At 72.2% G+C, this 57,076-nt stretch carries 51 protein-coding genes and 1 pseudogene; 22 read left to right on the top strand and 30 right to left on the bottom strand.

What is annotated here, in order from left to right; all coding sequences use genetic code 11:
- The first annotated feature begins 66 nt into the window (after positions 1-66).
- Positions 67-987 (top strand): STM4015 family protein, encoded by a 921-nt coding sequence (locus ACH442_RS20550; RefSeq protein WP_396339645.1) that lies wholly within the window; start codon positions 67-69, stop codon positions 985-987.
- Position 988: 1 nt separating this feature from the next.
- Complete coding sequence (locus tag ACH442_RS20545; protein WP_396339644.1) at positions 989-2,245, top strand: STM4014 family protein; 1,257 nt, start codon at positions 989-991, stop codon at positions 2,243-2,245.
- Between the two features lie 419 nt (positions 2,246-2,664).
- On the opposite strand, the gene ACH442_RS20540 is transcribed toward ACH442_RS20545, so the two are convergent.
- From ACH442_RS20540 to ACH442_RS20525, 4 genes are read right to left on the bottom strand one after another with little or no spacing between them, the layout of a single operon-like run.
- A complete protein-coding gene (locus ACH442_RS20540) occupies positions 2,665-3,468 on the bottom strand; it encodes a poly-gamma-glutamate hydrolase family protein (RefSeq protein WP_396339643.1) in 804 nt (267 codons plus the stop codon).
- A gap of 38 nt (positions 3,469-3,506) precedes the next feature.
- Positions 3,507-4,739, bottom strand: a complete 1,233-nt coding sequence (locus tag ACH442_RS20535; RefSeq protein WP_396339642.1) for a DUF6745 domain-containing protein — start codon at positions 4,737-4,739, stop codon at positions 3,507-3,509.
- A 12-nt stretch (positions 4,740-4,751) separates the two neighbouring features.
- A complete protein-coding gene (locus ACH442_RS20530; RefSeq protein ID WP_396339641.1) occupies positions 4,752-5,069 on the bottom strand; it encodes a hypothetical protein in 318 nt (105 codons plus the stop codon).
- 38 nt (positions 5,070-5,107) lie between these two features.
- Complete coding sequence (locus ACH442_RS20525; RefSeq protein ID WP_396339640.1) at positions 5,108-7,135, bottom strand: NAD-binding protein; 2,028 nt, start codon at positions 7,133-7,135, stop codon at positions 5,108-5,110.
- Between the two features lie 240 nt (positions 7,136-7,375).
- Here ACH442_RS20525 and ACH442_RS20520 point away from each other — a divergent pair, with 240 nt between their 5' ends.
- A complete protein-coding gene (locus ACH442_RS20520) occupies positions 7,376-9,001 on the top strand; it encodes a PAS domain S-box protein (protein ID WP_396339639.1) in 1,626 nt (541 codons plus the stop codon).
- Here the strand turns inward: ACH442_RS20520 and ACH442_RS20515 are convergent.
- The 9 genes and pseudogenes from ACH442_RS20515 to ACH442_RS20475 all read right to left on the bottom strand — a co-directional run bounded on the left by ACH442_RS20515 (position 8,951) and on the right by ACH442_RS20475 (position 18,939).
- Positions 8,951-9,925, bottom strand: a complete 975-nt coding sequence (locus ACH442_RS20515; RefSeq protein ID WP_396339638.1) for a glycosyltransferase family 9 protein — start codon at positions 9,923-9,925, stop codon at positions 8,951-8,953. The two genes, ACH442_RS20520 and ACH442_RS20515, sit on opposite strands and share 51 nt — an antisense overlap.
- On the bottom strand, positions 9,922-10,605 hold the full coding sequence (locus ACH442_RS20510; protein ID WP_396339637.1) for an SDR family oxidoreductase: 684 nt from the start codon (positions 10,603-10,605) through the stop codon (positions 9,922-9,924). Before ACH442_RS20510 ends, ACH442_RS20515 begins: the two co-directional genes overlap by 4 nt.
- Positions 10,606-10,607: 2 nt before the next feature.
- The gene (locus ACH442_RS20505) at positions 10,608-12,011 is read right to left on the bottom strand and encodes a PfkB family carbohydrate kinase (RefSeq protein ID WP_396339694.1); all 1,404 of its coding nucleotides are present in this window, start codon (positions 12,009-12,011) and stop codon (positions 10,608-10,610) included.
- Positions 12,009-12,605, bottom strand: a pseudogene (locus ACH442_RS20500) (SIS domain-containing protein); the annotation flags it as partial. The gene ACH442_RS20505 and the pseudogene ACH442_RS20500, both read right to left, overlap by 3 nt.
- Complete coding sequence (locus ACH442_RS20495) at positions 12,605-13,807, bottom strand: glycosyltransferase (RefSeq protein ID WP_396339636.1); 1,203 nt, start codon at positions 13,805-13,807, stop codon at positions 12,605-12,607. The pseudogene ACH442_RS20500 and the gene ACH442_RS20495, both read right to left, overlap by 1 nt.
- Positions 13,792-14,718, bottom strand: coding sequence for a glycosyltransferase (locus tag ACH442_RS20490; RefSeq protein WP_396339635.1), 927 nt, complete (start codon positions 14,716-14,718; stop codon positions 13,792-13,794). Before ACH442_RS20490 ends, ACH442_RS20495 begins: the two co-directional genes overlap by 16 nt.
- Positions 14,715-16,292, bottom strand: a complete 1,578-nt coding sequence (locus ACH442_RS20485; RefSeq protein WP_396339634.1) for an HAD-IIIA family hydrolase — start codon at positions 16,290-16,292, stop codon at positions 14,715-14,717. The genes ACH442_RS20490 and ACH442_RS20485 overlap by 4 nt, the downstream gene beginning before the upstream one ends.
- Positions 16,292-17,314: a glycosyltransferase family 2 protein gene (locus tag ACH442_RS20480; RefSeq protein WP_396339633.1), complete on the bottom strand. Its 1,023-nt coding sequence runs from the start codon at positions 17,312-17,314 to the stop codon at positions 16,292-16,294. The genes ACH442_RS20485 and ACH442_RS20480 overlap by 1 nt, the downstream gene beginning before the upstream one ends.
- The gene (locus ACH442_RS20475; protein ID WP_396339632.1) at positions 17,311-18,939 is read right to left on the bottom strand and encodes a carbamoyltransferase; all 1,629 of its coding nucleotides are present in this window, start codon (positions 18,937-18,939) and stop codon (positions 17,311-17,313) included. The genes ACH442_RS20480 and ACH442_RS20475 overlap by 4 nt, the downstream gene beginning before the upstream one ends.
- Positions 18,940-19,049: 110 nt before the next feature.
- Between ACH442_RS20475 and ACH442_RS20470 the strand changes: the two genes are divergently transcribed.
- Positions 19,050-20,456 carry an aldehyde dehydrogenase family protein gene (locus ACH442_RS20470; protein WP_396339631.1) on the top strand — a complete coding sequence of 469 codons (1,407 nt, stop codon included), beginning with the start codon at positions 19,050-19,052 and terminating at the stop codon, positions 20,454-20,456.
- A 123-nt stretch (positions 20,457-20,579) separates the two neighbouring features.
- On the opposite strand, the gene ACH442_RS20465 is transcribed toward ACH442_RS20470, so the two are convergent.
- On the bottom strand, positions 20,580-21,542 hold the full coding sequence (locus ACH442_RS20465) for a glycosyltransferase family 2 protein (RefSeq protein ID WP_396339630.1): 963 nt from the start codon (positions 21,540-21,542) through the stop codon (positions 20,580-20,582).
- A gap of 197 nt (positions 21,543-21,739) precedes the next feature.
- Positions 21,740-22,966 carry an MFS transporter gene (locus ACH442_RS20460; RefSeq protein ID WP_396339629.1) on the bottom strand — a complete coding sequence of 409 codons (1,227 nt, stop codon included), beginning with the start codon at positions 22,964-22,966 and terminating at the stop codon, positions 21,740-21,742.
- A gap of 208 nt (positions 22,967-23,174) precedes the next feature.
- Here ACH442_RS20460 and ACH442_RS20455 point away from each other — a divergent pair, with 208 nt between their 5' ends.
- Positions 23,175-24,299: a SigB/SigF/SigG family RNA polymerase sigma factor gene (locus ACH442_RS20455; protein WP_396339628.1), complete on the top strand. Its 1,125-nt coding sequence runs from the start codon at positions 23,175-23,177 to the stop codon at positions 24,297-24,299.
- On the opposite strand, the gene ACH442_RS20450 is transcribed toward ACH442_RS20455, so the two are convergent.
- The 5 genes from ACH442_RS20450 to ACH442_RS20430 are packed head-to-tail and all read right to left on the bottom strand — an operon-like array spanning position 24,300 to position 26,754.
- Positions 24,300-25,031, bottom strand: coding sequence for an ATP-binding protein (locus ACH442_RS20450; RefSeq protein ID WP_396339627.1), 732 nt, complete (start codon positions 25,029-25,031; stop codon positions 24,300-24,302).
- Positions 24,964-25,395 carry a hypothetical protein gene (locus tag ACH442_RS20445; RefSeq protein ID WP_396339696.1) on the bottom strand — a complete coding sequence of 144 codons (432 nt, stop codon included), beginning with the start codon at positions 25,393-25,395 and terminating at the stop codon, positions 24,964-24,966. The genes ACH442_RS20450 and ACH442_RS20445 overlap by 68 nt, the downstream gene beginning before the upstream one ends.
- On the bottom strand, positions 25,338-25,475 hold the full coding sequence (locus ACH442_RS20440; protein ID WP_396339626.1) for a chemotaxis protein CheB: 138 nt from the start codon (positions 25,473-25,475) through the stop codon (positions 25,338-25,340). The genes ACH442_RS20445 and ACH442_RS20440 overlap by 58 nt, the downstream gene beginning before the upstream one ends.
- A 16-nt stretch (positions 25,476-25,491) precedes the next feature.
- The gene (locus ACH442_RS20435; protein ID WP_396339625.1) at positions 25,492-25,887 is read right to left on the bottom strand and encodes a ChaB family protein; all 396 of its coding nucleotides are present in this window, start codon (positions 25,885-25,887) and stop codon (positions 25,492-25,494) included.
- 12 nt (positions 25,888-25,899) lie between these two features.
- A complete protein-coding gene (locus ACH442_RS20430; RefSeq protein ID WP_396339624.1) occupies positions 25,900-26,754 on the bottom strand; it encodes a Rieske 2Fe-2S domain-containing protein in 855 nt (284 codons plus the stop codon).
- A 141-nt stretch (positions 26,755-26,895) separates the two neighbouring features.
- Between ACH442_RS20430 and ACH442_RS20425 the strand changes: the two genes are divergently transcribed.
- A complete protein-coding gene (locus tag ACH442_RS20425) occupies positions 26,896-27,240 on the top strand; it encodes an STAS domain-containing protein (RefSeq protein ID WP_396339623.1) in 345 nt (114 codons plus the stop codon).
- A 119-nt stretch (positions 27,241-27,359) separates the two neighbouring features.
- Here ACH442_RS20425 and ACH442_RS20420 read toward each other — a convergent pair whose 3' ends face one another.
- Positions 27,360-28,082, bottom strand: a complete 723-nt coding sequence (locus tag ACH442_RS20420) for an STAS domain-containing protein (protein WP_396339622.1) — start codon at positions 28,080-28,082, stop codon at positions 27,360-27,362.
- Positions 28,083-28,376: 294 nt separating this feature from the next.
- Between ACH442_RS20420 and ACH442_RS20415 the strand changes: the two genes are divergently transcribed.
- The 3 genes from ACH442_RS20415 to ACH442_RS20405 all read left to right on the top strand — a co-directional run bounded on the left by ACH442_RS20415 (position 28,377) and on the right by ACH442_RS20405 (position 31,097).
- Positions 28,377-29,315, top strand: coding sequence for an LLM class F420-dependent oxidoreductase (locus tag ACH442_RS20415; protein WP_396339621.1), 939 nt, complete (start codon positions 28,377-28,379; stop codon positions 29,313-29,315).
- Positions 29,316-29,430: 115 nt separating this feature from the next.
- Positions 29,431-30,429 (top strand): NAD(P)H-dependent flavin oxidoreductase, encoded by a 999-nt coding sequence (locus ACH442_RS20410; protein ID WP_396339620.1) that lies wholly within the window; start codon positions 29,431-29,433, stop codon positions 30,427-30,429.
- 158 nt (positions 30,430-30,587) lie between these two features.
- Positions 30,588-31,097: a hemerythrin domain-containing protein gene (locus ACH442_RS20405; RefSeq protein ID WP_396339619.1), complete on the top strand. Its 510-nt coding sequence runs from the start codon at positions 30,588-30,590 to the stop codon at positions 31,095-31,097.
- A 230-nt stretch (positions 31,098-31,327) separates the two neighbouring features.
- Here ACH442_RS20405 and ACH442_RS20400 read toward each other — a convergent pair whose 3' ends face one another.
- Together ACH442_RS20400 and ACH442_RS20395 are read right to left on the bottom strand one after the other, a co-directional pair.
- A complete protein-coding gene (locus ACH442_RS20400) occupies positions 31,328-32,245 on the bottom strand; it encodes a hypothetical protein (protein ID WP_396339618.1) in 918 nt (305 codons plus the stop codon).
- A gap of 277 nt (positions 32,246-32,522) precedes the next feature.
- Complete coding sequence (locus tag ACH442_RS20395; protein WP_396339617.1) at positions 32,523-33,527, bottom strand: alpha/beta hydrolase fold domain-containing protein; 1,005 nt, start codon at positions 33,525-33,527, stop codon at positions 32,523-32,525.
- 94 nt (positions 33,528-33,621) lie between these two features.
- Between ACH442_RS20395 and ACH442_RS20390 the strand changes: the two genes are divergently transcribed.
- Positions 33,622-35,013 (top strand): YdiU family protein, encoded by a 1,392-nt coding sequence (locus ACH442_RS20390; protein WP_396339693.1) that lies wholly within the window; start codon positions 33,622-33,624, stop codon positions 35,011-35,013.
- Between the two features lie 6 nt (positions 35,014-35,019).
- Here the strand turns inward: ACH442_RS20390 and ACH442_RS20385 are convergent, their stop codons facing one another.
- The 4 genes from ACH442_RS20385 to sigK form a co-directional block, all read right to left on the bottom strand.
- Positions 35,020-35,196: a hypothetical protein gene (locus ACH442_RS20385; RefSeq protein ID WP_396339616.1), complete on the bottom strand. Its 177-nt coding sequence runs from the start codon at positions 35,194-35,196 to the stop codon at positions 35,020-35,022.
- Positions 35,196-35,846, bottom strand: a complete 651-nt coding sequence (locus ACH442_RS20380) for a fasciclin domain-containing protein (RefSeq protein ID WP_396339615.1) — start codon at positions 35,844-35,846, stop codon at positions 35,196-35,198. Before ACH442_RS20380 ends, ACH442_RS20385 begins: the two co-directional genes overlap by 1 nt.
- Before the next feature lie 69 nt (positions 35,847-35,915).
- A complete protein-coding gene (locus ACH442_RS20375) occupies positions 35,916-36,653 on the bottom strand; it encodes an anti-sigma factor domain-containing protein (RefSeq protein ID WP_396339614.1) in 738 nt (245 codons plus the stop codon).
- A complete protein-coding gene (gene sigK, locus ACH442_RS20370) occupies positions 36,650-37,261 on the bottom strand; it encodes an ECF RNA polymerase sigma factor SigK (protein WP_396339613.1) in 612 nt (203 codons plus the stop codon). Before sigK ends, ACH442_RS20375 begins: the two co-directional genes overlap by 4 nt.
- A 103-nt stretch (positions 37,262-37,364) precedes the next feature.
- Between sigK and ACH442_RS20365 the strand changes: the two genes are divergently transcribed.
- From ACH442_RS20365 to ACH442_RS20340, 6 genes are all read left to right on the top strand, one after another.
- Complete coding sequence (locus ACH442_RS20365) at positions 37,365-37,727, top strand: DUF1304 domain-containing protein (protein WP_396339612.1); 363 nt, start codon at positions 37,365-37,367, stop codon at positions 37,725-37,727.
- Positions 37,728-38,147: 420 nt separating this feature from the next.
- The gene (locus tag ACH442_RS20360) at positions 38,148-39,305 is read left to right on the top strand and encodes a glycosyltransferase (protein ID WP_396339611.1); all 1,158 of its coding nucleotides are present in this window, start codon (positions 38,148-38,150) and stop codon (positions 39,303-39,305) included.
- The gene (helR, locus tag ACH442_RS20355) at positions 39,302-41,401 is read left to right on the top strand and encodes an RNA polymerase recycling motor ATPase HelR (RefSeq protein ID WP_396339610.1); all 2,100 of its coding nucleotides are present in this window, start codon (positions 39,302-39,304) and stop codon (positions 41,399-41,401) included. Before ACH442_RS20360 ends, helR begins: the two co-directional genes overlap by 4 nt.
- A gap of 591 nt (positions 41,402-41,992) precedes the next feature.
- The gene (locus ACH442_RS20350; protein WP_396339609.1) at positions 41,993-44,278 is read left to right on the top strand and encodes a glycoside hydrolase family 3 N-terminal domain-containing protein; all 2,286 of its coding nucleotides are present in this window, start codon (positions 41,993-41,995) and stop codon (positions 44,276-44,278) included.
- Positions 44,279-44,759: 481 nt separating this feature from the next.
- Entirely contained in the window at positions 44,760-45,143 is a 384-nt protein-coding gene (locus ACH442_RS20345; protein WP_396339608.1) for a peptidase inhibitor family I36 protein, read from the top strand.
- Positions 45,144-45,165: 22 nt separating this feature from the next.
- On the top strand, positions 45,166-45,390 hold the full coding sequence (locus ACH442_RS20340; protein WP_396339607.1) for a hypothetical protein: 225 nt from the start codon (positions 45,166-45,168) through the stop codon (positions 45,388-45,390).
- Here the strand turns inward: ACH442_RS20340 and ACH442_RS20335 are convergent.
- Both ACH442_RS20335 and ACH442_RS20330 read right to left on the bottom strand, forming a co-directional pair.
- Complete coding sequence (locus ACH442_RS20335; RefSeq protein WP_396339692.1) at positions 45,350-45,784, bottom strand: protein-tyrosine phosphatase family protein; 435 nt, start codon at positions 45,782-45,784, stop codon at positions 45,350-45,352. The two genes, ACH442_RS20340 and ACH442_RS20335, sit on opposite strands and share 41 nt — an antisense overlap.
- A 41-nt stretch (positions 45,785-45,825) precedes the next feature.
- Positions 45,826-46,983, bottom strand: a complete 1,158-nt coding sequence (locus ACH442_RS20330) for an FAD-dependent oxidoreductase (protein WP_396339606.1) — start codon at positions 46,981-46,983, stop codon at positions 45,826-45,828.
- An 88-nt stretch (positions 46,984-47,071) separates the two neighbouring features.
- Between ACH442_RS20330 and ACH442_RS20325 the strand changes: the two genes are divergently transcribed.
- Positions 47,072-47,662, top strand: a complete 591-nt coding sequence (locus ACH442_RS20325; RefSeq protein WP_396339605.1) for a TetR family transcriptional regulator — start codon at positions 47,072-47,074, stop codon at positions 47,660-47,662.
- 14 nt (positions 47,663-47,676) lie between these two features.
- Here the strand turns inward: ACH442_RS20325 and ACH442_RS20320 are convergent, their stop codons facing one another.
- Positions 47,677-48,756: an MFS transporter gene (locus tag ACH442_RS20320; RefSeq protein ID WP_396339691.1), complete on the bottom strand. Its 1,080-nt coding sequence runs from the start codon at positions 48,754-48,756 to the stop codon at positions 47,677-47,679.
- A 126-nt stretch (positions 48,757-48,882) separates the two neighbouring features.
- Here ACH442_RS20320 and ACH442_RS20315 point away from each other — a divergent pair, with 126 nt between their 5' ends.
- From ACH442_RS20315 to ACH442_RS20295, 5 genes are read left to right on the top strand one after another with little or no spacing between them, the layout of a single operon-like run.
- Entirely contained in the window at positions 48,883-49,617 is a 735-nt protein-coding gene (locus tag ACH442_RS20315) for an AraC family transcriptional regulator (RefSeq protein WP_396339604.1), read from the top strand.
- A gap of 39 nt (positions 49,618-49,656) precedes the next feature.
- Positions 49,657-50,532 (top strand): ABC transporter ATP-binding protein, encoded by an 876-nt coding sequence (locus ACH442_RS20310; RefSeq protein WP_396339603.1) that lies wholly within the window; start codon positions 49,657-49,659, stop codon positions 50,530-50,532.
- A complete protein-coding gene (locus ACH442_RS20305) occupies positions 50,529-51,212 on the top strand; it encodes an ABC transporter ATP-binding protein (RefSeq protein ID WP_396339602.1) in 684 nt (227 codons plus the stop codon). Before ACH442_RS20310 ends, ACH442_RS20305 begins: the two co-directional genes overlap by 4 nt.
- A complete protein-coding gene (locus ACH442_RS20300; RefSeq protein WP_396339601.1) occupies positions 51,209-54,340 on the top strand; it encodes an FtsX-like permease family protein in 3,132 nt (1,043 codons plus the stop codon). Before ACH442_RS20305 ends, ACH442_RS20300 begins: the two co-directional genes overlap by 4 nt.
- Positions 54,337-57,033, top strand: a complete 2,697-nt coding sequence (locus tag ACH442_RS20295) for an FtsX-like permease family protein (protein ID WP_396339600.1) — start codon at positions 54,337-54,339, stop codon at positions 57,031-57,033. Before ACH442_RS20300 ends, ACH442_RS20295 begins: the two co-directional genes overlap by 4 nt.
- Positions 57,034-57,076 lie beyond the last annotated feature (43 nt).

The raw sequence follows: 57,076 nt of genomic DNA, 5'->3' as shown, positions 1-57,076 counted from the left end.
GGGGCTTGCTAGCGTTCCGGCACTGTCGGGTTCCGGCACCTGTTGCCTTGCGGCCGAAGGAGTCCTGTGACCATCAACGAGCACCTGACCACGTTCGCCGGGCTGCCGATCGTCGAGGTGGACGACGAGCGGGAGCCGGCCGACCCGGCCGCGGTGGCCTGGCGCATCGACATGGAGGACTTCGAGGCCGACGTGCCGGAGTTCGAGGCCGCCCTGGAGAAGGTGCTGGAGCGGGCCGGTCCGGGCGGGCCCGCGGCGCTGGTCGTCGGCGAGTGGGGCTCGGCCTACGACTCGGAGTTCCCGGCCGAGCTGCTGATGCGCGACGTGACCCGGTTCAGTGCGCTGCGGGCGCTGTTCATCGGCGAGATGACCTATGAGCAGTGCGAGATCTCGTGGATCAACCACAACGACCTCACGCCCCTGCTGGAGGCGTTTCCGCAGCTGGAGCGGTTGTGGGTGCGCGGCTCGCAAGGGCTGGAGCTCAAACCGGGACATTATCCGGGGCTGCGCGAGCTGGTCCTGCAGTCCGGTGGCCTGCCGGCGTCCGTGATCCGGGCCGTCAGCGCCTGCGACCTGCCCGGCCTCGAGCACCTGGAGCTGTGGCTGGGCGTCGCCGCCTACGGCGGGGACGCCCGCGCCGACGACCTTGCCACGATCCTCGGCGGGCGTTCCCTCCCGGCGCTGCGCCACCTCGGCCTCTGCAACGCGGAGATCGCCGACGAGGTGGCGGCGGCTGTCGCCGCGGCGCCCGTGGTCGCCCGGCTCGACCGGCTCGACCTGTCCCTGGGCGCGCTCGGTGACGCCGGGGCCGAAGCGTTGCTCGCCGGGCAGCCACTCACCCACCTGGCGACGCTCGACCTGCACCACCACTTCATGAGCGCGGAAATGGCGCAGCGGGTGGTGGACGAACTGCCCGGCGTGGCGGTGGACGTCTCCGACCAGCAGAAAGAGGAGCGTTGGGGTCGTTACACGGTCTGCGCTGAGTGACGTGCGGCTCGCCGTCGTCGGCAACCCGGAGAATCGGCGGGTGGCCCTGTTCAGCGCCGCCGTCGAACGGGCCGGGCTGCGCGCGCCGGAGGTCTTCGCGTGGCGGGACGTGCTGGTTCCCGGGCGGGTTCCCGGCCCGGGAACACTTGTGCGGATCGAGTCGCCGGGGGAGAACGCCGAGGTGGATCGGCTGCTGCGGGGGCTTGGCGGGGATCATCGGGCGGCCGCGCACGGGGAGATACGGGGGGCGGCGGCTGGGTTCACGGGGTTGTCGATGGCGCTGGAACGGATTGCGGCGGGTGGGGGGACGCTGCTGAACCAGCCGGCGGACATTCTGACGATGACGGCCAAACCGAGGTGTCACGCAGCGCTGGCCGGTGCCGGAATTGCTGTGCCGCCCGCTTTGGAGGCTCCCGTCCCGGCGCTGGCTCGTGCTGCCGCGCCCACTCCCGGCGTTGCCCCGCCCACTCCCGGCGTTGCCGCGCCCACTCCCGGCGTTGCCCCGCCCACTCCCAGCCTTGCCCCGCCCACTCCCAGCCTTGCCCCGCTGACTCCCGGCCTTGCCCTACCCTCGTCGGCGGGGTCGGTGACCGGCTACGAGTCGCTGCGAGCGGCCATGGACAGTGCTGGGTGGAGCCGGGTCTTCGTCAAAGCGGCCTACGGGTCGTCGGCCTCCGGGGTGCTGGCGCTGGCGGTCGGAGGCCGCCGCGACACTCCGGCCGGGCGACGGATCATGGCGATGACCTCGGTCGAACTCTCCAACGGCAAAATCTTCAACAATTTGCGCGTACGTCGTTATGACGAGGAAGCCTCGATCGCCGCGATCATCGATCGTCTGGCGCCGGACGGGTTGCACGTCGAGTGTTGGTACCCGAAAGCGGCCCTCGACGGCCGTGTCCTCGACCTGCGCGTAGTTGTGATCGCCGGCCGGGCACGGCATGTCGTCGTCCGCACCAGCCGTTCACCGATGACGAACCTGCATCTCGGCAACGCCCGCGGGGATGTCACCGCCGTCCGGGCCGCGGTCGGTGAGCAGCAGTGGGAGGCGGCCATGGACACGTGCGTCCGTGCAGCGGGGTGCTTCCCGGGGACGCTGCACGCGGGCGTCGACCTGATGTTCCGCACCGGATGGCGGGAGCACGCGGTGGCCGAGGTGAACGCGTTCGGCGACCTTCTGCCACGGGTGCTTTCCGAGGACGGGCTCGACACCTACGACGCCCAGGTGGCCGCCCTCCGAGCCGGCTGGTCGCCGCCGTGACCAGCAACGCCCCGGGGTCCCAGCCCTCCGGACGGCCATAGAGGCGTCCGCGGCCCCGGTCGCGCCGCCACAGCCGAGCATGACGGCACGACCGGGCATGGCGGCTCGGCTGGGCGTGACGGCTGGGCTGGGCGTGACGGCTGGGCTGGGCGTGACGGCTGGGCTGGGCGTGACGGCTGGGCTGGGCGTGACGGCCGAACGCGGTGACGCGGCCGGGCTTGGCAGCGCCGCCACGTCGCCATGCGGCTGGGCGCGGGACCCGGCGGGCGTCGCGCCACCACCCGGCGAGCGTCGCGCCACCGCCCGGCGTTGCGGTGCCCGCGTGCGCGGCGCGACCACGCGAACCGACTCAGCCGTGTCCGCCGCGCGGCTCGGGGCACGACCACGCGGCTCGAAGCACGACCACGCGGCTCGAAGGGTCAGGAGGCGAGGGCCGCGCGAGTCGCGTTCACGAAAGTGGTGAACGGGGCCAGGACCGTCGACCCGCGGTCCTTGCGGGTGTTAGTGCCGAACATCCGGTTACGCAGCGGCGTGGTCAGCTCGAGTTGGACCCCGGCGCCGCGCAGGTTGCGGTTGACGATGTTGGCCGGCTCGTCGCCGTTGAGGTCCGGCACGCCGGCTGCGTCGAGCACGGTGACGTCCGTGCCGGCGAAAGCCGCCCGGTACGCCGCCAGCACCGTCGCCTTGAGCCGGTTGTCGAGACCACCGACGAGTACACCCGCGGTGTTGGCGGCCAGACCCGCCTCGGCCGGTGAGCATCCGTGCAGGGACACCGTCCGGCGGCTGCCGGCGACCAGTGCCACCGCGACCGGGTCGTCGCAGTGCACCGACGTGACGTGCAGCGCGGCGTTCCCGGAGGATCGGATGCCTTCGAACATCCAGTAGTCGTAGACCGGTGCGCCGGTCACCGCCCGGCTCGCCGGGTGGTATCCGGCGATGGCCAGGCACAGTTCGGAGGTGCCGGGTTCGATGCCGCCGCCGTGCAGCGCGATGATCGCCGTGTCGGGGAAGGCACCGCTGTCGTCCACCGCGGCGAGGCGTTGGAACCGGCGGGCGTAGTCGGCGCCTTCGATGAGCGCCGGGTCCGCGTACAGCGCGGTGTTGGACGGATAGGTGTCGTCGGCGGCGAGGGCCGGACGCGCACCGGCGGTGACCGCCGCCGGGATTGCGGCGGCGCCGAGCGCGGCCAGGACACTACGACGGCGAAGTCCAGACATCGACATGATCGGATGATGCCACACCTGCCGAAGCGGCCCACGGGTCAGGTCTGGATCATCGGCTGGTACTCCTCGGCGGTGAGACCGAACGTCCACGCGACACCCTCCCGCGCCGTCCGGGTCCGGGGTGGGACGCGGAGCCAGTAGACGCGGCTGGTCCCGTCCGGCTCCGGGGTGGAGTTGACCACCTCGACCATGACCAGGGGTTCGTCGCCGGGCAGGTCGAGCCACCACAGCGTGCCGGTCTCGTCCGTGCCCTGCTGCCGCGCGCCGGCCTCCCGCAGGTAGCGCTCATATCCGAAGTGCTCCAGCATGACCCGCCGGATCTCGGCGTTGTCCTCCTGCCGGATCCGGTCGACGGTCAGCGCCGGCAGCTCGGCGGCGAGGCTCACCGGGATCGGCATGCCGCGCCAGGCCCACAGCCCGTAGCCGTCGGCGAACTCCAGTGCGGCGCCCTCGCCCCGGTGCAGGCGGCCGACGTTGTCGCGGGCCAGCAGCCGCGGGCGCTCGGTCAGGACGGCGACCCGCTCGTTCGCCCACCACCAGCCGGTGTGCCGCGCGACTTGGGCGAGACCGGTCAGCCGGCTCATCAGCCCGGCCTCGGGGCACAGCCGGTCGGCGGCGTCGAACGTGCTCAGCCACGCCCCGTCGTGCTGCCCGTAGATCGCGTCGAGCACCGGCCGCCGCGCTGCCCGCCCGGCCTCGTCGGGCAGGTCGGCGACCAGGTCGTCACCGAGCCGCAGCCGCAGCCGGCTCGCGACGAGGTCCATCACCAGACCCCAGGACCGGCGGCCCGCGGCCGCGCTGAGCTGCGCCCAGCCGTCGGACCCGAGCGCTTCGACCGCGCCTTTCCGCGCGGAGGCCCACGGCTCGGTCCGCACCTGGCGCCGCATCGAGGCCCCGGCGGTCTCCCCCGGCGTCCACCCCTGCGCTCGCAGCTCGGCCACCACCGCAGCAGCCCAGGCCGGCCTCTCGACCTCACCATCCGCGAGTAGGGCCGCCCGTGCCGGCGCGCCCACCTCACCGAGCGCGTGAGTAGGCGTCGACGTCTCACCCGGGAGATCACCGGCCGCGAGAAGTGCCGTCGCCACCGCTCCGGCGCGGGGCGAGCCCAGCCAGTAGATCCGCTCGGGCTCGGGCAGGCCGGCCAATCGATACGCCTCCCGCACCCCGGCCTCGGCCGCCGCCCGATCCCCCGGCCCGGTGTCGACCGCCGCGGCCAGCCACTGGTCCTCGACGGCCGCGGCCATCGCCTCCTGCTCGTGGGTCAGTCTCATCGCCCGCCCCGCTCAGTCCGCGACCGGCCGGAACGAGCCCGGCACGTATTCCCGCTGGCGGACCACCCGGTAGTGCCCGGACGGCAGCGGAATCGGCCCGTGCTCCTCGTGCGAGATCCGCGCGTGCGTCGGCACGTCGACGAACATCGCCTCCGGATCGTCGAGGTCGGCGAGCAGTCGCACCCCCGGGCCGCCGATCACGTGCGCGTGCCCGGTCGCCTCGCCGCGCGCCAGCACCATCCGGCCGCGCCGGTCACGGGGAACGGGCGCGCACGCGGGCACGTCGCCCTGGTCAACCGGGATGATCAGCACATCGCCCTGCCGGTACATCGGCCCTCCTGACAAGCTCGCCTTCAGTCGGGAGAAACCTATCCACCGGGTACGACATTTTCCCCGACCGCAGAAGGAGCCCCGAGCGCGGAAGCAGCCTCAGGCGCGGGAGCAGCCCCGAGCGCGGAGGCAGCCTCAGGCGCGGGAGCAGCCCCGAGCGCGGAGGCAGCCTCAGGCGCAGGAGCAGCCCCGAGCACGGAGGCAGCCTCAGGCGCGGGAGCAGCCCCGAGCGCGGAGGCAGCCTCAGGCGCGGGAGCAGCCCCGAGCGCGGAGGCAGCCTCAGGCACAGCAGCAGCCCCGCCCGGTTCCAGCCCGACCGTCGAGAGCGCATCCCGCCGCAAGACCTGCAGCAACTCCTCGTACGGCCCGATCAGAAACGCCTGATCCCCGGCAGCGAACCGGGTATCCCGCCGCGGCGGGTGCTCCAGAACCCCGTCACTGTCGGTCCGCCGGATCGCCACCACCCTCGTACGCGCGGAAAGGTCTTGCATGGCAAGTCCGTCGAGCCCGCCCCCGGGCGCCACGGTCAATCGCCCGACCAGCATCAACTGTGATCCGACGTAGAACGTGGCGAGTACGTCGAGCCCGAGTGCCGCCCCGACGAACCAGGGTGCCGCGAGGGCCGCCGTGGACCGGGTGACGCCGAGGCTCAGCGTGTGCTCGACGGTGTCCGCGAGCGTACGGTCGAAGAGTCGCAGCACGACCGGAACCGACCCCCACCGGTCACCGAGGCGGTCCTTCACCGCGAGCCCGGTCTCCAGGTTCACCAGATCGTCGCTGGTCAGGACGGCGACCGCGCGGGCCGAGATGAGCTGGACGCGGTCCAGGGTCCGGGCCAGCGTCGCGTCCGCGATGATCACCGGGACGCCGCTGTCGCGCACCTGGTCGACGTACCGATTGTTCTCGTCGGATTCGATGACGACGACCTCGGTGCCGGCCGCGCGGAGGCGTTCGACGACGTTCGCGCCGACCGAGCCGATCCCGATGACGACGACGTGGTCGGTGAGCTGGTCGAGCAGCCGGTTCCCGAGCGCCTCCTGGATCTTGATGGACACCAGCACGTTGGTGAGCAGCGCGATGAAGGTGGCCGCGAAGCATGCGCCGACCACCATCAGTCCGATGGCGAACATCCGCAGCCACGCCTGTTGATCACGGAAGTTGTAGTCGCCGTAGCCGACCGTGGCGATCGACTCGACCGAGAAGTAGAGCGCGTCGAGCAGTGTCATCCGGGTGCCGTCCGGCTCGCGGTAGCCGAGCTGCAGCACGAGAACCGAGATGTTGAGCAGCGTGATGAGGGCGACCAGCGCGTACGCGATCCGCCGGTCCAACGCCCGCAGCACCGATCCGGCCAGTTCGACGGCCCGGGCGAGCCGTCCCGGCCCGGCGCCGGCCGGCGTCTCGTCCCCGTCGACCACCCGCGCCGCGGCGAGTTCCTCCGGCGTGCCGAGCAGGGTGACCCGGTCGCCGGCCCGGATCGGATGGTCACGACCGGGACAGATCACCACCTCACCGCCGTCGTGCGGGGTGATCGCCAGGGGCGCGAGGGACCCGTACCGCGATCGCAGTGTCCCGGAATCCTCGGCCAGCACCTGCGCCGCGACGAACGGCCGGCCGTCGAGGTCCAGCTCGTGCGTGCCCGTCCGCAGGCACGCCTCGACGACCGAGGGAGCGGACAGGCCGGCCACGTCGAGGACGCTGACCTGCATCGCGGACAGGGCCCGGCCGACCGCCGGGTTCCGCAGTTGCACCACGACGCGTACGTCGTCGCGCTGCTCCCGCATCAGCAGCGCCGCCTCGAGGGTGTGCAGGTCGTCGGCGAGCACGCAGATCACCGCGACCGCGCCGGGCAGCCCCGCCTCGTCCAGGGTCTCCTGCAGCCGCGGACTGCCGACCACGACCGGCACACCCCACCCGCGCACCACCCTGACCAGGCGCGGGTCGGCGATGTCCTCGACCACGACGACGCGGACGCCGGCATGGTACAGCTGCTCGACGGTCCGCAGGCCGACGTCGTCGAGCCCGCACACGATGACGTGCCCGCGCCAATCCCTCGTCGCAGGGGCCATGCCCTCACGGTAGCCGCGCCGCCCACCACGAGGTGTGCCCAAACCCAGGATCAAACCCTTCTTCCCGTACGCCCGTAGCAGCGCCACCGTGAGCGCACTTCGCGCCGGCACGGAGACCGCCTCGCGACGACCTCACCGGCAGATGCGAGCCGGCGAAGCAGCAAAAGCAGTCCTCATGGCGAGCCACGGCGCTCCGTCTGCCTGATGGACACACGTAAACGCCGCTGGTACTAGTGGGTGGTGCTGTGGGCCGTCGAGTGGATCGTTCTGGGAATCGGCAGCGCGGCCGCCGTCCTCCACGGCGTCCGCCGTCACCGTCCGGCCCGGACAGCGCCGTGGCTGCTGCTCGCCGGCGCCATCGTGGCCAGTTGCTGCGGTGACGTGCTGACCGCGCTGGGCCGGCCCGGCATCGCCAACTTCTGCTTCTACGTGATGTTCGCGCTGGTCGCCTGCGTACTGCTGCAGCTGACCCGCGTCGGTGCGAGCCTGGTCGACCGGGCCCGGCTCATCGACCTGCTCGCGTTCGCGTGTTCGGTGATGCTGGTCGTCTGGGTGTTCGTCATCGGCGACGGCGGCCGGATCGGGGAGGTCTCCGGGGCGTACATCATGGGTGCCCTGCTCCTGCTCGCGGTCGTCGCCCGGCTGCTGGCCGCCGCGGGCCGGAACCCGTCGGCCGTGCTGCTGGTCGTCGGCGCGGTCGGTGTCCTGGTCAGCGACGTCGTGCAGCCGCTGTGGCCGGGCCGGTTGAGCGAGTCCGGTTTCGTGGTGCTCTACCTGGCCTGGGGTGCGGCCGCGCTGCACCCGTCGATGGTCCGGCTCACCGAGCCGACCGCGCCGCGCCCGGCCCCGTGGCTCGGCCGATGGGCCACGCTGCTGGGCATCTCGGTCGCCACCCCGCCGCTCGTGCTGCTGATCGAGGCGGTCAACGGCCAGGTCGGCGACGGCGTGGTGATCGCCGCGGCCGGCGCGATCACGTTGCTGCTGACCGTGACCCGGCTGACCGACGCGGTGACCCTGAACGGGCAGGCGCTGACCCGTGAGCGCGGCCTGCGGCAGGCGAGCGCGGCACTGGTCGCCGCCGCCGACCCGCAGGCCGTCGACGAGGCCGTACAGGTCGCGATTGCCCAGCTCATGCCACCGGAGACGGTCCGCAGCGCGGTCTTCGCCACCGACAACCGCGGCCTCACGGTCCAAGGGGAGTCCGGTTCGCCACACCGCAGTTGGTGGATCGAGGAGGCCGGGCACGACTGCGCGACACTGGTCTGCCCGCTCTGGCTGGAACCGCTCGCCGTCGCCCGGCCCAGCGGCGGTGCCCTGATCCTGACCGGTCGCCGGGACACGCTCACCGCCAGTCGCGACACTCTCGAGGTGCTGGCCGGTCAGGCAGCCCTCGCGCTGGACCGGATCTCGCTGATGGAGGCGGTCGGCCGCCGCGACAGCGACCTCTATCTGCGCGCGGTGGTGCGCAACACCACCGACAAGATGGTGGTGATCGACGAGGACCAGCGCATCCGGTACGCCAGCCCGTCGCTGCGGGAGCTGCTCGGCGTCGACGAACTTCCGCCGATGGCCACCCTCGCCGACCTCGTGCACCCCGACGATCGCCACGAGCTGCGTCAGGCGTTCCGCGGCGCCGGCGACGGGGTGGTGTTCTGCTCGCTGGTACGCGCCGGCGGTGGCCAGGTGATGGTCGAGGCCACGTACCGCGACCTGCGCGAGGACCGCCTGGTCCAGGGCTTCGTGGTGACGATGCGGGATTTCCCCCGCGGCCCTGATCCGGACGAGCAGCACCCCCGGCGCGACAACCGGGGCGAGTTACCGGCCTGGGTGAATCGTCGCAGCGCCCGGCACAAGTTCAGGTACTGAGGGCTGCTGATCTGCTGAACGCGCCAGCGCCGCCGCCGCAGCGTCGAGGACCTCTTCCACGCCGACCTGCAGCAACGCCGGATGCACCTGCTCCCCGGGCAGGTCGCCGCGTTCGCTGCGAGTGCCGTGCCAGATCGCCCGGTGCCACGGCCGGTCCGCCGGCGGCCCCCAGTACGCGGGCGACATCGGCCCGAACAACGTCACCGACGGCGTCCCGTACGCGGTGGCCACATGCGAGATCCCGGTGTCCCCGCTGATCACTACGCGCGCGTGGGCGACCATACCGGCGAGTTCCCCGAGATCGGTGGCGGGCACCGCCGACGCGTCGAGGCCGGCTTCCGCCGCGACCCGGCCGGCCACTTCCCGCTCCGAGGCACTACCGGTCACCACGACCGTGTGCCCGGCGTCCCGCAGGCGCCGGGCGACCGCCGCGTACCGCGAGACGGGCCACCGCCGCGAAGCCGACTTGGCCCCGGGGTGCACGATCGTCAGCCCCTTCGGCCCGTCCGGCGCCGCGAGCCGCAGGTCGGCCGGGTCCGCGACGATCCCGTAGTAGCCGAGCATCCGGCACCACCGCGGTACTTCATGCTCCTCGACGACCCAGTCCGGCCCGTCGGCGTGGACTTCACTCCGGAAGCCCCACAGTTTCCCGGGCCGGGCGTCGAGCAGCATCCGGTGCGATTCCGGCCCGCTGCCGTGCAGGTTGACCGCGAGCGACGGCGCGTCGATCGGCCACGAGGCCGGCCCCAGTCCGGGGGTGGGCAGGATCCGGTCGACGCCGCCGATCAGGGTGATCAGCGGCGTCAACCATGCGGGCGCGGCCAGCACCAGCTCGTCGGACGGGAATGCGCGCCGCAGGGCCCGCAGCGCCGGCACACCGGTGGCGAGGTCGCCGACGCCGAGGGCCCGGAGAACCAGGATCACGGGTACGACGTTTCCGTCTCCCCGGCGATGACGAGTTCCCGCACCGCGCATCCGGCCGGCTGTTGCAGCGCGAACAGGATCGCGTCGGCGACGTTGCCGGGGTCGTTGAGTTTCGCGTCCGGTCCCGGCTTGTACCGTTCTTCGCGTTCGTCGAAGAACTTGGTCCGCATCCCGCCCGGGATGATCAGGGTGACCCCGACCTGCCCGGCGAGTTCCGCGGCGAGCGCCCGGGTGAAGCCGACGACCCCGAATTTCGCCGCGCAGTAGGCGGTGGCGTCGGAGACGGCTTTGATCCCGAGCGTCGACGCGATGGTCACCACGGTCCCGTGCGATTCCTTCAGGGCGGGCAACGCCGCGCGAACGACTGCCGCGGTGGCCAGAAGATCAACAGCGACGATCCGATCCCAGACTTCCCCGGGTACGTCGTCAAGCGCCCCCGGCACGTCGAAACCGGCCGCGGTGACGACCCCGCTGACACTTCCCCCGGCCTGTTCGATCGCCTTGCGGGTGGCCTGTTCGGCGGCGCGCGTGTCGGCCAGGTCGCACTCCACCCAGGGCACCCCGTCGCGGGCGGGCGCCTGACGATCGATGACGAACGGCCGTCCGCCGGTCTTGAGCACGGCGTCGACGACGGCGGCACCGAGCCCGCTCGATCCTCCGGTGACGATGACTGCGTCCATGGTTACCTTCCGCTCGTGGTGGTGGTGGCGGCCTGGGCCGCGGCAATGGTGCGGGTGGTGGAGCGACCGTCCAGGTACGGCACGATCACCGTCTGGCCGTCCCACCGCTTGACGAGTTCGGCTTCGGGCAGTTCGGCGTAGTCGCCGCCCTTGACCCAGACGTCGGGCCGCAGCCAGGAGAGCACCGCCTCCGGGTTCGGCTCGTCGAAGATGACGACGGCGTCGACGCAGTCCAGGGCGGCGAGCAGGCGGGCCCGGTCGGTCTGCGAGTTGATCGGACGGTCGGGGCCTTTCAACCCCCGTACGGAATCGTCGCTGTTGAGACACACGATGAGGCAGTCGCCGAGTCCGCGGGCGGCGCGCAGGGTGGCGAGGTGGCCGGTGTGCAGCAGGTCGAAGCATCCGCCGGTGGCCACGACGACACCGCCGCGTTCGCGGATCGTGGCCGCGAGCCGCCCCGCGGCATCGGCGCCGATCCGCTCGACCGGCACCGGCGGCGTGGGGTCGGTGGACAGGGCCGCGCTGACGCCGCCGGCCAGCACGTAGGCCGTGGCCGCGTCGACCGCGTCCTGCACCGCCTCGGAGACCAGCGCACCGTCGGCGAGGGCCAGCGCCGCGGCCGCCGCGAACCGGTCCCCCGCACCGCACGTGTCGGCGTCGCCGGCGTCCGCGGGCGCCGGGATGACCAGTGGGGTCGGCCCGGCCTGGCTCAGGATCGCGCCGTGCGGCCCGCAGGTGATCACGACCGCCTGCGCCCGCCATTCGTCGCGCAGTTTCTGCCCGGTCCGCTGGGCCGTGCTCAGTGCGGATCCGTGCCCGGCGTCCCCGGTGGACCTCACCGCCTCGGCCAGGTTCGGCGTCACCAGGCGCACCCCCGGCACCGGCGGCGGCCCGGCCGGGTGCGGGTCCCAGACGATCGGCGCGGACGCCGCCTCCAGCGCGGCGCGGACGGCCGGGTGCCGGGCCACTCCGCGCCCGTAGTCGCTGACCAGGATGGCTTTGGCCGCGCCGAGCACGTCGAGGACCCCGTCCGGGGCGTTGCCGGGCGGCTGGGCCGGCCCGCCGCGGTCGAGGCGCATGAGCACCTGACCGCGCGAGCGCATCCGGATCTTCTGTGGCGTGGCGCCGGGCAGTGGCAGCGCGTACACCTCGATGCCGGCGGCCGTGAGCAGTTCGCTGAGCCGGGCCCCGGCGGCGTCCTGGGCCAGTGCCGTGACCAGCGCGACCCGGTAGTCCTCGGAACCGGCCGCGAGCAGCGCGGCCAGTCCCGCACCGCCGGGTCGTTCCGAGACGGATTCCTCGTCGAGCACGGGCGCCGGGGCATCCGGGGCGATCCGGTGGACCGCGCCTTCGACGTCCCGGTCGAGCAGCGTGTCGCCGACGATGACCAGCAGTGGTTTCTCCACGGTCGTCCCCTCCGGTTCCCGGCCCAGCACGCGGGGCAGGGCGAGATCGATGTGCTCGCACATCACGTGCACCGAGACCAGGTGCAGTTCCTGGACCACCTGCGATTCCGGCGACGGGCAGTGCAGCACCTCGTCGCACGCGTCGCCGACCGGTGACGGGCCGGGCCCGACCATCGCCCAGGTGCGCATCCCGCACTCGCGGGCAGCGTGCACGGCGGCGACCAGGTTGGGGCTACGGCCGCTGGTGGACATCACCAGCAGCACGTCACCGGGCCGCCCGTGGGCCCGGACCTGACGGGCGAACACCTCGTCGAAGCCGTAGTCGTTGCTGATCGCGGTGACCGCCGACGAGTCCGCGGTGAGCGCGATCGCGGACAGCGGCATCCGGTCCTCGCGCAGCTTGCCGACCAGTTCGGCGGCGAGATGCTGGGCCTCGGCGGCGCTGCCACCGTTGCCGGCGACCAGCAGGCGGCCGCCCTTGCCGAGGTGCCAGGCGAGGTCGGCGCCCCAGTCGGCGAGGCGGGCGGCGACCGTCCGGTACGCCGCGAGCGACGCCCCGAGCGCGCTGAGGTGCCGGTCCAGTGGATCCGTCATCATGCCACCGCCGCCGGGATCGCGGCCACACCGGCGTAGACGGCGCTCATCCGGGCGGCGACCTTCGGCCAGGCGTACGCGTTCTGCGCCCGGTCCGCCGCGGCCGCCGCATAGCCGAGCCGCCGGCTCTCGTCGCCGAGCAGCCGTCGCAGCGCGAGTCCGAGCCCGGCCGGGTCGCGCGGCGCCACGAGGTCGCCGGTCACGCCGTCGACGACGGTGTCGGTGAGGCCGCCGACCGCGGTCGCGACCACGGGCACGCCGCAGGCCATCGCTTCGAGAGGGGTGAGCCCGAACGGCTCGTACCAGGGGGTGGCGGCGACGACGGCGGCCGAGCGGTACCAGGCCGGCATGTCGGCCGCGGGCACCGACCCGACCAGGTGCACCCGGTCCTCGACGTGGTGTTCCTTGGCCAGCCGGAGCAGTTGCTGGGCGTACGGGTCCTGGTCGAGCTGGTCGGCGGCCGGTCCGCCGACGACGACCAGTTCGGCCCGGGGCACCTCGGGCAGCGCACGGATCAGTTCCTCGAAGCCCTTGCGCGGGACGAGCCGCCCGACGCTGAGGATCCGCCGGCCGGTTCCGCCGGGGGCGACCGGCCCGTCCTTGCGGAACCGCTCGGTGTTGACCCCGGACGGCACCAGCGTGGTCCGCGACCGCGGGACGCCGAGCGCGACGAGTTCGCGCACCTCGTCCTGGCACTGCACGATGACGCGGTCGACGACGCGGCCGAGCTGACGTTCGTACCCGATCCGGTGGGCCGGGCTGGTGTCGGCCGCGCCCTGGTGACGGCGCTTGACCGAGCCGAGCGCGTGGTAGGTCAGCACCACCGGCACGTCGCAGCGGCGCGCCGCGGTGACCGTGGCCAGCCCGCTCATCCAGAAGTGCGCGTGGGCCACGTCCGGTTTCCAGGTGCCCTGCCAGTCCCGGGCCATCCACTCGGCGAAGCCGCCCATGTACGGCAGCAGTTCGTCCTTGGGCAGTGGCGTCGCCGGGCCGGCCGGCACGTGCACCACGTCGACCTGCTCCCCCAAGGGCACCACCTCGGGCAGGGACGGGTCGTCGCGCCGGGTGTAGACCCGCAGCTCGTGGCTGTCGGCGGCGAGCGCCGCGGCCAGTTCGGCGACGTGCGCGTTCTGGCCGCCCGCGTCGACCCCGCCGAGCACGGCGAGCGGGCTGGCGTGTTCGGAGATCATCGCGATGCGCATGTGTGCCCCTCCAGAAGGTGATCCCAATCGGCCAGGAATCGGTCGAGGCCGTACCGGGCAAGCGCGACGCGACGGGCCTTCTCGCCCATCCGGCGGGCCTGGTCGGGTTCCTCGATCAGCCAGTGGGCGGCCTCGACGAGCGTGTCGACGCGGGTGGAGAGCACCCCGGCGCCCTCGGGGATCGCGGCGATCGCCTCGGTGGTGGCCAGTGCGAGGACCGGCATCCCGATCTGCATCGCCTCGATCAGGCTCAGCCCGAGCGAGGTCCACCGGCACAGGTGCAGGTAGGCGCGGCGGCGGGCGAGCTGCTCGTGCATCGCCGCCTGCGGCGGGTCCTCGTGGGCCGCGATCCGCGGGCCGTCGAGGTCGCGTACACCCATGCCGAACACGTCCAGCGGCGCGACCGGCGTGAACCGTTCGAACAGATCAGTTCCGGTCACCCGGCCGCGGCGGACCGGCTCGTTGGTGACGATCGCCAGCCGTCCCAGGTCGCCGGTATAGCGGGCCTTGGGCTCCACCACACCGTGCTCGATCACCGTGGTCGGGGTCGACCCGGTGTCCCAGAACAGCTGATTGAAGTGGGTGACGTGCGCGATGATCAGATCGTCGCGGTCGGCCATCGGGTGCCGGGTGTTCGGGACGTCCCCCTTCGGGGTGTTGTGCTCCACGTAGACGACCGGCAGGCTGGGCGGCAGCAGGTCGATCTCCTCGGGCCGCTGGACGATCGCCAGGTCCGCGTCGCGGATCTCCTCCAGCGGCAGTTCCTCGACGGTGTCGGGCCAGTCGAAGGTGCGGGCACGACCACGGCCCCACGCGTCGCGGGCCTCGTTGACCGGAATCAGATAGCGGTGCTTGCCCTGGACGAACGAGGTGGTCCAGGAGCCGTGCACGTGCCAGAGCAGGATGTTCAAGCAGCTACCTCTCGGACGAGCCCGGCCGGGCGGGCGCCGAGCCGGGTCACGGCTGCGAGCACCTCCTCCGGGCCGACGGTGGACAGGCAGGGATGGCCGGGCACCGGGCAGACCGTCGCCCGGGTGTCACGACACGGAGCTCCGGCAGCGCCGAGACGCACCGCCGGGACGCGATAGGGACCCCATTGCGCGTACGGCACGGTGGGCGCGAACAAGCTCACCACCGGTGTCCCGACGGCCGCGGCGAGGTGGGCCGGCCCGGTGTTGCCGACGACCAGGCACGCGGCGTCGGCCAGGAGCTGGGCCAGCTCGGTCAGCGTAGGGGGCGTTTCGACGTCGGCGGCGTTGTCGGCGACGTACTGCGCAAGCTGTTCCTCTCCGGGACCGGCCGTGACCAGGACCCGGAAGCCGGCACCGGCGAGGGTTTCGACGGCCGCCCTGAGCTGGTCGGGTGGGCAGGAGCGGGCCTCGACGCTGGCGCCGGGGTGCACGATCACGTAGTCGCCCGGGCCCCGCCGCCGCACCCCGCGCACCCGCAGGCCACCGTCGTCGGTATCGGGCAGCGTGAAGCCCGCGGCCGCCGCGACGCTGCGCGCCCGCTCCGGCTCCGGCACCCCTCGGGGCACGCCGCGATGCCGCACGTCGAGCAGCGACCCGGGATAGTCCTCGCTGATCGCGGTGATCCGCTCCACGCCGGCCTCCCGCAGCAGCAGGGCCAGGGGCAGAGCCGATTGGTGGTACGACGTGAAGATCACCGCCTCGTCCACCCGCGCCTCCCGCACCCGGCGGACCAGGCCGTCCAGGCCGGCGTCGCGAACCGGATCCGGCTCGGGGTCGATCCACGGCAGTTTCCACTCGATCAGCTCGTCGACGCCGGGCAGCAGTTCGGCCGCCGCCCGCCCGCGCGGACCGCACAGCAGGACGACCCGTTCGCTGCCGTGCGCCACCGCGCGGATCGCCGGGCCGGTGACCAGCACGTCCCCGGCCGAGTCGGAGCGCACCGCGAGCACGGTCCCGGCCTTGCGTGGCCGGGGAATCGCCCTGACCAGGTCCTCCCGGGCGAGGATCAGGTCGACCGCCGCGGCCAGATCGCCGACGACCGCGGGCGCGGCCTCGACCTCACCGGTCAGCGTGACCCCGGTCGGTACGAGGATCCCGGCAGCGCCCGCCGCGAGCGCGGCCTCCATGTCACGGCCGATGTCGCCGACCACGACGCAGCGCTCCGGAACGGTCCCGAGCGCGGCCGCGGCGGCGTGGACCAGGCCGGGCCGGGGTTTGCGGCAGTCGCAGCCGGTGGTGTCGTCGTGCGGGCAGATCTGCCACGTGCCGAACTTTCCGAGCAGTTCCTCGACCCGCTGGTTGACCTGTGCGAGCTGGTCCGCGTCGAACTTCCCGCGGGCCAGGCCGGACTGGTTGGTGACCACGCCCAGCTCGAGTCCGGCGGCACGCAGCCGGTCCAGCGCGGCTCGGGCACCGGGCATCGCCTCGACTCGGGACGGGTCCCCGTTGTAGGGGACGTCCACGATGATCGTGCCGTCCCGGTCGAGGAGAACGGCGTCGTAGAGCCGTGACATCAGACGGCCACCGCCCTGGTCCCCACGCTGGTGCCGGCGTCCTTCGGTGCGGCCACGTCGCTCCCGGCGGCGGTGTTGCCGGTGACCCGGGCCGGGGTTGCGGTGCGCCAGCGCCACCAGCCGCGCAGCCAGTGCGCGACCGCCACCGGTGGGATCGCGGCGCTGGTCAGAAGCATGGTGGTGACCTCCCGCCGGTCGCGCGGGCCGGGCGCGATCCGGGCCGCCGCGAACTCGGCGGTTCCCGCGGCCCACCCGGCTCCCGCGACGAGAGCCCAGCCCCGACGACCCGCCACGGCCGCGACCAGCGCGGCCAGGCCCAGGGCGGTGATCGCCGCGTGGCGGGGGCGCCGGCCGGGCGGGATCTCCAGCAGGCTGCGCCAGTACGGACCGTAGAGACTGCGGAGCAGGGCGTCGTCCGCGTTGCCGCGCTGGGTGCGGAGGCTGACCCAGCGCGTCTCCGGGCGTACGGGATGAATGATCTTGCGAATGCCGGCCCGGAGGTGCCATCCGGCCCGGCGAACCCGGAAGGCGATCTCGGCGTCCTCGCGGAAGGCGCGCGGCAGGCGCTCGTCGAAGCCCCCGACGGCGGTCAGAGCCTCGCGGCGGTACGCCATGTCCGCGGTCAGCCACTTGCCGTCGGCGAGCCCCGCGGTGACCCGCTCCCAGTCGGTCGGCCGGCGGTCGCCCGGCAGCGGCACGTGCAGGACGCCCTGGATGCCGCCCACGTCATCGCCCGCGCCGGCCAGGTCCTCGGCCAGGCGATCGGCCCAGTCCGGTTCCGGCACCACGTCGTCGTCGAGGAAGACGATCCAGTCGTTGCGAGCGGCCCGCCAACCGGCATTGCGCGCCGCGGCCGGACCCCGCGCGGGCCCTTTCACCACTTCGGCCCAGGCCGGCGTCTCCAGCGGCGGCGGGTTGCCGGGGCGGTCGTCGACGACGATGATCTCCGCGTCCCGCGGGAGCGCATCGAGCAGGACGCGCAGCGAAGGCCGGCCGAGCGTCGGCACCACGATGCTGATCACGCGCCGAACGCCTGCGCCCGGTGGACCGCGAACGGCCCGATCGCGAGCAGGTCGACCGGCGCCGAGCCGAACAGCTCCATCGCCTCGCGCGGCGTGTCGACCATCGGCCGCCCGGCCGTGTTCAGCGACGTGTTGACGACCACGGGCAGGCCGGTGAGCCGCTCGAACTCGGCGAGCATCGCGGCGACGAGCGGCTCGGTCTCGTGGTGGACGGTCTGCACGCGCGCGGTGCCGTCGACGTGGGTGACGGCCGGGATCCGGTCACGCCAATCAGGTTTGACCCGGTGAACGAAGAGCATGTACTCACTCGGGTAGACCCCGTCGAAGAGATCGTGGAAACGTTCGGCGCGGACCATCGGCGCGATCGGGCGGAACTGCTCGCGGCCCTTCACGTCGTTCATCCGCCGCTGCGTGTCCGACTGTCCGGGGTGGGCGAGCAGCGAGCGGTGGCCGAGCGCGCGCGGGCCGTACTCGCTGCGCCCCTGGTACCAGGCGACGATCCCGTTGCGGGCCAGCACCTCGGCCGCCTCGGCGGCGATCGACTCCGGACGCGTGTACGGCAGCGCCGCCCGCTGCAGCTCGGCTTCCAGCTCCTCGTCGGACCAGCCGCGCCCGAGCGCCGCCGTGGTGAACGGGATGCTCTGCCCGTGCACGGTCAGCGCCGAGCCGAGCGCGGTACCGGAGTCACCGGCGGCCGGCTGCACCCACACCCGCTCGAACGGCCCCTCCGCGGCGACCCGCCCGTTCGCGACACAGTTCAGCGCGGTGCCACCGGCCATGGTCAGCGTCGGCAGGCCGCCGGACGCCTCGAACGTCCATCGGGCCAGGTCGAGGATGACCTCCTCGAGGCGCTTCTGGACGCTCGCGGCCAGGTCGGCGTGCGCTTCGGTGAGCTCCCCGCCGGGTGCGCACGGTTTGGCCAGCGCACTCCAGTCGATGCGGTCCACGACGAACCCGCCGTCGCCGGTCGTCCTGATGAGTTCCCGCAGAAGATCAAGGAACTTCGGGCTTCCGTACGACGCCAGGGCCATCACCTTGTACTCGTCGCTGGAGTGGAGGAAGCCCAGGTGACGGGTCAGATCCTCGTAGAGCAGCCCCAGCGAGTGCGGCAGTTCCTGCGTCCGCAGCACGGTCAGCTCGCCGCCGCGGTACGCACCGGCCAGGTGACCGGCGACCTCCCCGCGCCCGTCGAGCACCAGCACGGCGTTGTCGTCCGGCACGGACAGTCCCGCCGACGCGGCGTGTGCCACGTGATGCGGCACGAATCTCACCTGCTCGGGGTCGAGGCCCGGCAGCGCGGCGGCCAGGAACTGCGGCGCCCGGCGCGCGTAGTCGATCCGCAGGTGATCCCACGGGTCGTTCAGTCCCAGATCGGCGGCGTCCCGGCTGATCCCCGGATCGAACGAGTAGGCGACCGCGTCCAGATCGCCCGGACGCAGCCCCGCCTCGGCCAGGCACCAGGCCGCCGACAGCTCCGGCAGTTCCCACGCGGCGAACGGCACCGGCCGCTTCCCGTGCTTACGCCGGCTGAAGCGTTCCTCCTCGGCCGCGGCCACGACCTGACCGTCCACGATCAGCGCCGCCGCCGGATCGTGGAAGATCGCGTTGATTCCCAGCACTCGCATGAAGCGGCGGATACCCGACTGCTTTCGAGCTACTCACCGAGGCGGCAAAAAACTTCGACGGTCGAAGTGTTTCGCGTTTGCGCAGGTCACGAAGGGGCATCCGAGCTGCCATGTACGAGGTCAGCCAACTCATCGCCGGTTCCCGGCGGCTCGGCGGCTCCGGCCGCGAAGTGATCGTCATCAGTCCCAGCGACGACTCCCGGGTCACCCGGGTCGCCGTCTCCGACGAATCCGATGTCCAAGAGGCCGTCAACGCCGCCCGCACCGCCGCACCGGACTGGGCCCGCACCGCGCCGGCCGCCCGGGGTGCGGCACTGCACGCGGCCGCCGATGCGGTCGCCGCCGGCGCCGACGAACTCGCGCGACTCATCTGCGCCGAGATGGGCAAACCGGTCGCCGATGCCCGCGACTCCGTGATGGCCGGAGTCGGAACGCTACGTCAGTACGCGGAACTCGGACCGGTCCACCGCGGACGCGCGCTCGCCGGCAACGACGAGGCGATCGACCTGATGGCGTACGGGCCGCGCGGCGTCGTCGCGGTGATCACCCCGTGGAACGATCCGGTCGCCGTGGCCTGCGGCCTGCTCGGCGCGGCCCTCGTCACCGGCAACACGGTCGTGCACAAACCCAGCGAACGGACCCCCGCCACCGGACATCACCTCGTCACCCTGCTCGCCCCGCACTTCCCCGACGGCGTCCTCAATCTGGTCAACGGCGACGGCGCGGTCGGCGCCGCCCTGGCCGCCGCCCCCGTCGACGTGGTCGCGCACGTCGGCTCGACCGCCACCGGACGCGCCATCGCCGCGGCCTGCGCCCGCACCGGCGCGAAAGCGCTGCTGGAGAACGGTGGCAAGGACCCGCTCCTGGTCGACGGCGGAGTCGACCCGGCCTGGGCGGCCGGACAGGCGGCGCTCGGCTCGTTCGCCAACTCGGGTCAGATCTGCGTCGCCGTCGAACGGATCTACGTGGTGGAATCCGTCGCCGAAGCCTTCCTCGACGCGCTCGTCACCGAAGCCGACGCGTGGCAGCCGCGCATCGGTCCCCTGGTCGACCGGCGACTGCGCGACACCGTCGACGACCAGGTCCAGCAGGCCGTCAAGGAAGGCGCGACCGCCCTGCGCGGCGGAACGGTGCCGGCCGGGCCTGGCTCGTACTACCCGCCGACCGTGCTGACCGACTGCACCGACCGGATGGCGATCATGCGGGAGGAGACGTTCGGGCCGGTCGCGCCGGTCGCGATCGTCCCCACCTTCGCCGAAGGCCTGGAACGCGCGGCCGCCTCCGACTACGGCCTCGCCGCGACCGTTCTGACCCCGTCGATGGGCAACGCCCAACAAGCCTGGCGAACGCTGCCCGTCGGAACCGTGAAGATCAACGCGGTGTTCGGCGGGGCGCCGGGCGGGGCCGCACACCCGCGCCGGCTCAGCGGGCAGGGCTTCGGGTACGGCCCCGAACTGCTCGACGAACTGACCGCGGTGAAGGCCGTCCACGTCGAGGCACCCCCGACCGGCTGGTAAAACCCGGGCAACTCAGTCGCCCCGGGCGCGTGAGGCACCTCTGGTCGCCGGCCAAGCACGGCCGGCCGGCGACCAGAGGTGCCTCACGCGCCGGAGAACACACCGGACGACCAGCGGGCGAGGTCAGTGATTCAGGAGGCGTAGGGACTGTTCGACGGCGGTGGGGACGGCGCGGCGGTGGCGGAGGGCCCACGGCAGGTCGCCGGTGAGGTCGCCGAGCGCGGCCGGGCAGGTGCGGGCCACCTGGGCGAGGACTCGGGCGACCACTGCGGGCGGGCGGCGCAGCACGGCGGTGAGGGCGCGGTTGCGGGCCTCGCGGCGGATCCGGGCTCGATTGTCGCGCCCGGCCGGTGAGGGGAAGTGGCGCACGGTCAGCGACGGGACGTACGACAGTTCGTGTCCCGCGGTGGCGAGGTCCATCGCCAGGAGCGCTTCCTCGCCGTACACGAATAATTGCGGGAGGAATCCCCCGGCCTTGAGGAAAGCGTCTCGCCGGACCACGACCGCGCAGGAGAGGAAGCCGAGTACCGACGGACCGGCCGCGCCGGGCGGGGTGCCGAGCGGCGCGGTGGCCATGTAGTCGGAGACCGGGTCGGGCCGGGCTTCCGGGCCGATCAGCACCCGGCCGGTGAGCAGGGCGGCCTTCGGGTGGGCACGGAGCAGTTCCGCCGCCCGGGCCAGAGAACCGGGTTCCCAGTACGAGTCGTCGTCGGCGAACGCCACGAACGGTGTGCGCGCCCAGAGGACTCCGGTGTTGCGCGCCGCCGCACCGATGTTCTCGTCGAGCCGGACGACGTCGACCCGCCGCTCCGCCCCGTCGAGCTCCCGGCCGGCTGACCCAGGATCCGGCCCCACTCCCTCGAGAATCGTCCCGGCTGTTGCGAGGCCCGGCATCGGGACGAGGTCGGCGTCGTAGGCGCCCGGAACGTCGAGCGGCTGATCCGACCCGTTGTCGACGATGATCGTCGGGGCGCGGTGGTGCGGGACGGTCTCGCGGAGAAGGTCGGGCCGGTTGCGGGTGGCGACCACCACGGTCACTTCGTCGGTCTCGACGGCGACCGGCGCCGGCCTGTTGATCACTGACATGGCGCGCCGCATACCCGGGAGTCGGCAAACCACTCCCGGCCCGGGCCGGCGTCCCGCGGGAGGGTGAACCAGCGGCGAAAGGCCCGGCGCCACCGCGCCGGGCCTCCCACAAACCGCCGGGCCTCCCACAAACCGCCGGGCCTCCCACAAACCGCCGGGCCTCCCACAAACCGCCGGGCCGTCGAACCGAACCGACGTCAGGCCATCTGCTCGGCCGCCAGCAGCGGCTCCGGGTGCGGCAGGTGCAGCGTGCGGCCCTGAGCGCGGGCAATGGCCGCCGCCCCGGCCACCGCCGCCGCGGTGGTGATCGCCCCGCCCAGAAGAAGCGCGCCACGCGGCCCCACGGTGTCGCACAGCCACCCGACCGCCGGCGCCCCCACCATGCCGGACAGCGCGGACACGATGCCGACCGCGGCCAGCACCCGTCCGCGCATGTCCTCCCGGGTGTCCAGCTGGATCCGCGTGGACACGACCGTGTCGAACACGACCGCACCGGCCGCGATCGGCAGGATCAGCGCCGCGAACGACGTGACGTTCGGGGCGAGGCCGGCGCCGATCTGCAGCAGGCTGATCGTCAGCCCGGTGCCGAGCAGCACGCGCAGTGTCGACTTGCCGGTCCCGGCGAGGAGCAGCCCGCCGAGCACGGCGCCGACCGCGAAGACGGTGGAGAGCAGCCCGTACGCGCCGGAGCCGCCGTGCAGCGGCCCGGCCACCATCGAGGCCATGCTGACCTGGTAGTTACGGCCGAGCGACCCGAGCACGAACGACAGCGCGAGCACGATCAGCACGACCGGCTGGCGGCCGATGTAGCGCAGCCCGGACAGGACGCCCCGCTCCCCCGCCGCGGCGACGGGCAGGTCACGCAGTTCGCTGAGACGCATCGCGGCGAGAGCGCCGATGACCGCGAGGTACGACACCGCGTTGATCACGAAGAGTGTGGCCGGGCCGGTGATGCCGACGAGGACACCGCCGAGGGCCATGCCGCCGATGCGCCCGGCCGAGCTGAGCACCGAGCCGAGCGCGAGTGCCGAGCCCAGCGCGGACGGCGGGACCAGCGCCGAGCCGAAGCGGCCCAGGGCCGGGCCTTCGAACGAGCTGATCACGCCGGAGGCCAGCGCCACCGCGAAGATCAGCGCATGGCCGCCGTGCGCGACGAGGACGAGGGCGAGCAGCGCGCGGACGGCCTGGCTGGCGATCAGCAGCGGGCGGGCCGGCAGCCGGTCGGCGAGCGCGCCGCCCCACGTGCCGAGGACCAGCACCGGCAGCGCCTGGAGCATGACGACCAGGCCCATGGTGGCGGCGGAGCCGGTGGCGGAGAGGATCAGCCAGTTCAGTCCGAGCACCTGCATCCAGGTGCCGGCGGTCGACACGAGGTCGGCGGCGGCCCAGAGCCGGTAGTTGCGCTCCCGAAGCGGTGCGAACATCGGTGCCAAAGCGGCGATACCCCCTGGAAAGAACAGCAGCGCCGGCCCTCGGCGCTGCGACACTGTTCGTCAGGGGTCCGGGGGTCGCTTCGGGCTGACCGGCACGCACTACCGGACCGCAACCGCCCCGGTTGCAGAGGTCGGATGTTTGCGCTGCAGCAAATACGGGCACCTCGTAGCCATCGTGTGCGCCGGAGGGGGTGAAGGCATGCGAGAGGCCGGTCAACTCGAGCCGTTCGAAGACCTGGACGTGCTCGCCGACCAGTACGCCCGGGCGTGCGACGGCGCGGACCGTTCGCAGCGTCGCCGTCTCCGCGAGGACTTCGTGCGGGAGGCACTGCCTTTCGCGGGGCGGCTGGCCCGGCGTTACCGGGGGCGCGGCGAGCCCACCGACGATCTGGAGCAGGTCGCGCGGCTGGGCCTGGTGAAGACCGTGGACCGGTTCGACCCGGAGCGGGGTTCCTTCACGGCGTACGCGATTCTCACCATCACCGGCGAGATCAAGCGCCACTTCCGTGACCACACGTGGGGCGTGCACGTGCCCCGCGGCCAGCAGGACCGGGTTCTCGAGTTCGTGCACGCGCGCGCGGCCCTGACCGGTGAGCTGGCCCGCACGCCGACCGTGGCCGAGCTGGCCGAACGGCTCGGTGTCGAGGAATCGGAGGTGCTCCGCGCGCAGACGTCGGCGGCCGCGCACAGCACCGAATCACTGAACTCGCCGCTGGGTGACAGCACGAGCGGCAGCGAGATGGGCGACCTGCTCGGCGGTCCGGACGGCGATCTGACGCTGGTCGACGACCGGGCGACGGTCGAAACCCTGCTCTGCGAGTTGCCGGCCCGCGAGCGGCAGCTGCTGGCGCTGCGTTTCTGGGGCAACCGGAGCCAGGTGGAGATCGCCGAGGAGCTCGGCATCTCCCAGATGCACGTGTCGCGCCTGCTCAGCCGGGCGCTGACCTGGTTGCGCGAGGCCATGCTGTCGGACACCACGCCGCCGTGGACCGGTTCCGGCGGGTCCGAGCACCGGGTGCTGGTCACGACCGGGCCGGATGGCGTTCACGCCCGGGTGCACGGGGAGATAGACCGGGACAATGCCCATGTGGTACGTCGTGAGCTGCTCAACGCCGGCGGAAGCTGCGGCCACGGTCGCCGTCTGGTGGTCGATCTGTCCGGTGTCCCCCTGCTGAGCGCGGCCGGGATCGCCATGCTCGGCGCGGTCCACACGGTGGCCCGCGGGCGGAACGTGACGATGCTGGTGACGGGCGTTCCGGCGTACGCAATAAGGATCTTGGAAATCTCGGGGATGCGCGCGCTGGTCGACGGCTGCACGCGCTGATCAGATCGCGAGCGTCGCCCAGACCACCTTGCCGTCGCGGGTGGGCAGCCAGCCCCAGTCGACCGCGAGACTGTCGACGAGCAGCAGCCCGCGCCCCCGATCGAGCTCGCCCTCCACCGGCAGGCGGGCCTGCGGTGGGTGGGCCGACCCGTCGCGCACGGCCACGTGCAGGTAGCGCGGACGCGAGACCAGCTGCAGGGTGATCATGGTGTTGGCGTGCTCGACCGCGTTGGTGACCAGCTCGGTCACGACCACGCTGGCCGGCCCGACCAGGTCCGGCAGGTGCCACTGCGCACAAGCCGCGGTGGCCACGTCGCGGGCGTGACGCGCGGCACCGCTCAGTGGCAGCAGTTGATCGCTGATCATCGGCATCACGGTCTCGGTGCGGCTCACCTCGCTGACCGCCTCGTCGACGCCGGCACGCACCTGAAGAGAACCGTACCGATTCCGGGCGAGCAGGCCGGCGACCTCCGGGCGCGGCCCGCAGAGCAGCACCGGAGTGCCCGGCCAGATCCCGGCCTGCCGGTGGACCGCCGCGAACACCGACAGCGCCACCTCGTCGCCGAGCGACATCTGCGACAGGTCGGCGAGCAACGCGGCCGGCTGCTCGGCCAGGCTGTTCTGCAGCGCGCCCTGCAACCGGTGAGCAGTGCCCAGATCCAATTTACCCTGCACCGTGACGATCGCGCAGCCGGACTGCTCGCCGGTGGTCCAGCTCAACGCTGCCGTCATCGGTGTCGCCGCCCTCCCTGCCAACCGGTTGTTCACGGATGCCCGTGGCCGCCGCCGTCAAACTACCCGGCGACGGGGCTGCCTCCATCACCACGATGCTGCCGGTCGGCGTTCCCGCCACGTCGAGCAGGGGCTGCACCCGACTGCTCTGCTGCAGCCGCTCGTCGATGCCCTGGAACTCGTCGTTCGTGGACCGGCGTTCCTCGTTCGTGGTCTCCAGCTCCTGCGCCTCGGCGTTGAAGTACATCAGCGTGTTGCGACAGCTCGAAGTAGCGTTCCAGCAGTTCCGGCGGGACACTCTCGACGTCACACGCGCTGTAACCGGCGTGCCGGGCCTCGTTGACAACCGGCCGTCGAGCAGCATGAGATGGCAATCGGCAGGTTCGCGGGCAGACCGGCGATCAATGCGCGCAGCGCCTCGACCCCACCGGCCGAGGCGCCCACAGCGATCAGATCCGATTCAGTTGCGTGCTTTCCGGGTGCTCTTGTCGTTGGCCTTCTGAATCGCGTCGACCAGCTCGGCCTTGGTCATCCTCGAACGGCCGCTGACATCCAGCCGTTTCGCGATGTCCATCAGGTGCTCCTTGCTCGCGTTGGCGTCCACGCCTCCGGCCGTCTCCGCCCTGGTGCCACGTCCACCGGCCGCCTTCGCGTCGCTCGGACCCTTCTTCGCCTTCGGCTCCCAGTGGTCGCCGACCTTCTCGAACGAGTGCTTGACCGCGGAGAACGCGGTGCGGTGAGCGCGCTCGCCCTCACCGTACTGCTCGACGGCGGAATCGTGCGTCTTCGCGTACGTGTCCTGCGCCTTTGTCGGGGATCGTTTCAACGTCGACGGCATGTCCTCACGTGCGGGCACGACAAATCCTCCTCAGGGCTGACGGATCTCGATACGCCCGTCCTTCACCCGTACGGGGATGACAGGCTGGTTGTTCGCGGCCGGCCCGTGCACCACGGCACCGTCGCTGAGCCGGAACGTGCTGCCGTGCCACGGGCACACCACGCAGGCGTCCCAGCCGTCACCGACGACCTCGCCCTCGCCCAGCGGCCCGGTCTCGTGGCTGCAGCGCTCGACCAGCGCGGACACCCGGTCGGCGATCCGGTACAGCAGCACCGGCACGTCACCGGCCAGCCGCACGACCGTGCGCCGCTCCGGGACCGAGGCCAGGGAGCACACCTCGGTCCACTCCTCCGGCAGCCGCCCGATGTCCGGCGCCGCCTGATTCGTTCCGGCGGCCTGCGCGTACGCCAGATGCCCGCCCAAGTAGGCGCCGAGTCCCGCCACGGTCAGCCCGGCGTAACCGAGCGCCCGTCCGCGGGCATGCCGGCCGCCGAGCCGAGCCAGCAGCGACGCGGTGTAGAGGCCGACCGCCACTGCGTTGGCGCCGGCGTGCACCAGACCCACTCGGCGCCGGTCCCGGGTCAGCTGCGACCAGTCGACCCAGCCGGCCGCGACCGCCGGGACCGCGCCGGCGACCCCGACCGTGACCAGCGTGGTCGCGGCCTTCTTGGAGCCGGGCAACAGGTCCAGGATCGCGGAGCAGACGAACGCCCCGACCGGCACCTGCACCAGCACCGGGTGCAGCGGATGGCCGAGCCAGGTGCCGTGCAGCAGGTCACGCAGCCGCTGCGGGCGGACCGCGGCGGTGACCGCCGATTGGATCCGGTCGCTGACTCCGTCGAGGCTTCGGGCTTCTTCCAGGCGGTTGAGGATCGGCATACTCATCGCATTCCCCGTCACAATCCGCCGAAACGCCGACCCCGAGCGGACGCGGCCCGCCACGGTTAGGGTGACAAGTCCGCGCGGTGATCCTGCGGCAGGTCATCATTCAGCAGGGAAAACCTGGACAAGTACAGCGGGGGAGACATGACCGGGTCGTTCGCGGTGAGCAAGCATGACGAGGGCGCAGGCGTCATCCGCCTGGCCGTGCGTGGCGAGATCGACAACGAGGTGAGCGACGCTTTCGCCCAGATCATCGGCAACGCGGCCGCCCAGCCCGGCGCGACCGTGGTGATCATCGACCTGGAGCGGGTGCCGTTCCTCGCCGCGGCGGGGATCCGGGCGCTGTTGGAGGGCCGGGCTGTGGCGCTCTACCACGGATGCTCCTACCAGGTGGTGAACGCCCGCGGCGTGGTCCACGGGGTGCTGGCCACGACCGGCCTGCTCAGCCTGTTCCACACCACGATCCGCCGCTCCGCCGCGAACCGGTAGCGGCTCGCGGCTCGCTTCTCGCGGCTCGCGGCTCGCTTCTCGCGGCTCGCTTCTGAGCTGCGAAGTACGCGGCCCGCCTCACGCTTACCAGCGGCGAATCCGTGTCCGGTTTTCGCTTCTCAGCGGCGGAGTCCGGCCCAGACGACTTTGCCGCCCTCGGCCGGGATCGTGCCCCAGCGCCGCGCGAACTGCCCGACCAGGAACAACCCGCGCGGCGCGGCCGGGTCGAGCGGCGACACCTCAGCGGCCCGGGGAATTTCGTAAGAGCCGTCCCGCACGGCGATCAGCAGATACCGTCTCCCCAGGGTGAACCGCAGGTCGATGAGGGTTTGGGCGTGCAGCACGGCGTTCGTCACCAGCTCACCGGCCACGATCCGCGCCGGGTCGGTGAGGTGCGCGAGGTTCCACCGCTCGCAGGCCTCCACCGCCAGGCGCCGGGCGTGCGCCGCCGCCCCGCCGACCGGCAGCAGGCTGTCGGCCAGCCACGGCAGCTCCTCGCCGGGTTCCGCGCCGAGCGCCTCGTCGGTGGTCGCGAAGACCGGCATCCGCCCGAACCGCCCGCTCGCGAACCAGCCGGCCACCTCGGCGCTGGGCACGCTGAGCAGCAGCGGTGTCCCCGGCCACATCGCCGCCTGCCGGCACACCGCGCCGAACACGGACAGCGCGATCGGCTCCGGCACCGCGGTCTCGGCCAGGTCGACGACCACCGCGTCGGGGCGCCCCACCAGGCATTTCAGCAGCGTGGCGCGGACCTTCGGCGCGGTCGCCGAGCACAGGTCACCCCGGATCCGCACCACTGTCCTGGTGCCGACCTGGTTGATGGTGCAACTGATTACCGGCATTTCGTCATTCTTGCCCCGTGACGCGGCGCATCCCACATCCGATTTGCCGCCATTCTTTCTGCCACCCGGCAGTATGCCCACCTGATCCCCCGGCAACCCCCTTCCGCAGTACGTCGTATGCCTCTGAGCGCCAATCGGCTTCGGGCGAGGCGGCGACCAGGGCCGACGCCGGCGCGTGCGGCGACCTTCTCGACGACGACGAACCCGACCTCGACGAACCGGAGTCCCTCGCATGGATCGCCCCGGAGGACCGCGACACGATTCGGTGATCGCCCTCGGGGTATCCGCCTTGACATGCGAATCGGATACTTCCTGTCCTGTGAGGAATACACCCCGGCCCAGCTGATCGAACAGGCGAAACTGGCCCAGGACGCCGGCTTCCAGGGCCTGTGGATCTCCGACCACTACCACCCGTGGAACGACGCTCAGGGCCAGAGCCCGTTCGTCTGGTCGATCATCGGCGCGCTCAGCCAGGTCGTCACGATCCCGATCACCACGGCGGTGACGTGCCCGACCGTCCGGATCCACCCGGCGGTCGTGGCGCAGGCCGCAGCTACCAGCGCGGTGATGCACGAGGGCCGTTTCGTTCTCGGCGTCGGCAGCGGCGAGGCGCTCAACGAGCACATCACCGGCATGCGCTGGCCGGTCGCCGAGGAGCGCCTGGAGATGCTCGAGGAGGCTGTGGAGGTGATGCGCGAGCTGTGGAAGGGCGAGTTCGTCAGCCGCCGCGGCGCCCACTACGAAGTCGACCAGGCGCGCATCTACACCCGGCCGGAGACGCCGCCCAAGGTCTACGTCTCGGCGTTCGGCCCGAAGGCGATCGAGGTCGCGGCCCGGATCGGCGACGGTTACATCTCCGTCATGCCCGACGGTGACCTGGTGAAGCAGTTCCGCGAGGCGGGCGGCGGCGACAAACCGGTTCAGGGCGGTTTCAAGGGCTGCTGGGCGCGGACCGAGGAGCGGGCCGTCGAGACCGCGCACCGGCTGTGGGCGAACTCCGGCGTTCCTGGAGAACTTTCCCAGGTGCTGCCGTCGCCGCGCCACTTCGAGCAAGCCTCCTCCCTGGTCACGCCGGAGATGACGAAGGACGCGATCGTCTGCGGCCCGGATCCGGCCGGCCACGCCGCCCAGATCAAGGCTTACCGCGAGGCCGGTTTCGACGAGGTCTACGTCGCCAACATCGGCCCCGATTACGCCGAGCTGATCGACCTCTACCGCCGCGAGTTCCTCTGAGTCGCCGACGTCAGCACCGTCGGCGGCGACGTGACCGACCTCGGCCGCCGGAAATTCCGGTGATCGGTCCGTCGGCCGACAGTTCGCGCGGCCGACATGGGCCATCGTCATCGGGATGGAGCTGAGAACCAGATTCACCGAGGCGTACGGTCTGACGACGCCCATCGCCCAGGCCGGCATGGCGTTCGTGGCATCCACCCCCGACTTGCCGGTCGCGGTCAGCAATGCCGGTGCCCTGGGAGCACTCGGCGTCGGCCTGATGCCGGCGCCGGTGCTCACCCAGGTGATCGCCGCGATCCGGGCCGCAACCGACCGGCCCTTCAACGTCAACTTCATCACCGGGCTCGCCGGGCCGGACCAGATCGACGCGGTCTGCGAAGCGGCCGTCCCGGTCGTCTCCTTCCACTGGGGCCACCCGTCCCCCGCCTGGATCGACCGGTTGCACGCGGCTGGAACGCGCGTCTTCGAGCAGGTCGGCTCGGTCGACGCGGCGAAACGGGCGGTCGGCGACGGCGTCGACGTGGTGGTCGCGCAGGGGCTGGAGGCGGGCGGGCACAACTTCGCCACGCTGCCCACGCTCGCCCTGGTGCCGCAGGTCGTGGACGCGGTCGGGCCGGCCCTCGTGCTGGCCGCCGGTGGCATCTCGGACGGGCGTGGGCTGGCGGCAGCGCTGATGCTCGGTGCGGACGGCGTCTGGATCGGCACCCGGCTGGTCGCCACCGACGAATCCGGCGCGCACGAGGGATACAAGGAACGCCTTGTCGCGGCGGGATCGACCGCGACGGTGCTGACCTCGCTCTTCGGCCCGGAGACGCCGGACTTCAACCCGATGCGGGTGCTGCGCAACCGGGTCGTCGACGAATTCCCGGGCGAGCCGCCGGCGGACGCCCCGCGCCCGATCGTCGGCCGGACCAGCCTGGGCGGCCCGGAGGTCGACGTCCCCCGTTTCGCCAGCCTGGTGCCGATGCGCGGCACCACCGGTGACCTGGAGGAGATGCCGCTGCTGGCCGGGCAGGGCGTGGGCCTGATCGACGCGGTGAAGAGCGCCGCCTCCCTGATCGCGGACATCACCGCCCAGGCCAGGGAGGTGATCGCCCGCCACGCCCGGGCTTGAGAGCGCCGCGCCGGAGATTCGAACATGTGTTCGCCTGTCATGCCCGGCACGCTACGCCCCGGGGCCGACAAGAATTGGCTTGTGCACAGTGGCCGGGGCCACGCGAAGTTATCCACAGCGTCCCGGCAGCGGAGCGCGAACCTTTGTAAGGTGCGGGCATGGACGAGATCACGGCGCTGATCATGGAGGACCACCACACGTTCCGGGTGGGCTTCGCCCGGCTCGACGATGCCCGGGGCGAGGAGCAACTACGGGCGATCTGGGAGCCGCTCGCGCTCCACCTCGACATCCACGCGGACGCCGAGGAGGAGATCCTCTATCCGCACCTGCTGACCGACAGCGGTGGGGAGGACGCGGAGGAGGAGACCGACGACGCGATCCGGGATCACAACAAGATCCGGGACGGGATCGTCGAGGCGGCGAAACATCCGGTCGGGTCGGACGGCTGGTGGGCCGGGGTGTGGACGGCGCGCACCGAGAACAGTGAGCACCTCGCCGAGGAGGAGGACGAGGTGCTGCCCGACTTCCGGAAACACGCGAGCATGGAGTTGCGGATCGAGCTCGGGGCGAAGTGGTTGCAGTTCTTCGCCGAGCACCCGCAGGGCAAGGGGCTCGACTTCCACAACAAGGATCCGAAGCGGTACATCGCCGAGCACGAGCAGGACTGACACCCTCCGACGTCCCCTGCGGCCCAGCCGAAAGCCAGCGGCTGGCCGTCCGGGGTGCCTCCGGCACCGCGACACACCCCCGGGAACCAGCCGAGACCAGGCGGCGCGGCCCTCAGAGGTGCATCCGACACGACGACACACCCCTGAGGACCGGCCGGAGCCCGGCGGCTGGCCTCGGGAGGTGCTTCGCGGTGCGATACACCTGTGAGGCCGGCCGAAGGGCCGGGTTGTCAGTTGCTGGTGGCGATGAAGATGATCAGGGCGACGAGGGCGAACGGGATGACCAGGCCGGCCCAGGTCAGCGGGCGCTCCAGCAGGCGCGGGCCCGGGTCCGCCGGCGGGTGGCTCGTGCCGTAGGGATTGGGCTGCGGCGGCGCGAGGTCGGCGACCTTGCCCCGGCGGATCAGGTTCATCAGGACGGTGAAGGGGGTGATGATGAACGAGCCGTAGCCGTACCAGCCCTGGACCAGGGTGCGCGAGGTCATGTGCCGGAAGACGCCGAGACCGCAGTCGCGGCAGAACGGGCCTTCGCTGCTCAGGAACCGCATCATCACGATCATGCCCTGGTGCCCGCGGAACTTGACGTGCGCGGCCGGGATGGATCCGCAGAAGCGGCAGGGCAGCATGCCTTCCGGCGCGTAGGCCGGCTGGCTGCCCGGGGCGGGCTGACCGGCGTACGGCGGCGGGAACGCGGCGTGCCCGTCCGCGGCGGGCGCCGCCGGGTACGCACCGGGCTGACCCGGATAGGCGGCCGGCTGCCCCGGCGCCGGATACGCGACCGGCGCGGCCTGGCCCGGATGAGCAGCCGCGGGCTGACCGGGGTAGGCAGCCGCGGGCTGACCCGGGTAACCGGCAGCAGGCTGACCGGGGTAAGCAGCCGCGGGCTGACCCGGGTAACCGGCAGCAGGCTGACCGGGGTAAGCAGCCGCGGGCTGACCCGGATAACCGCCCTCAGGCCGGCCGGGGTGACCGGGTCCGGGCTGGCCGGGGTAACCGGCAACAGGCTGACCGGGTGCGGGCTGGCCCGGGTAACCGGCAGCGGGGTAACCGGGTGCGGGCTGGCCCGGGTAGGACCCGGGCGCCGGGTACCCGGCGGGCGCGGTCGGGTCGGGGGTCGCGCCACCCCACGGAGTCGGCTGCTGGGACATGCTCACCTCGTAGCGGGAAAACTGTAAAGAACCTGTGAGCGCGTCAGGGTACTGGTTGATCACCGTTTTGCGCTGCCCCGCTTCCGGGTGGATTCGCAACCGAGACGTACCCGCCGCCGGAGGCAGTGCCGGTGCGCAACCCTCGGAGGGGAAGGACGCGGCCGGCCCGGGAGATTTGCGGTGTCGCCCCGGTGGTCGGCGTGGTGTGGGCACTGGTTCTCGGGCGATGACGCGGCTCGAGTGATGCCCGACAAGCCAGCCGCTGAGCCCGCGCTCGCTACTTAGGGGCGATCCAATCGCCGAGCAGGTCGACCGTGCGCACTCCGGCCTCGGTGAACGGATCGTTCAACGTCCCGTGCGCCGCCCCCGGCAGCAGATGCACGCTGACCTCGACTCCCGCCGCCCGCAACTGCTCGGCGTAGAGCTCCCCGGACCGCCGCAACGTGTCCGACTCGCAGTTGACGATCAGCGTAGGCGGCGTCCCGACCAGGTCGCCGACGCCCGGGAACGCGTACGGATCGGTCAGCCCGGCACTCCCCGCATAGTGAACGCTCAGATCGTGGATCCACTCCGGCGAGAAGTACACCGCGTCGCGCCTGCCCCGGATCGCGTCGAGCCCGGCCTGATCCCATCCGGTCAGTTCGGGGTGCACTGCCGGGTACGCCAGCGCCACTGACGCCGGCGGCCGCCCCTGCCCGTCACGCAGGCGTTTCGCGACGCCCGCGGCCAGGCTGGCGCCCGCGCTGGCCCCGCCCAGGTGCATCTTCGCGGCCGGCACGCCCATCCGGTCGGGGTGGTTGACCGCCCACGACCACCCGGCGAGCACGTCGTCGGACGCGGCCGGGTACGTCACCCCGTGCAACGCCTTGCGATAGTCGAGCGCCAGCACCGGGATCCCCCGCGCGGCCAGCATCAACCCGGTCCAGTGCGACTCGGCCATCTCCAGGTCACCCCAGACGAACGCGCCGCCGTGCACCCAGACCAGCGCCGCCGAGGCGTCCGATCCGGGTTTCCGGTAGAGCCGCGCCGGCACCCCGTCGATCGCCGGTGCGGTGACCTCCACCTCCGACAGCGACGGGTAGCGCGCGATCAGCTCGGCGTGGGTCGGCCCGGAGTCCGGCATGTCCCCGGCGATCTCCAGCATCCGCACGAATTCCGCGACCGGCGGCAGGTCGCCCGAGGTCGCGCCGCCGAGGACGGCCCGCTGGACGGGGCGCGGCAGGTTGCGCAGGGCTTTCATCGCGTACCCCAGGACGGTGGCCCGGAGGGGGGTCTCAGACATGGCCATCATCTTCCACGCCGGCCCGGCGGCAGTGGATTGCGACACTCGCGATTCGTCCCGGTTCACCGGGGGCGGATACCGTCGGGATGTGGACATGATCCTGGGACATCGTTTCGCCGACGACCTGCCCGAGATGGCGATCCCGTGGCAGGCCGAGGAGGCACCGGAGCCGCGCGTGCTGGTCCTCGACGAGCAGGTGGCCGCTGAGCTGGGCGTCGACCTGGCGCAGCTGACCGCGGGACTGCTCACCGGCACCGAGGTTCCGGAGGGCGCGAAGCCGGTCGCGCAGGCCTATGCCGGCCACCAGTTCGGGGGCTACTCCCCTCGCCTGGGCGACGGCCGGGCGCTGCTGCTCGGCGAGATCAACGGGCGTGACCTGCACTTGAAGGGCTCCGGCCGGACTCCGTTCGCGCGCGGCGGCGACGGGCTGGCGGGCGTCGGCCCGATGCTGCGGGAGTTCATCGTCAGCACCGGCATGCACGCGCTCGGCATCCCGACGACGCGGTCACTGGCCGTGGTCGCCACCGGCCGGACGGTGCTGCGGGAGCAGCCGCAGCCGGGCGCGGTCCTGGCCCGGGTCGCCGCGAGCCACCTGCGGGTGGGCAGTTTCCAGTTCGCCCGCGCGACCGGCGACGCCGATCTGCTGCGGCGGCTCGCCGATCACGCGATCGACCGGCACTACCCCGAGTCGAAGGGCGACTACCTGGGCTTCTACGACGCGGTGGTGGCCGCGCAGGCGTCGCTGGTCGCGCAGTGGATGCTAGTCGGCTTCGTGCACGGCGTGATGAACACCGACAACATGACCATCTCGGGCGAGACCATCGACTACGGTCCGTGCGCGTTCATGGAGGCCGTCGATCCGCGGACGGTCTACAGCTCGATCGACACGGGCGGGCGGTATGCGTACGGGAATCAGCCCGGCATCGCCCAGTGGAACCTGGCCCGTCTCGCCGAGGCTCTGCTCCCGCTCCTCCACGACGACGAGGAGCAGGCGATTCCGCTGGCCGTGGCGTCGCTGGAGAAGTTCGCGCCCGCCTTCAACGCGGCGTGGACCGCGGGCATGCGCGACAAGTTGGGCCTGGCCGAGGACCCGGCAGCCGAGCTGACCACCGATCTCGCCGAACTGTTGCACGCCGGCAAGATCGACTACACCACCTTTTTCCGTACGTTGTCGGAAGCGGCCCGCGGCAACACTGCGCTCACCCGGGCCCTCTTCGACGACCCGTCCGACTTCGACGCCTGGCTCCCCCGCTGGCAGGCCCTGAACCCGGCCGCCGAGCGGATGGATCGCGTGAATCCGATCTACATCCCGCGCAACCATCTGGTCGAGGAAGCCCTGGCGGCGGCCGCCGGCGGCGACCTCGACCCGCTGCACCGCCTGGTCGCCGCGATCTCGGACCCGTTCCACGAGCGCCGCGGCCTGGCCCGTTACGCCGAGCCCGCCCCGACCGATTTCGGTCCGTACCAAACGTTCTGCGGCACGTGACCACGCTCATCCGACGGTGACCGCGATCGTGTGCCGGCCGGTCGCGCCATCCCCCTGCTCACCGGTTCCCGCGACCAGAGAACCCGCTCCGGTCCGGGCCGCGGCCGCGAACAGTTCCGCGGCCGCGATCCCGGAGCCCGCCGCGACGATCCTGGTGAGGGCCGCGCGCAGACGGTGTCGCATCAGCTCTTCGGCATCAGGACGGAGTCGATGATGTAGACGTTCGCGTTGGCGGTCTGCACGTTGCCGCAGATCACCGCCGCCTTGTCGGTGCCGACGGTGAAGCTCTCGCCGCTGCCGGCGACGGTCAGGTCCTGCCCCTGCAGCGTCTTGTGGGTGCCGGCCAGGTCGGTCGGGGTGAGCTTGCCGGGCACCACGTGGTAGGTGAGGATGCTGGTCAGCGTCTTCTTGTCGGCCAGCACCTTGTCCAGCGTGGCCTTCGGGATCTTGGCGAACGCGTCGTTGGTCGGCGCGAAGACGGTGATCCCCTCGGCCGAGTTCAGCGAGTCGACCAGCCCGGCCTTCTTCACCGCCGTGACCAGCGTGGACAGCAGCGGGTTGCCGGAGGCCGCCGTGGCCACCGGGACCTTGCCCATCGCCTCGAAGCTGCCGGCGTTGGCCGGGTCGGTCGGGACAGCGGCACAGCCGGTGCCGAAGTTGACCATCGAGTCCATCGGGGCGGCCGAGCTGGGCGCCGCCGCCGCGGAGGTCATCGTCGGCGCCGGCGCGGCTGCCGCCCCGTTCCCGCTGTCGTCGGAGTCACTGCCACAGGCCGCCAGCGAGATCGCGAACACGGTCGCGGCGGCCAGGGCGGTGAGCTTCGTTGCACGCATGATTCGTACCTCCATATCGGGACTTACACCGATGATTCGGAGCGAACCGTGCGGCGGATTGGTGCGATCTCAAAGAATTTTGAGATCGGCCGCCATCGGGACCGTGGGCAGGTGCGATCCACCGGCCGGCTCGACCGTGACCCCCACGTCGGAGGCCGACGGCATGCCGTCGATCACCTTCACGATCGACGTCTGGCCGACCGCGAGGGCACCCTCGTCGACCGGCTTCGCCGAGCGGACCGTCCACAGCTGGAAGACCCGGCCGTCCGCAGGGGCGGCTTCCGCGGTCAGCGAGACCACACCCGAGTCGCGCAGGCGGGAGTAGGCGACGGTGACCCGGCCGCCACCGGCCAGCTCCTGGGTGCGCACCACCAGATCGGGGGACGCGAGGATGCTGTTGACCCGCTCCTGCTCGGCCCGGGACGCCGCGGCGGTCGCCTGGGCATCGCGTACGCGCTGATCCTGGATCCGATAGGCGGCCGTGCCGGCCCCGGCGGCCGCGAGCACGACGGCGGCCGCGGCAGCGACCAGGCGGCGGCGCTTCCCGGTCGGCGACGCGACCGGCTTCGGGGCCCGCGGCGGCAACTGGCGGGTCTTCTTGATCTCGGTGAGCACCGACTCGCGCAGCCGCGGCGGTGGGACCGACCAGGCGCCGGCGGCCAGCCGGACCGCACCGTCGCGCAGTTCGCCGACCTCGGCCCGGCAGGCGTCGCACTCGCTGAGGTGCCGGTCGAAGGCGGCCCGTTCCAGGTCGTCGACGGCGTCCAGGACGTACGCCCCGGCCAGTGCGTGAATGTCGGCGATCATGCCGCCACCCCCTCTCCCAGGCAGTCCCGCAAGCGGATCAAGCCGTCCCGCATGCGTGTCTTCACCGTCCCGACCGGCGCACCGAGCAGCTCCGCGACCTGCGGATACGAGTAACCCTGGTAGTAAGCGAGGGTGACCGCCTGCCGCTGCAACTCGGTCAGATCGGCGAGGCAGCGCCGGACCTGCTGACGTTCCAGGCGTCCGGAGACCTCGTCGGCGACGGAGTCGTACGGCGTGTCGATCGCCGCCGCCCCGGCCCGCATCGTGCGATCGGCGGCGGACTGCTCGGCCCGCACCCGGTCGACGGCCCGGCGGTGGGCGATCGTGAACACCCACGCGGTCGCCGAGCCGGACGCCGGGTCGAAGCGGGCCGCGGTGCGCCACACCTCGACCAGCACCTCCTGCGCGACCTCCTCGGCCAGCGCCGGATCCTTCAACATGCGCCGGATCAGGCCGTAGACGCGGGGCGCGACCAGGTCGTAGAGGCGGGCGAAGGCCGGCTCGTCGCCGCGCGCGACCGCCCGCAGCAGCGCGTCGGCGTCCGGTGGTGGTGCCGGTGGGACCGGTGTCAGATGATCCGGCCGGCGCCCCGTGCCACGTTCCGCCATTGCGTCCGCCCTTCGTCGCGCGTGCTCGTCCGAACCGGGATTCGGAGCCGCACGCCGGGCGGATGGGTGAGATCGCGGAAATTTCTGCCGGTACCCTGCCGGGATGATCATTGCAGGGAACGTGCTCACCGGGATCGTCGCGCTGATCCACGTCTACATCCTGGTGCTGGAGATGTTCCTCTGGACCACACCGCGCGGGTACAAGGCGTTCGGGCTGACGCCGGAGTTCGCCCAGCAGACCAAGACGCTCGGGCTCAACCAGGGCCTCTACAACGGGTTCCTGGCCGCGGGCCTGATCTGGGGTCTGATCGCCGGCGGTGACACCGGCTTCGCGGCGAAGATCTTCTTCCTGGTGTGCGTGGCGGTGGCGGGGATCGTCGGCGCGCTCACCGCGAGCCGGCGGATCCTCTACGTGCAGACCGTCCCGGCCGTTCTCGCCCTGGCCTTCGTACTGCTGGGCCACTGACGTCCGAGGGCCGCTCCCCGGCCCACGATTCCGGCCGGGGACCGGCTCGTGCCCGCTCGACGCCGGCACCGCCCGGGGAGCGGCGGTCAGCCAGCCGCCGGCGCGGGGTCGGCGGCCAGGCGCGCGGCATCGGCCGCCGCCGGGTCACCCCGACTGGTGCGGTCCGCGGGCGCAGCACGGCGTCACGGGGTTCGACCCGCTCGATCTCCAGCTTCGCCGCGGCGACGAGCAGACGGTCGCGCCGATCGCCCGTCGGATCCACGAGGGTCATCGCAGGTGACGGTGGGTGAGGTCGAAGGGGGCGAACACACCCCTTCCCATCTCTAACCTATAGCAGACCCGGGGGCTTGCGGCAAGACCCGGGTTCTGCGGCACAATCGCCCAGTCAACGCTGTGAGCTGCGAAAATGGGGGAACCAGAGTGCGTGTGGTGCTGTCGGCGTACGACTCTCGGGGCGGCGTCGAACCACTGATCGGCCTGGCGGTGCGGCTTCAGGGGCTGGGCGCGGACGTCACGGTGTGTGCGCCGCCGGACGAGGTGCCGCTGCGCGGGGTGCCGTTCGTGCCGGTCGGGCGGTCACCGCGGGAGATCATGCGGGGGCCGGTCACCGGGACGATTCCGGAGCGGGCCGGTGAGCTGGTCGCCGAGCAGTTCGCGAAGCTTCCGGACGTGCTGGCGGGCGCGGACGTGGTGGTGGCGTGCGGGATCCTGCCGTCGGTGGCGGGGGCGCGGTCGGTCGCGGAGATGCTGGACATCCCGTACGTCTATGCGGCTTTTCAGGCTGATTCCTTGCCTTCTGTGCACCATCGGCCGATCGCCCGGCCCGGTCATCCGCTGGATCCGGCGGTGACCGACAACCGGGCGCTGTGGGATCAGGACGCCGAGGCGGCGAACGCGCTGTTCCGCGACGTGCTCAACGCCGAGCGGGAGCGGCACGGGCTGGCCGAGGTCAAGGACGTGCGCGACTACGGGTTCACCGATCTGCCGTGGCTTGCCACCGATTCGCTGCTGGGCCCGTGGCCCGAGCCGTCGGATCTGGAGGTGGTCCAGACGGGCACGTGGATCCTGCCCGACGAGGGTGTTCTGCCCGACGACGTCGAGGCCTTCCTGGAGCAGGAGCCGCTTCCCGTGTACGTCGGTTTCGGCAGCATGCCGGTGGCGGAAGAGCTCGCCCGGGCGGCGGTCGACGCGGCCCGCGCCCAGGGTCACCCGGTGATCCTCGCCGCGGGCCGGGCCGGGCTGGACGCCGAGGACTGCCTGGTCGTCGGCGAGGTCAGTCATCCGGCCCTGTTCAAACGGGTCGCCGCGGTGGTGCATCACGGCGGTTCCGGCACCACGCACACCGCGGCCCGGGCCGGCGCACCGCAGGTGATCGTCCCGCACAGCGGTGACCAGCCGTACTGGGCGCAGCGGGTGACCGCCCTGGGCATCGGCGCGACCGGTGACGACCTCGGCGCCGCGCTGCGTGCCGCCCTGGCCCCGGAGACGGCCGCGCACGCCGCCGCCGTGGCCGCCGCGATGTACCCGGACGGGGCCGCCGTCGCCGCCGAGCTGCTGATCGAGGAGTTCCGCCCGTGACCGTCTTTGATCTGCGGAACCATCCGGCCAAGGACGACCCCGCTCAGATCGCCGAGGACGAGAAGCACTTCGTCGCGATGGCGGAGAGCCTGGTCCGGTCGATCGCCGACCTCGAGCACCGGCTGGAGGTCGAACGCAAGGCTCCGGCCGGCAAGGGCCGTCAGGCGGTGGACCGGGACGACGCCGTGCACCGGATCAGCGCCCGGCTGCGCACGCTGCGCCGGTTCAGCTTGGACCTGTGTCTGGGGCGGATGGTGCACGAGTCGGGTGAGACGGTTTACATCGGGCGGCTGGGGCTGACCGACGGCGAGGGCGCGCGGCTGCTCGTCGACTGGCGGTCACCGGCCGCCGAGCCGTTCTTCGGTGCGACCCACGCCAACCCGGACGGGCTGGTCAGCCGGCGACGGTACCGGTGGCTGGAGGGGCGCATCACGGACTACTGGGACGAGGTGTTCACGGCCGACGGGCTCCGGGCCGGCGCCGCGCTCGACGACCAGTCGGCGTTCATCGCCAGCCTCGGCGCGAGCCGGTCACCGCGGATGCGGGACGTGCTCGGCACGATCCAGGCCGACCAGGACGCGATCATCCGGGCCGGGTCGCGGGGCACGCTGGTCGTCGACGGTGGACCGGGCACCGGCAAGACGGTGGTGGCCCTGCACCGGACGGCTTACCTGCTCTACTCCGATCCGCGCCTGGGCGCCCGCCGCGGCGGGGTGCTGTTCGTCGGGCCGCACGAGCCCTATCTCGCGTACGTCTCGGATGTCCTGCCGTCGCTCGGCGAGGAGGACGTGCAGACGTGCACGCTGCGGGACCTGCTGGCCGAGGGGGCGGCCGCGGTTCCGGAGGCGGATCCGGAGGTGGCTCGGCTCAAGTCGTCGGCGGCGCTGGTCCGGGCGATGGAGGCGGCCGTGCGGTTCTACGAGGAGCCGCCCCGCAAGGCGGTGACGGTCGAGACGCGGGACGGGGAGGTGACCGTTTCTGCCCGCGACTGGGCGACGGCGTTCGAGGCGGCCGACGGGGTGCCGCACAACGAGGCGCGTGACGACATCTGGGACGAGTTACTGGCGATCATCGACGAGCCGGGCAGCCGGGAACTGCGTACCGTCCTGAATCGGGCCTGGCCGATCTTGGACGCCGCGGAAATCGTCGCGGATCTGTGGTCCGTGCCGGCCTATCTGCGGAAAGTCGCGCCCTGGCTGAGCGTCGACGAGATCCGCGCGCTGCAGCGCGACGACCCGCGGGCGTGGACGGTCGCGGACCTGCCGCTGCTCGACGCGGTCCGGCAGCGCCTCGGCGACGCGTCGGTGTCCACGCGTAGACGGCAGCAGAAGGCGGCGACCGCCACCGCGCGCAAGGACATGGACCGGGTCGTCGAGGATTTGATCGCGTCCAACGAGTACGACGACGGCGAAGGCCTGATGACCATGCTCCGGCAGCAGGACCTGCGCGAAGTCCTCGACGAGGGCAGCACCCTGCCGAAGGCCGACCCGGATCTGCTGGCCGGCCCGTTCGCGCACATCGTCGTCGACGAGGCGCAGGAGCTGACCGACGCGGAGTGGCAGATGTTGTTGCTGCGCTGCCCGTCGCGCAGCTTCACCGTGGTCGGCGACCGGGCGCAGGCGCGGCACGGCTTCACCGAGTCCTGGTCCTCCCGGCTGCAGAGGGCCGGCTTGGACCAGGTGACCGTCTCGTCGCTGACGATCAACTACCGCACGCCGGCCGAGGTGATGGCCGAAGCCGAGCCGGTCATCCGGGCCGCGCTCCCCGACGCCAACGTCCCCACCTCGATCCGCACCAGCGACCTGCCGGTCCTCCACGGGCCGCTCTCGTCGCTCGAGGCGCTGCTCGGCGAGTGGCTGTCGGAGAACGCCGAGGGTATCGCCTGCGTGATCGGCCACTCGTCGTTCCCGCAGCGCGACCGGGTTCGCTCGCTGACTCCCACCCTGGCCAAAGGCCTCGAGTTCGACTTGGTCATCCTGGTCGACCCGGACCGCTTCGGCACGGGCATCGAGGGTGCGGTCGACCGCTACGTCGCCATGACCCGCGCCACCCAGCGCCTGGTCATTCTCACTTCCGGCGACAGCATTTCATACTGATCCGACGCCGATTCCCGGCGACGATCTACAGCCGCGACCGAAACGACATATAGGTCAATGCGCTGCCGTTCCCGGCTCTCATGCGTGAACAATAGCGGCGCATACGGGACCTCTTTCGTGAATCACTCTCCTGAAACTCGCATCATGGATCACATTGCTGATCGAGCGTCGATGTGATCCACCCCAGTTCATAACCATTGATAATCTGGCAGACCATAGACGCTTATCGAAGCCTGACCATCGGGGGTCTGCTATGAATCCGCACCGCCACCCCGCGCGCGCCGCCCTGATCCTGGCCGTCGCCCCGCCAGCCGCGTTCGAGCTGTAGGCACCCGCCGGGGCGGCACCGGCCGCCGATGACGCCGCCACCCAGGCAGCCGCCACGAGACAGCTGCGCGAACATCCCGGCGGCGTCCCGATCGGTGCCTGTGACATCGCCTACGGCGACGCCGACTTCATCGTCATGAACGGCCCCGCGGTCCGCACACCGGCTGTTGCCTCTCCGCCGGCCGACCTGTCACCGAAGAGAGGAACCGCATGCCTTCACCCCATCGACGTCACACCCAGCTGTCACGTGGCCGCATCGCCGCAGTGACCGCCGGCCTCATCGGCACCGCCCTGCTGCCCGGCCAGCCGGTCTCGGCCGCCGGCGCGCAGACGGCCACCGTCACCGCAGCCCGTACCTTCGTGCAGGTCGACGAGGGCGACGCGGCGACCGTCACCCTCGTCCTGGGCACCAGCGACAACAAACCTCTCGTCAACACAGCCATGCTGAAATACCAGACGACGATCGGCACTGCCACACCCGGCACCGACTACCCGGCCGCCACCGGCACGGTCACGTTTCCCGCAGACAGCGCCCCAGGGGCTCGCACGACGATCCGTATCCCGGTACGCAGCGACCGCAGTGCCGAAACCGCGGAAACGATCCCCGTCATGCTGAACCCGGTCACGGCGCGCGTCGCCACCGGTACGGCTCCGACGGTGGTGATCAACGCCAACGGCCTGCCCTACCTCGACCGCCGGCTCAGCACCGCACGGCGGGTCGCTGACCTGCTGAACCGGATGACCCTGGACGACAAGATCGGCCAGATGACGCAGGCCGAACGCGGCGCGGTCACCGACGACCCCACCAAGGTCGCGACGTGGCGCCTCGGATCGGTGCTGTCCGGCGGCGGCTCCGTACCGAACCCGAACACCCCGGCCGGCTGGGTAACCATGGTCAACACCTTCCAGCAGGCCGCCCTGTCCACGCCGCTGCAGATCCCGATCATCTACGGCGTCGACGCCGTTCACGGCCACGGCAACGTTTACGGCGCCACGATCTTCCCGCACAACATCGGCCTCGGCGCCAGCCGCGACCCGAAACTCGTCGAGAAGGTGTACCACGCCACTGCCGCCGAGGTCCGTGCCACCGGCATCCCGTGGGACTTCGCCCCGTGCCTCTGCGTGACCCGCGACGAACGGTGGGGCCGCAGCTACGAGAGCTTCGGCGAGGACCCGAAACTGGTCACCCGGATGACCACCGCGGTCACCGGGCTGCAAGGCCGCACGACCTCACAGCTGGCCGGCCCGGACCGGGTCCTCGCAACGATCAAGCACTACGCCGGCGACGGCAACACCGGCTACGGCACCGGTGACAGCGGCTACGCCATCGACCAAGGTGTCACCACCATCAGCCGCGCCGACTTCGCCCGGACCATCCTTGCGCCGTACGCCGCCGCTGTGCGCGCCGGCGCCGGCAGTCTGATGCCGTCGTTCTCCAGCATCGACTGGACCGAGGACGGGGTCGGCAATCCGATCAAGATGCACGCCAGCAAGGAGCTGATCACCGGCACGCTGAAGGGCAAGCTCGGCTTCGACGGGTTCGTGATCACCGACTGGGAAGGCATCCACCAGATCCCCGACCCAGCGGCAACCCCCGACACGGCCAAGCCCACGGCCGGGCAGGTGCGCACCGCAGTCGACGCCGGCATCGACATGTTCATGGAGCCGAACACCGCCGAGCGATTCGAGGCCGTACTCAAGGCCGAGGCCGAGGCCGGCCGGGTCGGCATCGCCCGGATCAACGACGCCGTGTCCAGGGTCTTGACCAGCAAGTTCCAGCTCGGCCTGTTCGACCGCCCGTTCGCCACCACCGACCACGTCGACCAGGTCGGCAGCGCCCAGCACCGCGCCCTGGCCCGGGAGGCCGTCGCCAAGTCGCAGGTCCTGCTGAAGAACACCGGCCACCTGCTACCACTGCGCCCGGACGCGAAGATCTACGTGGCCGGCCGCAACGCCGACGACATCGGCAACCAGGCCGGCGGCTGGACCCTGGACTGGCAGGGCCGCTCCGGCGACACCATCCCGGGCACCACCATCCTCGACGGCATCCGCCAGGTCGCCCCGCACGCCCAGGTCACCTACAGTGCCGACGCCTCCGCACCGATCGGCAGGAACGACGTCGGTGTCGTCGTGGTGGGAGAGACCCCGTACGCCGAGGGCTACGGGGACGTCGGCGGCCCGGTCTGGCCGTGGGGCACCGATGCGCAGAAGGAGAGCAAGTCACTCACCCTGCAGCCCGCCGACAAGGCCGCGATCGACAAGGTCTGCGACGCCGTCGCCAAGTGCGTAGTCCTGGTCGTCTCCGGCCGGCCGCAGATCCTCACCGACCAGCTCGGCAAGATCGACGCCCTGGTCGCCTCCTGGCTGCCCGGCAGCGAAGGCACTGGCGTCGCCGACACCCTCTTCGGGAGGCGCCCGTTCACCGGCAAGCTCCCGGTGACCTGGCCGGCCACCGCCGCGCAGGTGCCCATCAACGTCGGCGACCGCGACTACCGGCCGCTCTATCCATACGGTTGGGGATTGCGAACCAGCAGCGCGTCCGACCGCTGACCGGAGCCGGCCGACACCAACGCCTGTTCTCCTCGCGACCCCCAGCCTCAGGACGGATGCGCAGTCTGAGCGAAGACTTCTGAGCTGGGGATTCGCGGGTGACGGCCCGGTTGCGCCCTCCACCGGGCGGCGGCGCTTCGCGTGCCGGTCGCCGGCAACACGGCAATCGTCAGCCGTATGCGGCAGGGGGATCGGCCGGCGGCGCAGCACGGCATGATCGTCGCAGCCGGGATTTGAGCACGAGGACTCAAAAACCTGTTCGCCTGTCCACCGATTCCCCCGGTGCCGTTATTGAGCACGCACAAATATCCGAGTCGCGGGACGTCGTCACATAGGCGCCGATCGACAATCTTCCACTTTGCCGGAATTGCGGCCTGGAATACACCGAGCCCGTGGTCTATGGTTCGGTTCAGCGCGCGCTGCGACCTAGCATCAGCATGTCAGGCGGCCCGGAGGCCGCCCACATCAAAGGGGATGCAATATGCTCAGGAAGCGCTCTTGGGGCCGCCTGGCCGCGGTCGGCATTCTCGCCGCGGCGACCGGCGCGTTCGTCGTCCCCGAAGCCGCACTGGCTGTCGCCTGCCCGGTCAACTACGTCTGCGTCTACGACGCGTCCAACTATGGAACGCCGTGGCAGAAATGGACCGCGGCGACCCTGCGGGCCAACGGCTGCACCAATCTGAACTCCGACCTGAACAACAGCGTCACGTCGTATTCGAATTACTCGTCGTCCCGTTTCGTGGCGTTCGACCACGCGAATTGCTCGGACGTCGCCGGCCTCTACCAGCTGTTCCCGAACTATTCGAACCCGAATGTCGGCAGCACGTACAACGACAAGGCCACCAGCATCGCCTGGTCGCACTGATCGGCACAGCTCCCGTTCTCGCTTGACGTTTGCGGGCCGCCGGAACCTGTTCCGGTGGCCCTTGCCCGAACAGTTCCGGATCGACGATCGGCTCGACCTGCTCATTCTCGTCGACCCGGCCCGTTTTGGCGAGGGCATCGAGGGTGCGGTCGACCGCTGCGTCGCCCTGACCCGCACGACGCAGCGGCTCGTCATTCTCGGTTCCACTACGGGAGGTGACGGCGGGGTGGTCGGCCCGGCCGCGTGACTCCGCCGAAAGCCACCACGAACCGTCGTTGCCACGGGGTCTCCACCGCGCGGCGCGAATAGTGGGCCCGCACGTAGTCGACCGCCTGCTCACCGGGCACGCCGTCCAGTACGGCCAGGCAGGCCAGCGCGGTGCCGGTGCGCCCGGCGCCCCCGTAACAGGCGATCTCCACCCGCTCGGACGGGGCCCGCAGCAGCACCTGCGTCAGGGCGTCCCGGAAGGCGCCACGATCCGACGGCAGCCAGAAGTCCCGCCACCGGATCCAGGTGCTCTCCCAGGCGACCGCCGGTGGCGGCTTGCCGAGCAGGTACACCCCCAGGTGCGGATCCGGGCCCGCCGGTACGGGTTTACGCAGGCCCCGACCGCGCACGAGCGCGCCGGAGGGGAGGCGCATGACGCCGGTCGCCGTGGCGTCCCAGGGCCGGCCCGGGCCCGTCACCGGCTCTGCCGTTCGATGCCGCGCCGGACCAGGGTGCGCAGGCCGGGCAGGGTGATCGCGCGGATCGTGGTGTCGTTGAGCCACACGTGGAAGCGGCTCGGTGGCGCGTACTGATACATGCCGCGACGGGCCAGTGCCTGCCGCTTGACCACCTCGGGCCGCAGCCCGGCCTCCCACGCGGCCAGGGCGGCTCCGACGTCACGGCCGTGGCGCTGCAGTGCGGAGCCGAGCTGGTCGGCGCCGGCCAGGGCCAGGGCGGCACCGTGCCCGGCGAACAGGGTGACGCACCAGGCCGCGTCGCCGAGCAGTACGGTGCGGCCGGCACTCCATGGCCGTACGTCGATCTGGGTGGTCTGGTCGAAGTAGGCCTGAGCCGGGTCGTCCCGCAGCCGGCGCAGGGCCTCGGGCACCCCGGCGGCCACGTCGGCGAAGGCTGAGCCGAGGGCCTCCACCGGCCCGCGCTCGAGTTCCTCGGCGGGGCGGGCGCACCGGTACGTGAAGAAGGCCGACGAACGGTGCGGGCCCAGGTTGACGAGCGCCGCCGTGCGGCCCGGGCCGATGAAGGTGGCGGCCGACGAGTCGGGCACCGCCGTCACCGGATGGGTGAGCGGGAACGCGGCCACCACGTAGGGCAGATCGACGCGGTGACCGGATCCGAACATCACCGTCCGGGTCGCGGAATGCACCCCGTCGGCGCCGACGAGCAGATCGGCCTCCACGGTGGTGTCGTCGCTGAGGACGACCGTCACCCGGTCGGCGTCCTGGCTGATCGTGGAGACGGTGGTGCCGAAGCGGATCTCGGCCCGGTCGCGGACGGCGTCGAACAGTGCGCTCTCCAGGTCGCCGCGGAACACCGTCAGGGTGCGCGGGCCCAGCGCAGCCTCGGCGACGGCGGCCGGGATGGTGAATTTGCGCCGCCCGTCGGCCCGGACGAGCACGGTGGTGAACGCGCCCAGCGCACTCCCGGTGAGCGCGGGAAGCAGGCCGAGCCGCTCGGCGGCGTCGTAGCCGGCACCGAGCAGGTTGACCAGGTATCCGCTGCTGCGGCGGGCCGAGGCCCGCTCCACCACCAGCACGCGCCAGCCGTCGCGGGTCAGGCGCAGGGCGGCGGCCAGCCCGGCGATGCCCGCACCCACGATCACTGCTCGTCTCACACGCGCTCCCGCAGTCGAAGAATGAGCATTTGCTCAAACCAGTATGAGCAGATGCTCATCCCCGGCGCAATCCGGCTAAGCTGCGGGCATGCCACGCGGAGTCGCCATCACCGAGCCTCGCCAGCACCTGTTCGCCGCGGCCGAACGCGTGGTCGTCACCTCCGGGCCCCACCAGCTCACCAGCCGGGCGGTGACCAGGGAGGCCGGCGTGGCCACCGGGTTGCTGTTCGCCCACTTCACCGGCTTCGACGACTTCCTGATCGGCTACGCCGTGGACCGCAGTTTCCAGATCGCCGGCACCGCGGCCGCTCTTGCGGGCCACGCGGGCACCGGCACGATCGCCGGGAACCTGTGCGCGGCGGTGCTGGCCACCCCGCTGGTCACGCTGCTGACGATCAGCCGGCTCACCGCCTGGCGGCCGGCACTGACCGCCGAGGTGGAAGCCGTGCTGGGCCCTGGCGGCGCGCCGCTGCCGGCCCTCGAACGCGCGGTCACCGCCTATCTGACGGCCGAACGGGACCGGCTGCCAGCCCACGCTGATGCGGAAGCCCTGGCGCTGGCCGTGGTCGGCCTCGTCCACCATGTCGCCCTCACCGACGGAGCCTCCGCGAAGGCGGCCGGCCGCATCCGCCGCGCGGTCACCGCCCTTGTCGAGGTCCGTCCGGCCACCATGCCCTGAGCACGTCGGCGCGGTCAGCGCACCGGCGACTTCGTGCGGCTCGGGTCGGTCAGCAGAAGGCCGAGCAGGAACGCGGGGATCGGGGTGAGGCAGAGCAGGACGAAGACGCCGGCGGGGCCGTGGTGCTGGGCGGTCAGGCCGAACAGCGGCGCGAACAACCCGCCGATGCTCACGCCCAGGCCGAGAGTGACTCCGGCGGCGGTGCCGGGGCGGGACGGCAGGTAGTCCTGTCCGAGTTTGACCAGCACTGCGAACGGGATGTTGAGGGCCACGCCGGCCAGGGCCGCGAAGATCAACGGCAGGATCGGGCCGCCGGTGAAGGCCAGTCCGGCCAGGGCCGGCAATCCGGCGAGGGCACCCCATCGGACGGTACGGACACTGCCCACCCGGTCGGCGATCCGCCCGCCGAGCAGCGTCCCGATCACTCCCCCGACGAGGAACACGGCCAGGGCGGCACCGGCCCGGCCCCGGCCGCTGTGCAGGTGGGTCAGCCAGTAGAGCTCGATGAACGTGTTCACCCCGAAGAACGCCGCCGAGCGCACCACCTCGATCCCGGTCAACGCGAGGAATGGCCGCCATTGATCAGCACCGGTCCGCGGGGTGGCGGCAACCGCGCGAGCCGCCTGATGACGGCGCAGCAGGAAGGCGGCGACGACCAGCGCCGGGATCACGAACAGCACGGTGGACGGCACCCCGAAGTGCACGAGCACCGGCGTGGCCAGCACCGGTGCGAGGAAGAACCCGACGCTGCCGCCGGCCGCGAACACGCTCATCGCACTGCTGCTGTCGCCGGCCGCGGCCCGGGCGGCGCGACCGGCCGCCGGGTGGAACATCGCCACGCCGAGCCCGGAGATCAGGATCAGCGTCCACACCGCCGGATACCAGCCGCCGACCAGGCCGGACAGTCCGAATCCGAGCCCGGCGACGGCCACCCCGGCCGCGGCGAGCCAGTCGAGGCGGTGTCTGTCGACGAGTACGCCGATGAACGGTTGCGGGATCGAACTGCCGAGTGCCGCCGCGAGGGTCAGCCCGGAGACGGCGACGTAGCTGTAGCCATGGTCGAGGACGAAGTACGGGACGGTGGCCGGGACCAGGCCCTGCTACAGGTCGTCGACGGCGTGCGCGGTCCCCCACAACCGCATCCGCCGCCAATGCGAGTCACTCATAGTGACGACGCTGCCAAAGGACAGGGCTGCGGACTTCCGATATTCTGCCGAGTTGTGTCGGTAGAGCGCCAAGTGCTGACCGGCCCGACGATCCGCCCGCTCGGCCATCGCGAGCGGATCGAGTGGCACGATCACGCCGTCCACCAATTGGTGTACCCGCTGCACGGGGTCCTGCAGGTGCACACCGGGCGCGGCGTGTGGGTCGTGCCGCCGAACCGGGCGGTCTGGGTTCCGGCCGAGGTGCCGCACGCCCATCAGGCGAACGGGCCGACCGAGATGCGCTCGATCATCTTCCCGGCGGGGCCGACAACGCTGACCGAGCCGACCGTGCTGGTCGTCGGGCCGCTGCTGCGCGAGGTGATCCGCACGCTCAGTGATGATCACGACCTGAGCGCGGACCATCGCCACCACCTGGAGCAGGTGGCGCTGCACCAGCTGCGGCGGGCCGAGGCGCTGCCGCTGATGTTGCCGACACCGAACGATCCGCGACTGGTCGCGCTCTGCGAGCTGCTCGCGGCCGATCCGTCCGACCAGCGTTCGCTGACCGAGCTGGGACGGCAGGTGGGGGCGGCGGAACGTACGCTCAGCCGGCTCTTCCGCGCCGAGACCGGGGTCACGTTCCCGCAGTGGCGGGCGCAGCTGCGGCTGCATCACGCGTTGAGCCTGCTCGCCGCCGGTCGGCCGGTCACCCGCGTGGCCATGGACTGCGGTTTCCGTACTCCCAGCGCTTTCATCGAAGCTTTCCGTAACCATTTCGGCTCTACGCCCGGACGGTACCTAACCGGTTAAGAAACGTGGTAGAAAGGGCCGCCCATGATCGGGGGGACAGTGGCGGAAGCACTTATCGTCTGCGAGAGCTTGGTCCGGATCTATCAGACCGGATCGATCGAGGTGCAGGCTCTGCAGGGGCTCGACCTGGTCGTGAACGGCGGCGAGATGGTGGCCGTGGTGGGCGCGTCCGGCTCCGGGAAGTCGACGCTGCTGTCGATCCTGGCCGGGATCGACGCGCCGACCGCCGGCAAGGCCCACGTCGAGCAGTGGGATCTGCTCGCGATGTCGCGCTCCGACCGGGTCCGTTACCGGCGGCAGACGGTCGGGTTCGTGCGGCAGCAGACCGCCAGCAATCTGGTGCCCTATCTGACGTCGCGACAGGTCATCGACCTGCCGATGACGGCCGCGCGGAAACCGGCGAAAGAGCGCCGGGAACGTACGCAGGAATTGCTCGAAGCTCTGGGGGTCGCCGACTGCGCCGATCGGAAGCCGAGCGAGATGTCGGGCGGTCAGCAGCAGCGGGTGGCCATCGCGGTGGCGCTGGCGAACCGGCCGCACGTGCTGTTCGCCGACGAACCGACCGGCGAATTGGACACCGCGACCTCCGCTGAGGTGTTCGAGGCATTGCGGGACGTCAATCAGCGGTACGGCGTGACGGTCGTCGTCGTCACCCACGACGCGGCGGTGAGCGGGCAGGTCGAGCGGACCGTGGCGATCCGCGACGGCCGCACCAGCAGCGAGGTGCTGCGCCGGACCGCGACCAACGAGGAAGGCGACACGCACGTCATCGCCGAGGAATACGCGGTGATGGACCGGGCCGGGCGCGTCCAGATCCCCCGCGAATACCGCGACACCCTGGAATTGACGAATCGCGTCCGGCTCGCGTTGGAGTCCGACCACGTGCAGATCCATCCCGATCGGAACGGGAAATGACAAATCCAGAAGCCATTGTTTCCGTACGGGGAATCCAGCGCACCTTCGGCAGTGGACCGACCGCCGTCCACGCGCTGCGTGACATCTCCTTCGACATCGAACCGGGCACGATGGTCGCGCTCGTCGGCCGTTCCGGATCGGGCAAGACGACGCTGCTGAACGTGATCGGCGGGCTGGACCGCGCCGACGCGGGAACGGTCGTCGTGGACGGCGACGACATCACCGCGCTCGACGAGGACGGCCTGTCGCAGTTGCGGCGCGACAAGGTGTCGTACGTGTTCCAGACGTTCGGCCTGATCCCGGTGCTCTCCGCCGCGGAGAACGTCGGCGCGCCCCTGCGGCTCGCCCGCACCCCCGCTGCCGACCGGGAGAAACGGGTGAACCTGCTGCTCGACCTGGTCGGGCTCACCGACCACGCCGAGCAGCGGCCGACCGAGCTCTCCGGCGGCCAGCAGCAGCGCGTCGCCATCGCCCGGGCCCTGGCCGCCTCGCCGCGGCTGCTGATCGCCGACGAGCCGACCGGCCAGCTCGACGCGGAGACCGGCCGTTCGGTGATGGCGCTGCTGCGCGGCGTCGTCGAGTCCGAGGGTGTCACGGCGCTCGTCTCCACCCACGACCCGGTGATGATGGCGCTGGCCGACCGGGTGATCCAGATCAGTGACGGGCGGCTGCACGAGTGATCGCCCTGCTGCTGCGCCGGGCCCGCGCCCAGTGGCCGGTGCTGGTCGCGCTGCTCGCCGTCGTCACGCTCGGCGCGACCCTGCTCGGGGTGTGCGCGCTGCTGGTCACCCGCACCGCGCCGGTCGCGCTGGCGGTCGCCGCGCAGCAGGCCGATCCGCAGCGGCTGTCGGCGACGGCGTACACGTCGGCGATCGCCGGCAAGGACGCACGATCGGTCACCGACGCGACGCGCGAGGTGCTGACCCGGGCCCTCGAACCGTTCCCGTCGACCAGCGCGGTGCGCGCGTCGTCGGTGATGCGGGAGCTGCCCGGTCGCGACGACAAGGCGCAGGCCTACCTGTCCGGTGTCGAGGACCTCCCGGACCGGGCGGCGCTGGTCACCGGGCGCTGGCCGCGCGCCGGTGCCGACCCGCGCCGGCCCGAGACCGTACTGCTGGAACCGACTGCGAAGCTGCTCGGCCTGACCGTGGGCAGCAAGGTGCGGCTGAAGGCGAGCGTCGACTCGGAAGCACCCGCACCGGCCGTCGACCTGACCGTGGTCGGGATCGCGCGGCCCGCGCCTGGCGCCGGCTGGGACCGGGACCTGCTCGACGGGGCCGGCTTCGACCCGAACCACAACGACGGTACGTCGCTGCGGGAGTTCCCGGCGTACGGGCCGTTCCTCGTCGACCTCGGCGACCTGCTCGCCGGTGGCTCGTCGCTGCTGCGGATGGAGATCACCGCCCGTCCCGACGTGGCCAGTGCCACCCCGGCACGGCTGAACACGGCGGCGCGCAACGTGCTGGACGCGGACGCGCGGCTGACCGGGACGCTCGGCGAACGGGCGCAGTTCACGCGGGTGGCGTCGGATCTGCCGTACACGCTGCGGACGGCCCGCAACCAGCAGGACGTGACGCAGGCCGCGGTGCTCGCGGTGGCCGTGCTCGGGACCGTGCTGACCGCGGCCGCGCTCGCGCTCGCCGGGCGGCTCACGGCCGGGCTGCGCTCCGGCGAGACGGCGCTGCTGTCGGCGCTCGGGACCAGCCGGGTGCAGCTGGCGGTCACCGCGGCGCTGGAAGCGGGACTGATCACGCTGGTGTCGGGGGCAGTGGCCGTACCCGGATCGTCGCTGCTGCATGCGGCGCTGAGTCAGGTCGCGCCGATGTCGGGCGCCGGGCTGACCACCGGCCCGCTCTTCTCGGCCACGCAGATCGTCACGGTCCTGGCCGGCGCCCTGGTCCTCACCGTGGTCCTCACCCTGACCGCGTTGCGGGCCGAGGCCCCGCACGGCCGGCGCGGACGCCGTGAGCTGCTCGCCCGTTCCGGAGCCGATCTGCTGCTGGTCGCGTTCGCCGGGCTCGGCTGGTGGCAGTTGCACGCCCAGCGCACCGATGCGGACGTCCTGCAGGTCCTCGCGCCCGGCCTGCTCCTGGCCGCCGGAGCCGCGCTCGCCCTGCGGCTCGTCCCGCCGACCCTGCGACTCGCCGACCGCCGGGCCGCCCGCTCGGACAGCCTGCCCCTGCCCCTGGCCGTGTTCGAGGCCGCGCGACGACCGCGGGCCGCCGCGGCCGGGCTGCTGATCTGCCTGGCCGCCGCGACCGGCACGTTCGGGGTGGCGCTGGCCGCCACCTGGGACCGCAGCCAGCACGACCAGGCCGACCTGGCCGTCGGCACCGACCTGGCGCTGAACCTGACCACGCCGCCCGTCACCGGGCAGGGCGCCACCATCGCGCAGGCCACCGGGGCGCGCGTGGTCAGCCCGGCCACCGACCGCGGGATCGCCATCGGGCAGTGGCTCGGCGGGCAGAACGACATCCCGCAGCTGGTCGCGGTCGACACCACGCACGCCGGTGAGCTGCTGCGCGGGCGGCTGCCGTCCGGGCAGGACTGGGCGTCGGCGACGCGCGGGCTGGTCCCGGCGAACCCGGTCACCGGCATCCCGGTCGCCGCCGGGGTCACGCTGACCGCGTCCGGCACGGCGACCGGGAGGGTTCCGCTGACCGCCGCACCACAACTGCTCATGCAGGACGCGGCCGGGCTGCGGTCGGTCTGCGCGGCGTCGCCGTTCCCGCTGGACGGCAAGCCGCACCCGATCACCGGCTGCGCGCCGGTCGACGGGATGACGCTGGTCGCGGTCGCGCTGCCGGTCGACTACGACTTCAGCTACCTGATCGACGCCGGCGGGACCACCGACTTCGCGGTGACGCTGCGGCTGCCCGGGCCGGTCGGGGGCGCCGCCGCCTGGCACGCCGTCCCCGCGGAGAACCACGGCAGCCTGATCCGAACCGGACTGACCACGACCGGCAACGGGCTGACCGTGACCGGAACGGCGCAGCTCAACGGCAACCCGCTCACCGCGCTGGCGCTGGACACGACGGCGTTCCAGGCCACCCGAGGGGTGCCGGTGCTGGTGTCCCAGAAACTGGCCGACGGGCTGAGCGTCAGCACCGGGTCGTCCCTGGAGCTGACGGTCGGGACCACGGCCGTACCGGTCACGATCGCCGGGGTCGTGCCGGGCATCCCCGGTGCTCCGGGCGCGGCTGCCGTGCTCGCCGACATCGACGCGGTGTCCCGGGCGCTGACCCTGCGCGGCGACCTGGTGTACCCGGCCGACGCGTGGTGGGCGGCGGCGCCCGCCCGTACCGACCTGGCCGATCTGCACCTCGGCGAGGCCACCACGCGCGCCGGGGAGACCCGGCGGCTCACCTCAGGGCCGCTCAACGCCGGGCTCCCGGCCGTGCTGCGACTGCTCGTCCCGGCCGCCGTCCTGCTGCTGCTGGCCGGGGTGATCCTGCACGTCACGCACGACCTGCGGGACCGGGCGGTCGAAGTCGCACGGCTGCGCGGGCTCGGCATGACCGGCCGGGAGATCCGCACGACACTGCTCGGCCAGCACGGCGCGATCCTGCTGCCGCTGCTGATCGCCGGAACCCTCGTCGGCGGCCTGGCCACCGTGATCGTCGCGCCGCTGCTGATCCGCTCGGAGACCGGTGCGACGCCGGTCCCGTCGGTCCTGCCGTCCTGGCCCTGGCCGGCCGAACTGCTGCTGATCGCCCTGCTCGTCACCGGGTGCACGCTCGCGGTCGGTGCGGTCGCCACCGTCCAGGCCCGCCGCGCCGGCGCGGCCCAACTCCGGGTGGTGTCATGATCCGGCCCGCACTGCACTGGCCCAGCATTCGCGGGCGTGCCCGCGCCGATGCCGGGCCGCTGCTGCTGTCCGCCCTGGTCGTCGCCGTGGTCACGATCCTCGGCGGATCCGTGCCCGTGCTGCTGCGCAGCACCGCCGACCAGGCGGTGCAGCAGGCCGTGCGGAAGGCCGGGGACGACGCCGACGTACAGGTGCAGGCGCACTGGGAGTGGGACGACGGCCCGAACGGCGGACGGATGCGGACGCCGAGCTCCGCCGCCGCCCTCGACGACCTGCGCGACCGGTCGCTCGGCCGGCTCGGGGCGCTGAAGTCCGTGCTGCTGCCGCCGATCGAGTACGCCGAGAGCCCGTACCTGAAAATCCTCAACGGCACCGAGCCGCGCAGCCTGCGCCTCAACTACCTGGCCGGACCGGGCGGACCGGCGGTCACCTGGATCTCCGGCACCGCGCCGAAGGCCACCTCCGACCAGGCCGACCTCGAAGTGCCGTTCAACGCGCCGCCCTGGCCGGTCCAGGTGGGCGTCTCCGAGACGTCCGCGACGCAGCTCGGGGTCAAGCCGGGCGATCGGCTCACGGTCGAGGACGCCAACCACACCCCCAAGGATGTACGGGTGAGCGGCGTCTTCCGGCCGGTGGACCCCGGCGCGGCGGAGTGGCGGGCGGCGCCGTGGCTGCTCCAGCCGGCGTACGGGCGGGACGGCGCGGGCATCACCCGGTTCGGCGGGCTGCTGTCGGCGGACTCGCTGCCCGACGCACGCCTCGCGTTCGGTCAGGACGACATGCCGCGCGTGATCCGGTTCAGCCCCGACCCGGACCTGCTCACGCTCGACTCCGCCAACCGGATCGTGTCCGCCGTCGTGGCGCTCAAGGCGTCGTCGGTGACGTCGTCCGGCGACCGTTCCCTGGAAGCGCAGTGGTCCACCCAGCTGGACTACGTGCTCGACGACGTCCAGGACCAGATCGACGCCGCCACCGCCCAGGCGTCGGTGCTGCTCACCGCGGTGATCGTGGTCGCCGTGCTGATCCTGCTGCTCGCCGCCCAGCTGCTGGTCGCGCGGCGCGCCCCGGCCCTGACCGTGGCCCGGCAACGCGGGGCGTCCCTGACCGCACTCGGCCTCGAACTGCTCCTCGAATCGGTCACGGTCGCCGTCGTGGCCGCAGCCGCCGGCGTGCTCGTCTGCGTCCTCGTCGCCGGTGGCGTCTCCTGGCGTTGGCTGCTCCCGGTCGCTCTGGCCGCCGTCCTCGCCGGGCCGGTGTTCGGCGTCGTCGCGGCCTACCAGGCCACCCGGGACCGGCGCGTCCCGGCCAACCGCAGCGCCCGCAAGATCGGCGAACGGACCGCGGCGCTGCGCCGGCTCACCCTCGAAGCGGCCGTGCTCGCTGTCACGGCCGTCGCGCTGACCCTGCTCCGCCAGCACGGGGTGCTGCCGTCGGCCGGCGGGACCGTGCTGCTGCCGGCGGCCGCCCCGGCGCTCGGCGTACTCACCGGCGCGATCGTGCTGCTCCGGCTGCTGCCCCTGGTCACCGGGCTGACCCTGCGGCAGGCGTTGCGGTCGTCCCGGCCGCTCGCAGTCTTCGGAGCCGCCCGGGCCGCGCTCGTATCCCGCCGGGCGCTGCCGGTGCTCGCCCTGGTCAGCGCGGCCGGGCTCGCGTCGTTCGCGCTCACCGTGACCAGCACCGCCGACCGGGGGCTGACCGACGGGGCGTGGCGGACCGTCGGCGCGGACGCCCGCCTGGAGATGGCCTCCGACAGCCTTTCCAAGGTCCCCGACCTGGTGAAACAGATCGCGGCCGCACCCGGGGTGACCAACGTGGTCGCCGGGCAGGTCCAGGATCCGGCCCCGGTGGTGGTCGGCGACACGTCCCGGCCCGCGCGGCTGGTCATCGTGGACAGCGCGGCGTATCGGAGACTGCTCGCCGGCACCCCGCTCCCCCATCTGGGCGACCTGCCCGGAGCGTCCGGCTCGGCCGTTCCCGCACTCGTGCGATACACCGGCGGGTACGTACACACCGGTGACCAGCTCGCACTGCCGCGCCAAGGGGCGCCTGCCATCACGTTCACGGCGGTCGGCACGGCGCCACCGGTGGACGGAGCCGACGACGTGGTGCTCGTGGACGTGGCAGCGATGACCGCGGCCGGGTACCCCGTGGAACCGGACACCATCTGGGTCACCGGGCCCGGGGCGGAAGCGGCCGCCGCCGGGCACGACGCGCTCGTCACGCTGCGGGACTCGCTGGAACACGATCGGCGGACCGCGGCGCTGGTCACCGGCCTGGTCCGGCTCGCGTGGGCGTCGGCGGGGACACTGCTGGCGCTGGGGCTGCTCGGGTTCGCACTCGGGGCGGCCGCCGGAGCACCCGAACGGTGGCAGACACTCAGCCGGCTGCGGACCCTCGGACTGCGCACCGGTGAAGCCCGGCGGGTCGCGGCCGGGGAACTGCTGCCGCTCGCCCTCGTCGCCGCCGTCGCCGGGCCGCTGCTCGGGGCGCTGCTGGCGCGGGTGACGCTGGGGCCGCTGGCGTTGCGGCTGCTGACCGGGCAGTCCGAGAATCCGGTCCTGGTCCTGCCGTGGGTGCTGATCGGTGTCGTCGGAGTGTTGTTCCTGGTCATGGTCGTGGTGGTGGTCGGGGCTGAGGCGGCGGCGCGGCGTCGGCGACGGTTGAGCGAGGTGCTGCGGGTCGGCGGGGCCTGAGCCCGGTTCTTTCTCCCAGCCGCTTGTTCACCATGCGGCCCGG

It is taken from the genome of Actinoplanes sp. NPDC020271, from assembly GCF_044388125.1.
Lineage (GTDB): Bacteria > Actinomycetota > Actinomycetes > Mycobacteriales > Micromonosporaceae > Actinoplanes.
This window is presented reverse-complemented; position numbering and strand designations above follow the sequence as displayed.

Bases quoted from the DNA above. Each gene is read 5' to 3' on its own strand.
- ACH442_RS20405 (WP_396339619.1), top strand. From the start codon at position 30,588: ATGGACGAGATCACGGCGCTGATCATGGAGGACCACCACACGTTCCGG.
- ACH442_RS20415 (WP_396339621.1), top strand. From the start codon at position 28,377: ATGCGAATCGGATACTTCCTGTCCTGTGAGGAATACACCCCGGCCCAG.
- ACH442_RS20470 (WP_396339631.1), top strand. From the start codon at position 19,050: ATGTACGAGGTCAGCCAACTCATCGCCGGTTCCCGGCGGCTCGGCGGC.
- ACH442_RS20295 (WP_396339600.1), top strand. From the start codon at position 54,337: ATGATCCGGCCCGCACTGCACTGGCCCAGCATTCGCGGGCGTGCCCGC.
- ACH442_RS20395 (WP_396339617.1), bottom strand. From the start codon at position 33,527: ATGTCTGAGACCCCCCTCCGGGCCACCGTCCTGGGGTACGCGATGAAA.
- ACH442_RS20450 (WP_396339627.1), bottom strand. From the start codon at position 25,031: ATGACGGCAGCGTTGAGCTGGACCACCGGCGAGCAGTCCGGCTGCGCG.
- ACH442_RS20385 (WP_396339616.1), bottom strand. From the start codon at position 35,196: ATGCGACACCGTCTGCGCGCGGCCCTCACCAGGATCGTCGCGGCGGGC.
- sigK (WP_396339613.1), bottom strand. From the start codon at position 37,261: ATGGCGGAACGTGGCACGGGGCGCCGGCCGGATCATCTGACACCGGTC.
- ACH442_RS20410 (WP_396339620.1), top strand. From the start codon at position 29,431: ATGGAGCTGAGAACCAGATTCACCGAGGCGTACGGTCTGACGACGCCC.
- ACH442_RS20430 (WP_396339624.1), bottom strand. From the start codon at position 26,754: ATGAGTATGCCGATCCTCAACCGCCTGGAAGAAGCCCGAAGCCTCGAC.
- ACH442_RS20380 (WP_396339615.1), bottom strand. From the start codon at position 35,846: ATGCGTGCAACGAAGCTCACCGCCCTGGCCGCCGCGACCGTGTTCGCG.
- ACH442_RS20530 (WP_396339641.1), bottom strand. From the start codon at position 5,069: ATGTACCGGCAGGGCGATGTGCTGATCATCCCGGTTGACCAGGGCGAC.
- ACH442_RS20455 (WP_396339628.1), top strand. From the start codon at position 23,175: ATGCGAGAGGCCGGTCAACTCGAGCCGTTCGAAGACCTGGACGTGCTC.
- ACH442_RS20475 (WP_396339632.1), bottom strand. From the start codon at position 18,939: ATGCGAGTGCTGGGAATCAACGCGATCTTCCACGATCCGGCGGCGGCG.
- ACH442_RS20420 (WP_396339622.1), bottom strand. From the start codon at position 28,082: ATGCCGGTAATCAGTTGCACCATCAACCAGGTCGGCACCAGGACAGTG.
- ACH442_RS20325 (WP_396339605.1), top strand. From the start codon at position 47,072: ATGCCACGCGGAGTCGCCATCACCGAGCCTCGCCAGCACCTGTTCGCC.
- ACH442_RS20400 (WP_396339618.1), bottom strand. From the start codon at position 32,245: ATGTCCCAGCAGCCGACTCCGTGGGGTGGCGCGACCCCCGACCCGACC.
- ACH442_RS20540 (WP_396339643.1), bottom strand. From the start codon at position 3,468: ATGTCGATGTCTGGACTTCGCCGTCGTAGTGTCCTGGCCGCGCTCGGC.
- ACH442_RS20535 (WP_396339642.1), bottom strand. From the start codon at position 4,739: ATGAGACTGACCCACGAGCAGGAGGCGATGGCCGCGGCCGTCGAGGAC.
- ACH442_RS20390 (WP_396339693.1), top strand. From the start codon at position 33,622: ATGATCCTGGGACATCGTTTCGCCGACGACCTGCCCGAGATGGCGATC.
- ACH442_RS20485 (WP_396339634.1), bottom strand. From the start codon at position 16,292: ATGTCACGGCTCTACGACGCCGTTCTCCTCGACCGGGACGGCACGATC.
- ACH442_RS20445 (WP_396339696.1), bottom strand. From the start codon at position 25,395: ATGCTGCTCGACGGCCGGTTGTCAACGAGGCCCGGCACGCCGGTTACA.
- ACH442_RS20305 (WP_396339602.1), top strand. From the start codon at position 50,529: ATGACAAATCCAGAAGCCATTGTTTCCGTACGGGGAATCCAGCGCACC.
- ACH442_RS20345 (WP_396339608.1), top strand. From the start codon at position 44,760: ATGCTCAGGAAGCGCTCTTGGGGCCGCCTGGCCGCGGTCGGCATTCTC.
- ACH442_RS20365 (WP_396339612.1), top strand. From the start codon at position 37,365: ATGATCATTGCAGGGAACGTGCTCACCGGGATCGTCGCGCTGATCCAC.
- ACH442_RS20525 (WP_396339640.1), bottom strand. From the start codon at position 7,135: ATGGCCCCTGCGACGAGGGATTGGCGCGGGCACGTCATCGTGTGCGGG.
- ACH442_RS20375 (WP_396339614.1), bottom strand. From the start codon at position 36,653: ATGATCGCCGACATTCACGCACTGGCCGGGGCGTACGTCCTGGACGCC.
- ACH442_RS20510 (WP_396339637.1), bottom strand. From the start codon at position 10,605: ATGGACGCAGTCATCGTCACCGGAGGATCGAGCGGGCTCGGTGCCGCC.
- ACH442_RS20335 (WP_396339692.1), bottom strand. From the start codon at position 45,784: ATGCGCCTCCCCTCCGGCGCGCTCGTGCGCGGTCGGGGCCTGCGTAAA.
- ACH442_RS20425 (WP_396339623.1), top strand. From the start codon at position 26,896: ATGACCGGGTCGTTCGCGGTGAGCAAGCATGACGAGGGCGCAGGCGTC.
- ACH442_RS20495 (WP_396339636.1), bottom strand. From the start codon at position 13,807: ATGCGCATCGCGATGATCTCCGAACACGCCAGCCCGCTCGCCGTGCTC.
- ACH442_RS20465 (WP_396339630.1), bottom strand. From the start codon at position 21,542: ATGTCAGTGATCAACAGGCCGGCGCCGGTCGCCGTCGAGACCGACGAA.
- ACH442_RS20460 (WP_396339629.1), bottom strand. From the start codon at position 22,966: ATGTTCGCACCGCTTCGGGAGCGCAACTACCGGCTCTGGGCCGCCGCC.